Annotated in this window: 56 protein-coding genes, 1 rRNA gene, 1 pseudogene and 1 riboswitch (1 of these 59 cut by a window edge); of the genes and pseudogenes, 26 read left to right on the top strand and 32 right to left on the bottom strand. The window is 70.6% G+C overall.

The window, feature by feature from the left end:
* The 3 genes from ACZ4XD_RS29470 to ACZ4XD_RS29460 all read left to right on the top strand — a co-directional run.
* On the top strand, nt 1–1,109 hold the 3' portion of the coding sequence (locus ACZ4XD_RS29470; RefSeq protein WP_468046980.1) for a S9 family peptidase. Its footprint begins 1,042 nt before the window's first position; the window shows 1,109 of its 2,151 coding nt (coding positions 1,043–2,151); its start codon lies off the left edge, out of view; it ends in the stop codon at nt 1,107–1,109.
* Nucleotides 1,110–1,263: 154 nt separating this feature from the next.
* Nucleotides 1,264–1,851, top strand: coding sequence for a Rieske (2Fe-2S) protein (locus tag ACZ4XD_RS29465; RefSeq protein WP_468046978.1), 588 nt, complete (start codon nt 1,264–1,266; stop codon nt 1,849–1,851).
* Between the two features lie 59 nt (nt 1,852–1,910).
* Complete coding sequence (locus ACZ4XD_RS29460) at nt 1,911–2,453, top strand: GNAT family N-acetyltransferase (RefSeq protein WP_468046976.1); 543 nt, start codon at nt 1,911–1,913, stop codon at nt 2,451–2,453.
* Between the two features lie 45 nt (nt 2,454–2,498).
* Here the strand turns inward: ACZ4XD_RS29460 and ACZ4XD_RS29455 are convergent, their stop codons facing one another.
* Together ACZ4XD_RS29455 and ACZ4XD_RS29450 are read right to left on the bottom strand one after the other, a co-directional pair.
* Nucleotides 2,499–2,951, bottom strand: coding sequence for a VOC family protein (locus ACZ4XD_RS29455; protein ID WP_468046974.1), 453 nt, complete (start codon nt 2,949–2,951; stop codon nt 2,499–2,501).
* Nucleotides 2,952–3,128: 177 nt separating this feature from the next.
* Complete coding sequence (locus ACZ4XD_RS29450) at nt 3,129–3,344, bottom strand: hypothetical protein (RefSeq protein WP_468046972.1); 216 nt, start codon at nt 3,342–3,344, stop codon at nt 3,129–3,131.
* Nucleotides 3,345–3,462: 118 nt separating this feature from the next.
* Between ACZ4XD_RS29450 and ACZ4XD_RS29445 the strand changes: the two genes are divergently transcribed.
* Nucleotides 3,463–3,630: a hypothetical protein gene (locus ACZ4XD_RS29445; RefSeq protein WP_468046970.1), complete on the top strand. Its 168-nt coding sequence runs from the start codon at nt 3,463–3,465 to the stop codon at nt 3,628–3,630.
* 482 nt (nt 3,631–4,112) lie between these two features.
* Entirely contained in the window at nt 4,113–4,562 is a 450-nt protein-coding gene (locus ACZ4XD_RS29440; RefSeq protein WP_468046968.1) for an SRPBCC family protein, read from the top strand.
* 137 nt (nt 4,563–4,699) lie between these two features.
* Here ACZ4XD_RS29440 and ACZ4XD_RS29435 read toward each other — a convergent pair whose 3' ends face one another.
* The 3 genes from ACZ4XD_RS29435 to ACZ4XD_RS29425 form a co-directional block, all read right to left on the bottom strand.
* Entirely contained in the window at nt 4,700–5,116 is a 417-nt protein-coding gene (locus ACZ4XD_RS29435) for a VOC family protein (protein WP_468046966.1), read from the bottom strand.
* Nucleotides 5,117–5,244: 128 nt separating this feature from the next.
* The gene (locus ACZ4XD_RS29430; protein WP_468047001.1) at nt 5,245–5,895 is read right to left on the bottom strand and encodes a TMEM175 family protein; all 651 of its coding nucleotides are present in this window, start codon (nt 5,893–5,895) and stop codon (nt 5,245–5,247) included.
* An 85-nt stretch (nt 5,896–5,980) separates the two neighbouring features.
* A complete protein-coding gene (locus ACZ4XD_RS29425) occupies nt 5,981–6,343 on the bottom strand; it encodes a 5-carboxymethyl-2-hydroxymuconate Delta-isomerase (RefSeq protein WP_468046964.1) in 363 nt (120 codons plus the stop codon).
* A gap of 337 nt (nt 6,344–6,680) precedes the next feature.
* Between ACZ4XD_RS29425 and ACZ4XD_RS29420 the strand changes: the two genes are divergently transcribed.
* The 5 genes from ACZ4XD_RS29420 (at nt 6,681) to ACZ4XD_RS29400 (ending at nt 10,749) form a co-directional block, all read left to right on the top strand.
* Nucleotides 6,681–7,340, top strand: coding sequence for a LysE family translocator (locus ACZ4XD_RS29420; RefSeq protein WP_468046962.1), 660 nt, complete (start codon nt 6,681–6,683; stop codon nt 7,338–7,340).
* A 42-nt stretch (nt 7,341–7,382) separates the two neighbouring features.
* Nucleotides 7,383–8,042, top strand: coding sequence for an HAD family hydrolase (locus ACZ4XD_RS29415; RefSeq protein ID WP_468046960.1), 660 nt, complete (start codon nt 7,383–7,385; stop codon nt 8,040–8,042).
* Between the two features lie 152 nt (nt 8,043–8,194).
* Complete coding sequence (locus ACZ4XD_RS29410) at nt 8,195–9,673, top strand: aminotransferase class I/II-fold pyridoxal phosphate-dependent enzyme (RefSeq protein WP_468046958.1); 1,479 nt, start codon at nt 8,195–8,197, stop codon at nt 9,671–9,673.
* A gap of 53 nt (nt 9,674–9,726) precedes the next feature.
* Nucleotides 9,727–9,885: a hypothetical protein gene (locus ACZ4XD_RS29405; RefSeq protein ID WP_468046956.1), complete on the top strand. Its 159-nt coding sequence runs from the start codon at nt 9,727–9,729 to the stop codon at nt 9,883–9,885.
* A 60-nt stretch (nt 9,886–9,945) separates the two neighbouring features.
* Entirely contained in the window at nt 9,946–10,749 is an 804-nt protein-coding gene (locus ACZ4XD_RS29400) for a class I SAM-dependent methyltransferase (RefSeq protein ID WP_468046954.1), read from the top strand.
* A 220-nt stretch (nt 10,750–10,969) separates the two neighbouring features.
* Here ACZ4XD_RS29400 and ACZ4XD_RS29395 read toward each other — a convergent pair whose 3' ends face one another.
* Complete coding sequence (locus ACZ4XD_RS29395) at nt 10,970–11,473, bottom strand: MarR family winged helix-turn-helix transcriptional regulator (RefSeq protein ID WP_468046952.1); 504 nt, start codon at nt 11,471–11,473, stop codon at nt 10,970–10,972.
* A 95-nt stretch (nt 11,474–11,568) separates the two neighbouring features.
* Here ACZ4XD_RS29395 and ACZ4XD_RS29390 point away from each other — a divergent pair, with 95 nt between their 5' ends.
* Complete coding sequence (locus tag ACZ4XD_RS29390) at nt 11,569–12,024, top strand: SgcJ/EcaC family oxidoreductase (protein WP_468046950.1); 456 nt, start codon at nt 11,569–11,571, stop codon at nt 12,022–12,024.
* A gap of 132 nt (nt 12,025–12,156) precedes the next feature.
* On the opposite strand, the gene ACZ4XD_RS29385 is transcribed toward ACZ4XD_RS29390, so the two are convergent.
* Nucleotides 12,157–12,897: a helix-turn-helix transcriptional regulator gene (locus ACZ4XD_RS29385; protein ID WP_468046948.1), complete on the bottom strand. Its 741-nt coding sequence runs from the start codon at nt 12,895–12,897 to the stop codon at nt 12,157–12,159.
* Between the two features lie 85 nt (nt 12,898–12,982).
* Between ACZ4XD_RS29385 and ACZ4XD_RS29380 the strand changes: the two genes are divergently transcribed.
* Nucleotides 12,983–13,864 (top strand): NmrA family NAD(P)-binding protein, encoded by an 882-nt coding sequence (locus ACZ4XD_RS29380; RefSeq protein ID WP_468046946.1) that lies wholly within the window; start codon nt 12,983–12,985, stop codon nt 13,862–13,864.
* Nucleotides 13,865–14,019: 155 nt separating this feature from the next.
* On the opposite strand, the gene ACZ4XD_RS29375 is transcribed toward ACZ4XD_RS29380, so the two are convergent.
* On the bottom strand, nt 14,020–15,327 hold the full coding sequence (locus ACZ4XD_RS29375; protein WP_468046945.1) for an MFS transporter: 1,308 nt from the start codon (nt 15,325–15,327) through the stop codon (nt 14,020–14,022).
* A 72-nt stretch (nt 15,328–15,399) separates the two neighbouring features.
* Between ACZ4XD_RS29375 and ACZ4XD_RS29370 the strand changes: the two genes are divergently transcribed.
* Nucleotides 15,400–16,158: a DeoR/GlpR family DNA-binding transcription regulator gene (locus ACZ4XD_RS29370; RefSeq protein ID WP_468046943.1), complete on the top strand. Its 759-nt coding sequence runs from the start codon at nt 15,400–15,402 to the stop codon at nt 16,156–16,158.
* A gap of 185 nt (nt 16,159–16,343) precedes the next feature.
* On the opposite strand, the gene ACZ4XD_RS29365 is transcribed toward ACZ4XD_RS29370, so the two are convergent.
* Nucleotides 16,344–17,255 carry an SDR family oxidoreductase gene (locus tag ACZ4XD_RS29365; protein ID WP_468046941.1) on the bottom strand — a complete coding sequence of 304 codons (912 nt, stop codon included), beginning with the start codon at nt 17,253–17,255 and terminating at the stop codon, nt 16,344–16,346.
* 362 nt (nt 17,256–17,617) lie between these two features.
* Between ACZ4XD_RS29365 and ACZ4XD_RS29360 the strand changes: the two genes are divergently transcribed.
* Nucleotides 17,618–18,328 (top strand): DUF998 domain-containing protein, encoded by a 711-nt coding sequence (locus tag ACZ4XD_RS29360; protein ID WP_468046939.1) that lies wholly within the window; start codon nt 17,618–17,620, stop codon nt 18,326–18,328.
* Between the two features lie 96 nt (nt 18,329–18,424).
* Here ACZ4XD_RS29360 and ACZ4XD_RS29355 read toward each other — a convergent pair whose 3' ends face one another.
* Both ACZ4XD_RS29355 and ACZ4XD_RS29350 read right to left on the bottom strand, forming a co-directional pair.
* Nucleotides 18,425–19,099: a pyridoxamine 5'-phosphate oxidase family protein gene (locus tag ACZ4XD_RS29355; protein WP_468046937.1), complete on the bottom strand. Its 675-nt coding sequence runs from the start codon at nt 19,097–19,099 to the stop codon at nt 18,425–18,427.
* A gap of 196 nt (nt 19,100–19,295) precedes the next feature.
* Nucleotides 19,296–19,949 carry a cysteine hydrolase family protein gene (locus tag ACZ4XD_RS29350; protein WP_468046935.1) on the bottom strand — a complete coding sequence of 218 codons (654 nt, stop codon included), beginning with the start codon at nt 19,947–19,949 and terminating at the stop codon, nt 19,296–19,298.
* A gap of 313 nt (nt 19,950–20,262) precedes the next feature.
* Between ACZ4XD_RS29350 and ACZ4XD_RS29345 the strand changes: the two genes are divergently transcribed.
* Entirely contained in the window at nt 20,263–20,727 is a 465-nt protein-coding gene (locus ACZ4XD_RS29345; RefSeq protein ID WP_468046933.1) for a pyridoxamine 5'-phosphate oxidase family protein, read from the top strand.
* A 17-nt stretch (nt 20,728–20,744) separates the two neighbouring features.
* Here the strand turns inward: ACZ4XD_RS29345 and ACZ4XD_RS29340 are convergent.
* Nucleotides 20,745–20,958: pseudogene (locus ACZ4XD_RS29340) on the bottom strand (ATP-binding protein); the annotation flags it as partial.
* 308 nt (nt 20,959–21,266) lie between these two features.
* On the opposite strand from ACZ4XD_RS29340, the gene ACZ4XD_RS29335 reads away from it, so the two are divergent.
* Nucleotides 21,267–22,727, top strand: a complete 1,461-nt coding sequence (locus tag ACZ4XD_RS29335) for an acyl-CoA synthetase (RefSeq protein WP_468046931.1) — start codon at nt 21,267–21,269, stop codon at nt 22,725–22,727.
* A complete protein-coding gene (locus ACZ4XD_RS29330; protein WP_468046999.1) occupies nt 22,720–24,267 on the top strand; it encodes a carboxyl transferase domain-containing protein in 1,548 nt (515 codons plus the stop codon). The genes ACZ4XD_RS29335 and ACZ4XD_RS29330 overlap by 8 nt, the downstream gene beginning before the upstream one ends.
* 31 nt (nt 24,268–24,298) lie before the next feature.
* On the opposite strand, the gene ACZ4XD_RS29325 is transcribed toward ACZ4XD_RS29330, so the two are convergent.
* A complete protein-coding gene (locus ACZ4XD_RS29325; protein ID WP_468046930.1) occupies nt 24,299–25,207 on the bottom strand; it encodes a LysR family transcriptional regulator in 909 nt (302 codons plus the stop codon).
* Nucleotides 25,208–25,281: 74 nt separating this feature from the next.
* On the opposite strand from ACZ4XD_RS29325, the gene ACZ4XD_RS29320 reads away from it, so the two are divergent.
* Nucleotides 25,282–26,385 carry a DMT family transporter gene (locus tag ACZ4XD_RS29320; RefSeq protein ID WP_468046928.1) on the top strand — a complete coding sequence of 368 codons (1,104 nt, stop codon included), beginning with the start codon at nt 25,282–25,284 and terminating at the stop codon, nt 26,383–26,385.
* Nucleotides 26,386–26,662: 277 nt separating this feature from the next.
* On the opposite strand, the gene ACZ4XD_RS29315 is transcribed toward ACZ4XD_RS29320, so the two are convergent.
* Nucleotides 26,663–27,994: an aminotransferase class I/II-fold pyridoxal phosphate-dependent enzyme gene (locus ACZ4XD_RS29315; RefSeq protein ID WP_468046926.1), complete on the bottom strand. Its 1,332-nt coding sequence runs from the start codon at nt 27,992–27,994 to the stop codon at nt 26,663–26,665.
* A 35-nt stretch (nt 27,995–28,029) separates the two neighbouring features.
* Between ACZ4XD_RS29315 and ACZ4XD_RS29310 the strand changes: the two genes are divergently transcribed.
* Nucleotides 28,030–28,695, top strand: a complete 666-nt coding sequence (locus tag ACZ4XD_RS29310; RefSeq protein ID WP_468046924.1) for a pyridoxamine 5'-phosphate oxidase family protein — start codon at nt 28,030–28,032, stop codon at nt 28,693–28,695.
* Nucleotides 28,696–28,704: 9 nt separating this feature from the next.
* Nucleotides 28,705–29,361, top strand: a complete 657-nt coding sequence (locus tag ACZ4XD_RS29305; protein ID WP_468046922.1) for an FMN-binding negative transcriptional regulator — start codon at nt 28,705–28,707, stop codon at nt 29,359–29,361.
* A gap of 81 nt (nt 29,362–29,442) precedes the next feature.
* On the opposite strand, the gene ACZ4XD_RS29300 is transcribed toward ACZ4XD_RS29305, so the two are convergent.
* The 3 genes from ACZ4XD_RS29300 to ACZ4XD_RS29290 form a co-directional block, all read right to left on the bottom strand.
* Entirely contained in the window at nt 29,443–30,420 is a 978-nt protein-coding gene (locus ACZ4XD_RS29300; RefSeq protein ID WP_468046920.1) for a DMT family transporter, read from the bottom strand.
* 213 nt (nt 30,421–30,633) lie between these two features.
* The gene (locus tag ACZ4XD_RS29295; RefSeq protein WP_468046918.1) at nt 30,634–31,749 is read right to left on the bottom strand and encodes an EamA family transporter; all 1,116 of its coding nucleotides are present in this window, start codon (nt 31,747–31,749) and stop codon (nt 30,634–30,636) included.
* A 115-nt stretch (nt 31,750–31,864) separates the two neighbouring features.
* The gene (locus ACZ4XD_RS29290) at nt 31,865–32,395 is read right to left on the bottom strand and encodes a peptidase (protein WP_468046916.1); all 531 of its coding nucleotides are present in this window, start codon (nt 32,393–32,395) and stop codon (nt 31,865–31,867) included.
* A 292-nt stretch (nt 32,396–32,687) separates the two neighbouring features.
* Between ACZ4XD_RS29290 and ACZ4XD_RS29285 the strand changes: the two genes are divergently transcribed.
* Entirely contained in the window at nt 32,688–33,116 is a 429-nt protein-coding gene (locus tag ACZ4XD_RS29285) for a type II toxin-antitoxin system Rv0910 family toxin (protein WP_468046915.1), read from the top strand.
* Between the two features lie 60 nt (nt 33,117–33,176).
* On the opposite strand, the gene ACZ4XD_RS29280 is transcribed toward ACZ4XD_RS29285, so the two are convergent.
* Complete coding sequence (locus ACZ4XD_RS29280; protein WP_468046913.1) at nt 33,177–33,818, bottom strand: PadR family transcriptional regulator; 642 nt, start codon at nt 33,816–33,818, stop codon at nt 33,177–33,179.
* Between the two features lie 187 nt (nt 33,819–34,005).
* On the opposite strand from ACZ4XD_RS29280, the gene ACZ4XD_RS29275 reads away from it, so the two are divergent.
* Nucleotides 34,006–34,827: a PhzF family phenazine biosynthesis protein gene (locus ACZ4XD_RS29275; RefSeq protein ID WP_468046911.1), complete on the top strand. Its 822-nt coding sequence runs from the start codon at nt 34,006–34,008 to the stop codon at nt 34,825–34,827.
* A gap of 66 nt (nt 34,828–34,893) precedes the next feature.
* Here the strand turns inward: ACZ4XD_RS29275 and ACZ4XD_RS29270 are convergent, their stop codons facing one another.
* On the bottom strand, nt 34,894–35,703 hold the full coding sequence (locus ACZ4XD_RS29270) for a CPBP family intramembrane glutamic endopeptidase (protein ID WP_468046909.1): 810 nt from the start codon (nt 35,701–35,703) through the stop codon (nt 34,894–34,896).
* A gap of 193 nt (nt 35,704–35,896) precedes the next feature.
* Here ACZ4XD_RS29270 and ACZ4XD_RS29265 point away from each other — a divergent pair, with 193 nt between their 5' ends.
* Complete coding sequence (locus ACZ4XD_RS29265) at nt 35,897–37,684, top strand: substrate-binding domain-containing protein (protein ID WP_468046907.1); 1,788 nt, start codon at nt 35,897–35,899, stop codon at nt 37,682–37,684.
* Nucleotides 37,685–37,721: 37 nt separating this feature from the next.
* Here ACZ4XD_RS29265 and ACZ4XD_RS29260 read toward each other — a convergent pair whose 3' ends face one another.
* Nucleotides 37,722–39,275, bottom strand: coding sequence for a glutamate-cysteine ligase family protein (locus tag ACZ4XD_RS29260; RefSeq protein WP_468046905.1), 1,554 nt, complete (start codon nt 39,273–39,275; stop codon nt 37,722–37,724).
* Between the two features lie 589 nt (nt 39,276–39,864).
* Here ACZ4XD_RS29260 and ACZ4XD_RS29255 point away from each other — a divergent pair.
* Together ACZ4XD_RS29255 and ACZ4XD_RS29250 are read left to right on the top strand one after the other, a co-directional pair.
* Nucleotides 39,865–40,452 carry a hypothetical protein gene (locus tag ACZ4XD_RS29255; RefSeq protein ID WP_468046903.1) on the top strand — a complete coding sequence of 196 codons (588 nt, stop codon included), beginning with the start codon at nt 39,865–39,867 and terminating at the stop codon, nt 40,450–40,452.
* Nucleotides 40,453–40,795: 343 nt separating this feature from the next.
* Entirely contained in the window at nt 40,796–40,990 is a 195-nt protein-coding gene (locus tag ACZ4XD_RS29250; RefSeq protein WP_042152060.1) for a DUF5999 family protein, read from the top strand.
* Between the two features lie 69 nt (nt 40,991–41,059).
* On the opposite strand, the gene gcvP is transcribed toward ACZ4XD_RS29250, so the two are convergent.
* Nucleotides 41,060–43,945, bottom strand: coding sequence for an aminomethyl-transferring glycine dehydrogenase (gene gcvP / locus ACZ4XD_RS29245; RefSeq protein ID WP_468046900.1), 2,886 nt, complete (start codon nt 43,943–43,945; stop codon nt 41,060–41,062).
* 187 nt (nt 43,946–44,132) lie between these two features.
* Nucleotides 44,133–44,229: riboswitch (glycine riboswitch) on the bottom strand.
* 114 nt (nt 44,230–44,343) lie between these two features.
* Between gcvP and ACZ4XD_RS29240 the strand changes: the two genes are divergently transcribed.
* On the top strand, nt 44,344–44,727 hold the full coding sequence (locus ACZ4XD_RS29240; protein WP_026170300.1) for a PRC-barrel domain-containing protein: 384 nt from the start codon (nt 44,344–44,346) through the stop codon (nt 44,725–44,727).
* On the opposite strand, the gene ACZ4XD_RS29235 is transcribed toward ACZ4XD_RS29240, so the two are convergent.
* From ACZ4XD_RS29235 to rrf, 11 genes are all read right to left on the bottom strand, one after another.
* Nucleotides 44,637–46,091: a DNA polymerase IV gene (locus tag ACZ4XD_RS29235; RefSeq protein WP_468046898.1), complete on the bottom strand. Its 1,455-nt coding sequence runs from the start codon at nt 46,089–46,091 to the stop codon at nt 44,637–44,639. The two genes, ACZ4XD_RS29240 and ACZ4XD_RS29235, sit on opposite strands and share 91 nt — an antisense overlap.
* Nucleotides 46,092–46,157: 66 nt before the next feature.
* Nucleotides 46,158–46,763, bottom strand: a complete 606-nt coding sequence (locus ACZ4XD_RS29230) for a MerR family transcriptional regulator (protein WP_018093277.1) — start codon at nt 46,761–46,763, stop codon at nt 46,158–46,160.
* Between the two features lie 187 nt (nt 46,764–46,950).
* Complete coding sequence (locus ACZ4XD_RS29225) at nt 46,951–47,424, bottom strand: bifunctional nuclease family protein (RefSeq protein WP_006606439.1); 474 nt, start codon at nt 47,422–47,424, stop codon at nt 46,951–46,953.
* Between the two features lie 56 nt (nt 47,425–47,480).
* Nucleotides 47,481–48,227 (bottom strand): transcriptional regulator FtsR, encoded by a 747-nt coding sequence (gene ftsR / locus ACZ4XD_RS29220; RefSeq protein ID WP_468046895.1) that lies wholly within the window; start codon nt 48,225–48,227, stop codon nt 47,481–47,483.
* Nucleotides 48,228–48,244: 17 nt separating this feature from the next.
* Nucleotides 48,245–49,093, bottom strand: a complete 849-nt coding sequence (locus tag ACZ4XD_RS29215) for an FHA domain-containing protein (protein ID WP_468046893.1) — start codon at nt 49,091–49,093, stop codon at nt 48,245–48,247.
* Nucleotides 49,094–49,211: 118 nt separating this feature from the next.
* Nucleotides 49,212–50,228: a DUF881 domain-containing protein gene (locus ACZ4XD_RS29210; RefSeq protein WP_468046891.1), complete on the bottom strand. Its 1,017-nt coding sequence runs from the start codon at nt 50,226–50,228 to the stop codon at nt 49,212–49,214.
* A gap of 5 nt (nt 50,229–50,233) precedes the next feature.
* Nucleotides 50,234–50,566 (bottom strand): small basic family protein, encoded by a 333-nt coding sequence (locus ACZ4XD_RS29205; RefSeq protein WP_042152041.1) that lies wholly within the window; start codon nt 50,564–50,566, stop codon nt 50,234–50,236.
* The gene (locus ACZ4XD_RS29200) at nt 50,563–51,486 is read right to left on the bottom strand and encodes a DUF881 domain-containing protein (RefSeq protein WP_468046889.1); all 924 of its coding nucleotides are present in this window, start codon (nt 51,484–51,486) and stop codon (nt 50,563–50,565) included. The genes ACZ4XD_RS29205 and ACZ4XD_RS29200 overlap by 4 nt, the downstream gene beginning before the upstream one ends.
* An 84-nt stretch (nt 51,487–51,570) precedes the next feature.
* Nucleotides 51,571–54,066: a sugar phosphate nucleotidyltransferase gene (locus ACZ4XD_RS29195; protein WP_468046887.1), complete on the bottom strand. Its 2,496-nt coding sequence runs from the start codon at nt 54,064–54,066 to the stop codon at nt 51,571–51,573.
* Nucleotides 54,067–54,187: 121 nt separating this feature from the next.
* Nucleotides 54,188–54,796: a CDP-alcohol phosphatidyltransferase family protein gene (locus tag ACZ4XD_RS29190; RefSeq protein ID WP_468046885.1), complete on the bottom strand. Its 609-nt coding sequence runs from the start codon at nt 54,794–54,796 to the stop codon at nt 54,188–54,190.
* A 146-nt stretch (nt 54,797–54,942) separates the two neighbouring features.
* Nucleotides 54,943–55,030 (bottom strand): 5S ribosomal RNA (gene rrf, locus ACZ4XD_RS29185); the annotation flags it as partial.

Genomic DNA, 55,030 nt, shown 5'->3' with positions numbered 1-55,030 from the left:
TCGGCGGCCTCCGGGTCACCCCGGAAGGGCTACAGCTGGGCGCGGTCCTCGGGGTCGAGGGCGAGCGGGTGCTGTTCACCGCGAGCGACGACCCGCTGGAGACCCATGTGTGGTGCCATGAGCCCGGCCGCGGCCTCCGCCGGCTGAGCCGGGAGCCCGGCAGATACACGGGGGCGGCGCGGGGCGGCACGGTCGTCCTGGCGGGCCTGACCCCACGGGGCAACGAGGCGGGCGTACTGCGGGGGGACGGGGCTGCCGGGGCTGCCGGGGCTGCCGGGGACCCGCCGTACCAGGCCCTCACCTCGCTCGCCGAGGAACCGTCGATCACCCCACGACCGGTCCATCTGACGCTCGGCGAACGGAAGTTGCGCGGCGCCCTCTACCTGCCGTCGTGGCACGAGGAGGGCACCGGAAAGCTTCCGGTCCTCCTCGACCCGTACGGGGGGCCGGCCATGCAACTCGTGGGACGGGCCCGGGGATGGTTCACCTGTGTGTCGCAGTGGTTCGCCGAGCAGGGGTTCGCGGTGCTGGTGGTCGACGGACGCGGGACCCCGAACCGTGGCCCGGCCTGGGAGAAGACCATTCACGGCGACCAGCTCGGCCCGGCGCTGGAAGACCAGGTGGACGCGCTGCGGGCGGCCGCGGCGCACTGCGGCGACCTGGATCTGACGCGGGTGGCGATCCGCGGCTGGTCCTTCGGCGGGTTCCTGGCCGCGGCCGCGGTGCTGTACCACCCCGAGATCTTCCACGCGGCGGTCGCCGGTGCCCCGCCCACCGACATGCGGATGTACGACACCCACTGGAAGGAGCGCTACCTGGGCCACCCGGAGGAGCAGCCGGAAAACTATGAGCGCACCTCCCTGATCGGCCACGGCCATCTGCTGAGCCGCCCGCTGCTGCTGGTGCACGGCCTCGCGGACGACAATGTGGCGGCCGCGCACACCCTCCGCTTCTCGGCGGAACTGCTCGCGGCGGGCAAACCCCACAGTGTCCTGCCGCTGCCCGGCGCCACCCATCTCCCGGCCGACGACGCGGTCAACGCACAACTGCTGTATTTCCAGCGGGACTTCCTGAGGGGCGCGTTGGAGAAGGGCACCGGCAAGGACTGACGGGGGTGGGGTCACGGGCCGCCGCCCGTGGCCCGCTCCCACGGATGACACACCCCGCATTGAACGCTCCGGGCGGTGGCTCCGTATGGACCTTGTGCAACGTCCATGGAGCACATCGCGCACCGAAGGCACCACCAAGAACCGGAGGCACACCATGGCTCGACAGGCAGCGTCGGAGCGGACGGAGACCGCAGCGGTGACCGCAGCGGAGGAGACCGGCCCGGCGCCGGCGGGACGCGGGACGGGGCGGCGGGCGGTCGTCGCGGCGGTCGGGGCGGCCGGCCTCACGGCAGCGCTGGCGGCCTGCGGCGGCAGCATGTCGGATGCGGGGAGCGGGGAGTCCAAGGCCGCGGGTGACGATCAGGCCGCCCCGGAGACGAGCGGCGGAGGCGGCGACAGCGGTTCGGGCGGCACCGGCGGGAGCGGGGCCGACGGTTCCGCCGGTGGGGACAGCGGCCCCACCCTCGCCAAGACCTCGGAGATCCCCAAGGGCGGCGGCAAGATCTTCAAGGGCGAGAAGGTCGTCGTCACCCAGCCCCAGGACGGCGACATCAAGGCGTTCTCCGCGATCTGCACCCACGCGGGCTGCGTCGTCGGCGAGGTCTCCGGCGGCACCATCAACTGCATGTGCCACGGCAGCAAGTTCGACATCACCGACGGCAGCGTCAAGACCGGCCCCGCCACAAAGGGCCTGGCCCCCGCCAAGGTGACGGTCAAGGGCGGCTCGGTCACCCTCGGCTGACGCAGCGCCGGCCTGCTATTCGCTTGCCGCAATTGAGCCCGGTCGGATAGGAAGCCTGCATGCTAAAGGGCAACAAGGTCGGGCTCAGAGCTCGGCACGAGGACGACATCCCGGTCCTGCAGTCCGAGCTCCATGACGACGTGGTCAACGCCGCGCGGGCCCAGGGCAGGCCATGGCGACCGCTCACACCCGGCTCGAAACACTCGCAGTTCGTGGTGGACGACACGGAGCAGGGGCACGTCCCGTTCTCCGTGGTGGAGCTGGACGGCGGCACGCTGGTCGGGACCGCGAACCTGTGGGGCATCGACGATCACCACCGGTCCGCGCACATCGGGTTGGGCCTGCTGCCGTCCTCGCGCGGCAAGGGCTACGGCACCGACGTGGTCGCGGTGCTCTGCCACTACGGCTTCGTCGTGCGCGGCCTACAACGGCTCCAGATCGAGACGCTGTCGGACAATGAGGCGATGCTGCGCTCCGCCGAGCGCAACGGCTTCGTGCGCGAGGGCCTGATGCGCTCCTCGGCCTGGGTGATGGGCGAGTTCCTGGATGAGGTGCTGCTCGGGCTCCTCGTCCAGGAATGGAAGCCGGACTCGAACGGCTAGCCCGCCTTTTCTGGATCTCCTTCGTCCCGTCTCGCCTCGCCGGTATCAGTCGTTGCCGGCGGGTGGGTCGGCAAAGACGCCCTTCCGCATGCCGGTGGCTTGCCCTACTTCGATGAGGTAGCCGTCGGGGTCTCGCAGATAGCAGCGCAGTTCCGCTTTGCGGTCGAGCGGAGGGGTGAGGAATTCGACTCCCTTGGCGCTCCACTGCCGGTGGCATTCCTCGATGTCGGCGACGCGGATATTGAGGAAGCTGCTGACCGTGTTCGGCTCGGTGGGCGGGCGCAGGGTGACGTCCGGCTTGTCGGGGGTCGGCCCGCCGCCGGGGTTCATGATGATCCATCCGTTGGCGAGTTTGACGATGCAGGGGTTCTCGGCGAGGACCACTTCACCGCCCAGAACGTCGGCGTAGAAGGCGCGGGATCGGGCGACGTCGGCCACCGTCAGGAAGTGGGTGAGGAGCAGCCCGGTCTCTGGATAGGGAAGATCATCACGGCTCATGCGCGACCTCCTGACAAAGAGGATGTTTCCGCACATAGTGACGCATGGCTGCCTGTGACGGCGGATGGACACGGGTGAGGGGGACGCGGTCGCGGCCGACGAGGAAGCTCTCGGGCCGGCCGCCAACACACCATCAGAACGCACCGACGGCAGTGCACCCGCACCGGCGTGAAAGGTCTACCGCCGCCGGGCGAACCAGGCGACCAGGGCCGCGGGCCCCATCGACAGCATGACGGCCGCCTTCACCGACAGGAGCCCGAGGCCGGGAGTCCACCACCCCACCTTCCACGCCGCGACCCATAACAGTCCCAGAATCAATAAAGTGCAGCCCACCGACAGTGCGACCCGCACGGTATGAGGGGCCTGGGGCTCTTCGCTCTTTCTCTTATCCATGGGCGCGACTATAGAGACAGGGCAAAGGCCCGCGCCGGGCTGGACAGGCAGGCACGACACCGGCCGGGACGCACCGCCGGGGGTGAAGGCGGGGACCACCGGAGAAGTCGATGTGACGATGTCCAAATACACCGGCTTCTGGTGGACCGGATTCTGGCGGACGGCCGCGGAAGGCGGGCCGAACTGGTCCACCATCAACACCAGGAAGGCACCCGCCAACCAGGACACCTGCTACGAGGTCGGCGGCACCACCTTCTACGCCTGGGAGACCACGACCGCCTGCTGATCCCACCGGTACGTCCCGTGCCATACCGGTGAGCCGGAGCCGCAACCCTGCCCAAGGGGTTGCGGCTCCCGCACGTCTGGGGCCGGCGGGCGTCGCAGCCTCCGGCGGGTCATGGCCGAGACCTGAGGGTCAGTAACGCAACGCAGCATCCTTGAACGCCCGTTGTGAAGCGAATCACCACGGCGGGACTGTCACAGATCGCTGATGCGCGGTGTCTCGATGGTCAGCCGAAGAAAGGGGCCCGCGTGTGATGCCGGGGTATCGACACATGCTCGTGGTGGGGTCAGGCCATGACTGAGGACGCCTGCACCGAGCGCCGCCCACCGAGCATCGTCCGCTGCTGTTCACCCTCGCGTACGAGATATCCGACCGAGCGAGCGGTGTTTCATCCTGCGGATCACCGGCCTCTACGGCATCCGCAACCCGGACAAGCTGCACCGCGCCGAGACGGTGCTCCCACTCGACCGAGGAGGTCACCCGCCGTGGAAACCATGACCGTGGAACGCGTCATCGCCGCCCCGATCAAGGACGTGTTCACCTGGCTCACCACGACCACCAACTACACGGCCTCGCCCCTGATTCTGCGCTGCCGCCTGACCCGGCACGGCGAGTCCGCGCCGTATGGCGTCGGCGCGGTGCGCAGCCACCTCTGGCTGATCGGCTGGTTCCGGGAACGCATCACCCACTACGACCCGCCGTACGCCACCGACTACGTCGTCGAACGCAGTCTGCCACCGTCCCGACACGAACTCGGCCGCATGACCTTCACCGAGGTCGACGGCGGAACCCACGTACGCTGGACCACCCGCGCCGAGATCCCGGTCCCCTTGCTCGGCGCCTTCCTCACCCGCCACCTCGCGAGGCCGGTGATCACCGGCACCTTCCGCAACATCCTCGACGCCGCCGACACCGCGCTGACGCAACGTCGGTAGTCCCGCATCAAGCGCTCCCCAGCTCCCCAGCTCCCCAGCGAGGGACGGCTGGGCGCCATGGGAGACCCGCCCGAGCCGGCCTCGGACATGGACACGCGTCGGTGCGCCTGTTGGGCACCGACGCGCCGACGTCCGGATCAGCTCTGCTGCTCGCTGATATTGACCATCCACGTGATACCGAACTTGTCCGTGCACATGCCGAACACGTCCCCCCACATCTGCTTTTCCAGGGGTACGGCCACGTTGCCGCCCGTGGACAGCTTCTGCCAGTAGCCGCGCAGTTCGTCCGCGTCGTCGCCGGCCAGGCTCACCGCGAAGTTGTTCCCGGGTTTGTGTTCGGTCCCGGGCGGATTGTCGGCAGCCATCAGGGTGAACCCGCCGGCGGTCTCCAGCTGGCTGTGCATGATCTTGTCGGCGTATCCGGGCGGCGCCTCGGAGCCGAAAGAACCGTAGGTGTGGACGGACAGGTCGCCGCCGAGGACCTCCTTGTAGAACTCCATGGCTTGCTTCGCTTCACCGGAGAAGCTGATGTACGGATTGAGGCGAGAGGTCATGAGATGCCCCTTTCATGCGGAATGGTCAGCGCGGGCAGCCTACGTCCGTCAGGGGCAAAGTCGGATGACCCGGGGCTCACGGTGAGGCGGGCGCATACGGCGTATGCGGCGTAGGCATCACCGTCCCGCTACGGGCTGCCACGTTGAGCGTCCGCGCGCAGGCGCTTGCCCCGTCGGCCCGTCGCCACCCTGATCGGGATCAGCACCGCCCACAGCAGCTTCGCGCCCGTCGGCGAGACGAAGGCGAGCGGGATGGCAACAGCGAAGACCAGCACCGTCGCCGCGAGGTCGACCACGTCGTTACGCGCGACAGGGTCGGACAGCACCGCTCTCCCCAGCCATGGGCGCTTCCACAACACGATCGTCAGCGCGAGCTGCGTGGCCCCCATGGCCGCGACGGCGCCGGAGTAGACGGCCACCGACTGCGGCTCGTCGCCGTACTCGGCCAGCAGAGTGGTGGGGAACGGCATCAGGGCGATCAGCCCCAGGCCCAGCAGCACCAGCTTGACGATCGTGCCGTCCACGTCCCGCACGTACCGGAAGGTCTCGTAGTGACCCCGCCAGAACGCCGCGATGACCACCACACTGAGGACGTACGCCCAGACCTTGGGCATCACATCCCTCAGCGCCTGCGCGAAACCGGCGGAGTCCAGCCCGTCGGGCACCGCGATGTCCAGCGCCAGCAGCGTCATCGCGATGGCGAACACCCCGTCGGCCAACGCGAGGAGCCGGGCCGCGCTCCCCTCGTCATCCCGTACTGGCCGGCCACCGTTCACCAGGCCACTCTAGGATCATGCACCCCGGAAAATTCCGATTTGCCCCGTGTACGTGTTGAGCGCCGGCCGTGTTCCTGCGGCGGTGCCTCTAGCGCGGCCAGTGGTTCAAGCGGTACGAGCCGGCCAGGTCCCGCACCTCCGCGGACGCCACCACCTCGCGCCCGTCATCCGCCGGCAAGTGCTTGCCGAGCAGAGCCAGCACGTCCTCCGACAGCCGCGCCTTGGCCTCATCCGGACGCCCCGGCAGCAGCCCGATGTCCACATGCAGAAACGCCACCCGCCCGGCCGCTCCCTGACCGACGTATGTCTCCGTCGCCCGCCGGAAGAAGGTCTTGCACACACCCGTCGAGCCGGACCCCTCAAGCACCATCGGATGCAGCTCCCCCACGAACGCCTGACGGTCGAAGACGCCGTCCAACTGCGCGGAGTAATCGACGGTTATGTGGGGCATGGGGGGACCTCTCGGGTGCGCTTCCGGTACACCTATCTTCATCCATGCGCCTGGCCACGCTGCACCGAGCCCCGCTGACACACGTACTGCGCGGGGGAGTTGGCCGGACGCCGGCCGTACGTGATGTGGGCGCCACGGGCGACCGCCGGACCAGCCGCCCTCACCCTCGCCGGGACGAGCGAGCCGGCCTCACCGGACACCCAAGACCGCCGAGGGGACGCCAACAGGCGGCGGCCGGGCCGTTTTCCACGCGCCAGGCAGGCAAAAGACGCAATCCCTGCCCGATACCGGGCAGAAAAGTAGCTGTCCCACCACCCCCGCCGTATCGTGAGGGCCCATGATCGCCATCGACGCCTTGTGGACTTTCTCTTTGATGGTGGGACTGCTCACCCTCACTCCCGGACTGGACACCGCCCTCGTCCTGCGCACCGCCGCGCTCGGGCACCGCCGGCGTGCCTGGGGCGTGGTTCTCGGCATCCAGAGCGGCACCCTGATCTGGGGCACGCTCACCTCGCTCGGTGTGACCGCGCTGCTCACCGCGTCCCACCTCGCGTACGAGATCCTCCGCTGGGCCGGGGCCGCGTACCTGGTGTGGATGGGCGGCAGGCTGCTGTGGGCCACCTGGCGCCGCTCGGCGGACGAGGCCCCGGGGGCGCCCGGGAACGGGGCCGAAGTCACCTCGGGAGCAGGCTCCGGGGACTCGCTGCTCGGCGGCTGGCGGCAAGGGCTCACGACCAACCTTCTCAACCCGAAGATGGGCGCCTTCTACGTCGCGGTGCTCCCGCAGTTCCTCCCTGCCGACACCTCACACCTCGCCGCGGGCGTACTCCTGACCGGCATCCACATCCTGCTGGCCGTCCTATGGGCCGGCGTACTGATCTTCCTCGGGCACGTGCTCAGGGACCGCCTGCAACAGCCCGCGGCGCGCCGCTGTCTCGACCGTGTCACCGGTACGGTCATCGCCGCCTTCGGGGTCCGGCTCGCGTTCGGGGAGTGAGCAACCAACTCCCCCCACTCCCCCAAGTGAAAGGACACCTGCATGCGCTCGCTCCCCACCGGCGTGGAGGCCGTGGTCTTCGACTGCGACGGCCTGTTGGTCAACACCGAGGCCTGCTGGACCGTTGCGGAAACGGCCATCTTCGCCGCGCACGGCCACTCCTTCGGCCCCGAACAGAAAGCGCTGGTCATCGGCCGTACCGTGGAGGCCGCGGCAGCGGCCATGGCGGACTACTTCGGGCGGCCCGGAGCCGGTGCCGACCTCGCCGCCGAGCTCCTCGAAAGGGTCCGCAAGGAGCTGGCCGGGGGCGCGGCCGCCCTCCCCGGAGCAGCGGAGCTGGTGCGCGCCTGCCGGGCGGCCGTGCCCATAGCCGTCGCCAGCAACAGCCCCCGGGAACTGCTGGACACGGCACTGGAATCGGCCGGCCTCGCCGCTCACTTCACCCACTCGTTCGCCGCCGACGAGGTGGCTTCCCCCAAACCCGCACCGGACCTCTACCTCATGGCCTGCGAGGCGCTCGGTGCGGCGCCACAGCGCTCCGTCGCCTTCGAAGACTCGGCCACCGGGATCTCCGCGGCCCGTGCCGCCGGGCTCTACGTCGCGGTCGTACCGTCCCTGCCGGGAGCCGACCTCGACCACGACTGGCTGGGCACCGGCTTGGATGACCGCCAACTCATCGAGTGGGCCCGGCAATTGGGGTAGGAGGCGGGGCGCCCGACTCCACGGCGGCCGCTCAGGGTCGGCCCCAGCCCCTCCCCCTACGAACCCCGGAGCTGTGCCCAGCCGGGCGAAGGCGACGCACGGGCGGTGCGGGCCGCATGATTAGCCGTTGGAGAGTCGGGAAATCGTCCGCTATGCCCATGGACCACCGTCACGCGCCCGTTCTGGAAGCTCTCGCCCGGTATCACTCCTCGAAGCAGCTGTCGTTCAGCCCTCCTGGTCACAAGCAGGCACGGGGTGCCGATCCGCGGGTCCGTGACGTGCTGGGTGACGCTGTGTTCTACGGGGATGTCCTGGCCTCCGGCGGCCTGGACGACCGGCGTACCGGCGGGAGGATTCTCGAACGCGCCGAGAAGCTGATGGCCGATGCCGTGCACGCCTCCCACACCTTCTTCTCGACCTGTGGGAGCTCCCTGTCGGTGAAGGCCGCCATGCTCTCCGTCGCACGTCCCCACGAAAAGCTGCTGATCGGCCGGGACGCGCACAAGTCCGTGGTCGCCGGCCTGATCCTCTCCGGTATCCACCCCGTGTGGGTGGACCCCAGGTGGGACGCCGACCGGCACTTGGCGCACCCACCGTCCGCCGAGGACTTCGAGGCGGCTTTCGCCGCCCACCCGGACGCGAAGGGAGCGCTGGTCACCAGTCCCACCCCGTACGGGACCTGTGCGGACCTCCGTGCCCTCGCGGACATCTGCCACCGCCGGCAGAGCCCGCTCATCGTCGATGAAGCCTGGGGGGCGCACCTGCCCTTCCACCCCGAGCTGCCGACGTGGGCCATGGACGCGGGTGCGGATGTCTGCGTCACCAGCATCCACAAAATGGGGAGCGGCCTGGAGCAGGGCTCCGTCTTCCATCTGCAGGGCGACCTGATCGACCCGGCCCTGCTCAAGACCCGGGCCGATCTGCTCGGTACCACCAGCCCGTCCGTGCTGATCTACGCCGGCCTCGACGGCTGGCGCCGGCAGATGGCCCAGCACGGCCACGACCTGCTGGAGGGCGCCCTCCAGCTGGCGACTCAGGTGCGCGGGGCCATCGAGGAGATCGACGGCTTCCACGTACACGCCCGGGCGGACTTCTGCGGCCCTGGGCTGGCGGACGACTTCGATCCGCTTCCGGTCGTCGTGGACGTCACCGGGCTCCACACCACGGGGTACCGGGTGGCCGACTGGCTTCGTGAGCACCGGCATGTCGATGTGCATCTGGCCGACCACCGCCGCATCAACACCCAGCTCACCCACGCTGACGATCAAGAGACGACAGCCGTGCTCCTGGAGGCGCTGAGGGCGGTGTCCGCCGCCGGGCCGGACCTGCCTACCGGTCCCCCGGTCGACGTCCCTCCCCCCGCGACCCTGCGGCTCCAGCAGACCTGCCTGCCGCGCGATGCCTTCTTCGGGCCCGTGGCAGACGTTCCCGTGCAGGAGGCCGTGGGTCGCGTGGCCGCCGAGATGATCACGCCCTACCCGCCCGGCATCCCGGCCGTACTGCCGGGCGAACTCCTCAACGAACCCGTGCTGCACTACCTGCGCTCAGGGATCGAGGCGGGCATGAACCTTCCCGACGCCGTCGACACCCGGCTCCGTACGGTGCGGGTCATGGCGGAGGGCAAGGACTGACTCCGCGACGGCGCAAGACGCTCACGGCCCTTTGAGGAGCGCCTGCCGGAACCGTGCGTTGCTCTCATGACCTGCGTGTCCCTGAGCAGGCGGGCGTCCCGACCGACGCCCCCGGCGTGGTCCTCGGCAATGACGGCCCCGGCAGCCTGGACCAGATCACTCAGCTGCTCGGCCAATACCGCGTGTGGGAGCGGTTCTCGACCCGCGCCTGAGCGCTCTCCCCCGACCGCGGGCCACCTCCTGGGTCGCGGTCCCTCTGCCAGAATCGCGTCGTGACTGAACAAACGAGCGACCGCGGATATCTTCTGGACAACCAACAGTCGGAGGCGGGCATCCGCTTCGGCGCTCTCTCCGAGTTATTCGACCCCGTGACGTTCCGGCACATCGACCGGCTCGGAATCGGGGCCGGCATGCGGTGTTGGGAAGTCGGCGCCGGCGGCCCCTCGGTACCCCGCGGGCTCGCCGAGCGGGTCGGTCCGACCGGCACGGTGCTCGCCACCGATATCGATGTGTCCTGGACCTGCGATATCGCCGACGGTGTGATCGAGGTGCGCTCCCACGACGTGGCGGCCGACCCGCCGCCGCCCGGCGGTTTCGACCTCGTGCACGCCCGGCTGGTCCTGGTGCATGTCGCCGACCGCGCCGAGGCCCTGCGGCGGATGGTCCAAGCACTGCGGCCCGGTGGCTGGCTCCTCCTGGAGGACGCCGACCCCGCTTTGCTGCCCCAGTTGTGCCCCGAAGAGTCGGGTCCGGAACAACAGCTCGCCAACCGGCTGCGGTCCGGCTTCCGCACCCTGGTGGCGTCGCGCGGCGCGGACCTGGCGTACGGGCGGACCCTGCCCAGGGTGCTGCGCGAAGCCGGGCTGGCCGAGGTGCAGGCCGACGCGTACTTCCCCATCACCTCGCCGGCCTGTGCCGTACTGGAAGGCGCGACAGTCCGGCATGTCCGCCACCAACTGACCGCGCACGGACTGGCCACCGACGAGGAAATCGACCGTCACCTGGCCAACGTCGCCACCGGTCAACTCGACCTGGCCCTCGCCCCGATGATCTCCGCATGGGGACGCCGACCGTAGGCTGCGCGCCCGGCCGCCGCCTGACCGACCGCCTGACCGACTGCCCCGGCTGGTCCACACCCGCCAGGCAGTCAAGGGCTGTCATCGCGAAGCCGCACCACGGCATCAGCGGCAGGCACCCCATTGCGGCTTTGTCTTCCCTCGCACCGGATCGCACGCAGCCCCAACGGCCGGTCGCTGGACGGCAGGAGCAGCGCCGGCCCCGGCGGTGTGAGAGCACTCATTTCTGCGAGGATCGCGCGTTCCGTCCCCGGCCTCGCCGGGAGGTGGTGTCCGCCCGGATCTCCTCGGTGGCCGCGCGGAAGGCGGGTGCGGCGCGGGCGAAGTAGTCGAAGAGCAGGGCCCGTTGCTCGGGGGTGTAGTGCGCAAGCACCTCCGCGAGGTGGCGGCGGGCGGGGCCGACCACTTCCTCGATGTGCCCCAGGGCGTCCGGCACCGGTTCGACGATCACGCGCCTGCGGTCGTGGGCGTCGGCGGCCCGGCGCGCGAAGCCGGCCTTTTCGAGGCGGTCGATGAGGCGGGTGGTGGCACCGGTGGTGAGTCCGGTCCTGGCGGCGAGTTCGCCTGAGGCGAGACCGCCGTGGAAGGCGATGAGGCTCAAGGCGTACCACTCCGAGGTATGCAGCCCTGCGGCTTCCGCGCTGGCCAGGCCCTGTAGGCCCACCGCGTCCAGGTACTGACGGAAGATCACGTGCTCGTCCTCGCCACTTGCCGGGCTTGCCATCGCCGGAATCACCTCGCTAAATTTATCTGCATGCATGCAGATACTGCCTTCATTCAGTATCTGCCTGATTCTAATGAGCGAGGGAGGGATGCGCCATGCAGGGTCAGCAGGAGCAGGACATCGCGGCGGTCAAGGCAGTAGTGGACGACCTGATCGCCGCCTGGGGCCGCCACGACGCCGAGGCGTACGGCGCGCTGTTCACTCAGGACGCCACCTACACCACCTATGTCGGCACCTTCTACCAAGGCCGCCGGGACATCGTGGAGAGCCATCGCACGCTCTTCGCGAAGTTCCTCAAGGACACCCAACTCGCCGACGAGATCCTCGACATCCGCTTCTACGGACCGGATGTGGCCGTCGTCAACGGCCGGGGCGACACCTACAAGGGCCGGCACCCCCGCAAGCTCAGCAAGGTCCAGACGTACACCCTGATCCGCGAGAACGACGGCCGGTGGCGCATCGCGGCCTTCCACAACACCCAGCGCAAGCCGCTGCTGGAGGCGATGTCCTACAAGGTCGCCCCCGGTCTCATACCGGCGGCGGAGCGGTAGCCGGGGCCGGGTGGCTACGCGAACGCGCCCGCTCAGCGCGTGGATCCGGACCTCGCCTGCTCGTGCTCGTGCTCGCGCACTCTGGCCTCGGCAGACGTTCACAGCTGGGTGGCTGGCCCGCGAACGTCGAGGTCACCGGGCGGGCCCGGCGGCGGAGCGGGATGAACGTGCAGGCGCGCGGCCGAAGTCGGTGGTCAGCCAGTGCTCGATGGACGCATCGGGGAATTCGTGGGGCTGGTAGGTACCCGGCACCGGAGTGATCTCGGTGATCCGGTCGAGACGGAAGGTGCGCCAGTCGTCCCGGTCGGCGTCGAAGGCCACGAGGTACCACTGGCCGGCACGCAGGAAGTGGCGGTACGGCTCGACCAGGCGGGTGGACGGCCGACCGTGCTGGTCGACGTAGCGGAACCCAAGCCTGCCGCCCTCCGCCACCGCGTCGGCGATCACGCCGACAGTTGCTGCCGCGACCACGGCGCCGGGCTGCTGGAGCACCTCGGTCGCGAGGTCGGTGGCGGCGGCCCGGCGGCGCAGCGGACGGGGCAGGACCTGGTCGAGCTTGAGCAGGGCGCTGGATGCGACCGGGTCTTCAGGGAGCCAGGCGCGGATCAGATGCAGCCCGGCTACCAGGGCGGTGACCTCGTCAGCGGTGAACAGCAGCGGCGGGACCTTGACTCCGGGGCTCAGCCGGTAGGCGCTGCCCGGCCCGGGGCGGGCCTCGACGGTGTACCCGAGTTGGCGCAGCCGCTGGGCGTCGCGCCGTACGGTACGGGCGCTCGTGCCGAGCCGTTCGGCCAGGTCGGCTGCCGTCCACTCACCCCCCGACCTCAGCAGAGTCAGCAGGGTCAGGGTCCTGGTCGTCGGGTCGAGGTCCATGGCCTCAGCCTTCCAGGAGAGGCGGACAGGTTCAGGCCGCCTCTCCTCCTAGCCTGCATGCGGAGTCGCCGAATGAGAGGAAGCCATGCGCATCGCTGTCACCACCCCGACCGGCAACGTCGGCCGCCATGTCGTTGCCACGCTGGTCCGCGCCGGGGTCCGCCCGCGCGTCTTGCTGCGCGAGCCGGCCCGGCTGGCTCCCGAGGTGCGGGGCGAGGTGGATGCGGTGCGGGTCGACCAGTACGACGCCGACGCGGTGGTGGCCGCCACCGAAGACATCGACGCACTGTTCTGGGTGGACCCGCCCGCCCCCGGCGGGGATCCCCTCGCCGCCTACGCCCGCGCCACCAGCAGCGTCGTCCGCGCCGTCACCGACAACGGGATCGGCCGGGTCGTCTTCCAGAGCAGCGTCGGCGCCGAGAAACGGCATGGTGCCGGCGACATCGACGGCCTGGCACACACCGAAACCGCTCTGGATGCCCTGGGCGTCGACGTCACCCACCTCCGCTGCGGCTACTTCTTCACCAACCTCGAACTTCAACGTGACGCCCTGCGCGCCGGCACCCTCCAGGTGATCCTCCCGCTCGACCAGCCCATGGCCTGGGTGGCACCTCGCGACATCGCCGAGGTCGCGGCCACCCACCTGCTTTCTCCCGCCTGGTCCGGCCGCTGCGTACAAGCAGTGCACGGACCCGCCGACCTGACCTGGCGACAGGTCGCCACGATCCTTACCGCGGCCACCGGCCGGCGGATCAGCGTCGAACGGATCACTGACGACGCCATGCGCACCCAGCTCCGCCAGGCCGGGATGACCGACGAAGCGGTTGAGGCCATGCTCGGCATGTCGACCGGACTGCGCGAAGACTTCGTGCCCGAACAGCCCCGCACCGTCCGGACGACCACCCCGACCACCCTCGCTGCCTGGGCCTACGACCATCTCCGTCACCGGATCGCGGATGCGCCGTAAGTCACTGCCGCAGGCAGCAGCGGCTCCAAGCCGACCTGCCGGCCCCCTGCCCTTACCCAGGCTTCCCGCCTGACCGTGTGGAGCCGGTCCGGCAGCGGCTCCACCGGCCGTAGGGGTCCACGCTCTCCCGGCTCGCCTCTCGGATGATCTCTGCCTTAATGCTCATGACTTGGCTCCACGGAGTGGGTGCCGGGGGTGGTCTCACGAGGGGCTGCGTGGGCCGGGCGTGCGGCGGAGCCGGTCGTACCGTCCCGGGTCTCCAGGCGTGCGGGGACAGCGTGACGCGGTCGCAGGGTGCCGGCCGTGGCCGCGGCGACCGCGCAGAATGCCACGGGCAGGAAGAACGTGAGGTGGAGCGGCATGACCTGGGTCAGGGGGCCGATGACCGCGGGGCCGGCGAGCATGCCGACGTAGCCGAGGCCCGCGACGCGGGAGACGTTGGTACCGGCGGCGTCCGGGTCGGCATGGCCCGCGGCGCTGAAGAGCTGGGGGACGCAACCGGACAGTCCGGCTCCGAACAGCGTCCAGCCGATCAGGGCCAGGGGGATCGAGGAGGAGAGCGACGCCGCGGTCAGACCGAGTGCGGCAGCGGACGCCCCGTAGCGGAGAACGGCCACCGAGCCGAAACGCGCGGCCACCCGGTCGGTAAGCAGACGGCCGATGGTCATGGCGGTGGAGAAGGCCCCGTAGGCGAGGGCGGCGGTGGCGGCCGGCGCGCCCAGGACGTTGCGCAGGTGGAGCGTGCTCCAGTCATTGGCCACGCCCTCGCACAGCATGATCATCAGAGCGAGAGTGGCGAGGCCCCAGATGCGCCTGGGGGTTGTGGTCCCGCGCCGGCCCTTCGCGGCAGCAGCAGGGCCCTCGGGGGGCTCGGGGCCATCGGCGGTCTCGGGGGCATCGGCGCCGCGGGTCCCCAGGAGCGCGGGGGCCGCCACCGCAGCGATCGCCAGCCCCAGGAGCGCCACCGTGCCGAGGTTCGCCACCGGGCTCCAGCCCCAGCTGAGCATCCGCGCGCCGGCCAGCGCGGCAAGGACGCCACCGATGGAGAAGGCGGCGTGGAAGGCGGACATGACGGGCCGTCGGTAGCCGCGCTCGACCTGGATGGCGTGGGCGTTCATGCTGACATCCAGGCAGCCGTTGCCGAGACCGAGCACCAGCAGTGCCGCCCCCAGCGTCCAGGCGTTCGCGGCCCATCCCGGCAGGACCACACCGGCGCTGCACAGGGCCGCGCTGAGCGGTACGACGGTACGGGCACCGAAGCGGTCGGTGAGGGGGCCGACGAGCTGCATACCGGCGAAGGCTCCCGCGCCGAGCAGCAGCAGGAGCCAGCCGAGCACGGCATGACTGATCCCTGCGCGGTGCTCGATATCGGGGATGTGGACGATCCACATCCCCATCAGGAAGCCGTTCAGGACGAAGTAGGCGAAGGTGGCCAGGCGGCCGAGCCGCAGTGATCTCTCCACGCTTCGAACATAGCGAACAAGTTCAGCTTTCGAAAGGTTGCTATTGGAACGCAATCGATGTTCAATCTGGCTATGGCTGGCACAGATCGACTGAGGCAGATCACTGAGGCGGTGCGGACGGCGGGCAGCATCGGCGTCGCGGAGCTGGCCGGGCTCACCGGCACTTCCGAGATGACCATCCGCCGTGACCTGGAAGTTCTGGCTTCCCAGGGGGTACTTGAGCGGTACCGCGGAGGTGCGAGGAGCCTGCTGCTGCGCGGCGAGGAGCCGCCGTTCGCGCTGCGGGCCCAGGAAGGGACGGAGGTCAAACGGCGCATGGCCGTCGAGGCCGCCCGGCTGGTGGCCGACGGAGAGTCCGTGGTCCTCGACAGCGGCACCACCTGCCTGGAAGTGGCCCGTGTGCTGGCGGACCGCCGGCTGACCGTCATGCCGCTCTCCCTGCACGCGGTGAACGCCCTGGCAGAGGCGCCGCAGCTGACGCTACTGGTACCCGGCGGCCGGCCCCGGCCGGGCGAACTGGCACTGACCGGCCCCCTGACCCAGGCGTCCCTGGCCGCCCTGCGCTTCGACACCGCGATCATCGGCTGCTGCGGGCTGAACGCCGAAAACGGCCTGACCGCCTACGACTTGGACGATGCCGCCGTCAAACTGGCAGCGATCACCGCTGCCCGCCGCGTGATCGCCGTCGCGGAAGCCGCCAAGCTCTCCCGCACCGCCCTCGCCTTCGTCGCCCCCGCCCCCGCCCTGCACGCCGTTGTCACCGACGACTCCGCACCGGACGACCAGACCGAGTCCCTGACCGCGGCGGGCGTGACCGTACGGAGGGTGTAGCCCCAGGGCTCGCGGCACAGGGCCGTCGCCTCGCCCTGTCCTCCAACATTCTCGGGGAGCTGCTCTCCAACATGCCCGGGGAACTGGCGAGTTACTGCCTGTCTCCGAGTTACTGCCTGTCTCGGCCCCCGCGGGTGGCTCGCCGCACCGCCCCCTAATGGGGCGGCGATGCTGGGCGTATTCGCTCACTGCGGGCCTTCTTCGGCCTCGGCCCGGTGCCAGGCAGCGGCATCAGCTCGTCCTCCAGCCCCCAGCAGACCCGTCACTTCGAAGGAGGAACGGGCCGCCAGCCGCGGGAGTTCCCGGCGTGAGAGATGTGTGACGACGATGGGCAGTGCGGCGCGAATGACCTGCACGGTACGGAGCCAGGCGGGTGTGTACACGGCGGTCGAGCGTCGCTCCACCGCCGTTGCCAACCGGGCGGCCACCCAGTCCGCGCGGTAGACCTTCCGTGCCGGCGGCGGCATATGGGCACGGAGTTCGCGCAGCACGGGGTACTGGTCCGCACCCCGGACCATGTCGGTATCGGTCCAATTCAGATAGGCGATTCCCACCCGGACGTGCTGCGCCGCGAGTTCCGCACGCAACGACTGCGTGAAGGATTCCACGCCGGCCTTGGAAGCACAGTACGAACTCATCAGCGGAGCCGCACCGATGGACGCCAGTGAGGCCACCTGAAGAAAGTAACCGCGGGTGGCCAGCAGGTCCGGCAAAAAGGAGCGGGCGGTAATCGCGCTGCCGATCAAATTGACCTCGATCACCCGGCGCCACGTCATCGGATCGGACTCCGCGAACGGCCCGCCTTCCGCGACTCCCGCGTTCGCCACGACGACACTCGCCTGCCCCAATCGGTCGCGAACCTCCTCCGCCACCCGGGCCATGGCCGCGTCCTGAGTCACGTCGACGCTCCAGCAATGCGCCTCGGTCGGCAGAGAGGACGCCACCCGGCGAAGAGCCTCTCCCTCATGATCGAGCAGGGCAAGACGGGCTCCCCGACGAGCCAGCTCCCAAGCCAGGGCATTCCCCACCCCACGAGCGGCCCCGGTCACCACAGCAGTACGCCCATACAGAGAATGCGCTCTCCGGCAGCGGGCCATCACGCTCTCCTCACGACGGCTGAATCCTCGGAGGCCGGCACAGACCTCTCCCCCGCACGAGCGACAGACCCTTTCTCACCGTAGAAGCGAGAGAGCCCGGCCGCGCGCCGGACCGAGCGGAGTCCTTATATCCGCCGCCTCTCACGCCTTTCCCCTTCACACCCGAAAACGGGCTGGCGCCGCAAGGGAACGGCCGTCGGCTGTTCGGGTGAAGGGTGGCCAGGTCAGAGATGCGTACGCAGAGGTTCGGGCAGCAACCCTATGGGCCTTGGTTTTGCGCGCTGTGGTGGCCGGCCGTCGGACAGCGTTTCGGCGATACGTGAGGAGGGTGCGGTGTCCGCTTCCACTTCCGTTCGGTACCGGTGAGGCTGCGGCCGACTCGGGGCACGGCTTCGGCAGGGCTGCTGCTGGCGGCGTCGGTGGTTTACAACGATTGGGTGCTCCAGTTCTTCCTGCCCACGGGGCTGCACCAGCGCGACTCCTACGTCAGCGAGCTGTTCGCGGCCGACCAGCCCTACCGGGTCGTCTTCAGCCTGGTGGAGATCGCCTGCGCGGCGCTGGTGGTGACCGGCGGAGCACTCGCCTGGACCGTTCTGCCCGGCTCCTGGGCCTCGGCCGGGGGCGTGGCCACCGCAGCTTTCGGGGTGTTCTCCATCGCCGACGTACTGATGCCACTGCACTGCGCGCCGTCGGTGGACCGCGACTGTCCGGAGGGCAGTCTCTGGCACACCACCACAAGCGGCATGGTGCACTTCGCCCTGTTCGCCTCGATAGCTCTCTTCATCACCGCCTCCCGGTACGGCCACCCGCCCATGGAACTCGTGCGCCGCTGGGGGCCCTGGCTCTTGGCAGTCTCCATGACTGCCGCAATCCTTACGGTCGGCCCCTTTTTCGGACACCCGGGTGGCCATGGCCTGGCCCAGCGCATCCATCTGGCCTCCGTCGGAACGTGGTTTGCGCTGTTGGCCGTGGCGATTTATCGCTATGGGGCGGGTGAGGGCCCTTCTTCTCGCCAGCGGGGTGTCGTCGGGGAACCGCCCCGTGCCACCCGATACCGCTTGCCCCGGCACTGACGATGGTGGGCGGTCGGTCCGGGTAGCCCAGTTGCGTGCGGTCTGCCTCTTCGGCAAGCCCACTGGCCGGCACGGAGCGGCCGGCCGGGGCCGGGGTTACCGAGTCCCTGCCCGTTGGGCGATGTGGGGTGGGGCGACGATGCCCGGGGTGAGCAGGGGGTCCGGTTCGGGGGTACCCCAGGAAGCGTGCAGGGGAAGGGTGCCGGCCCACACGGGAAGTTCCGCGTCAGGGCTTTCGCCATCGTCGGGGGGCCCGGTGCGCACTTTTACCGATGCTTCCTCCAAGGAGAGCGCGAGCAGGGTGGTAGCGGCCAGTTCCTTGCGGCTGGGGCGACGGGCGTAGTCCCACTGGCCGGGTGTGGCCTGCTCGGTGAGGCAGCGCAGTCCTTCGAGTTTCTCGTCCGGGTCGGTGACCGGGCGGGGGACGCCGAAGACCATGGCGCTGCGGTAATTGACGCCGTGCTCGAAGACCGAGCGGGCGAGCACCAGTCCGTCGACGTGGGTGACGGTGACACACACGGCGGCCCCCGGGGACGCGACCAGGCTGCGGCTGGCGACGGAGCCATGGAAGTAGAGCGTGCTGCCGTCCGAGCCGTAGACCGTGGGCACGACCATCAGGGTGCCGTCCACGCTCACTCCGAGGTGGCAGACGAAGCCCGCCGCCAGGATCGCGTCGAGCTCGGCACGGTCGAGGCTGCCCTGTTCGCGGAGACGGCGGTGACGTGTGCGGTCGGTCTCCGGCAGCGACCGGCCGTGCGGGGGTGGGGGCATGGCTGTCCTTGGGTGCGGCGACTGCGTGCAGGTGCCGGGGGGTGAGCCGTAACTGGTACGGGAACGGGCGTGATTTTGTTGCTGAGTGGGCGGCCCGAAGGCTTCGGCGGAGCCTACTGATCACATCCGTAAAAGGCTAGACGCTTATCTGATTTCGTTGTGTTGGGAGTCGGTGGCAACGAATTCCGCAGATCGGTCAGTCGCCCTGGTGCGGTCGGCTCCAGGCGGTCAGGACCTGGTCGGTGGTCGTGACGGTGGCGACCAGGGCGAGGGTGTGGCGGATCATCGCGGGGGTGTAGTCGGCAGGGACGCCCGCGATGCCGTCGGCGGGTACTACGGCCGTGTAGCCGAGGTTGACGGCGTCGAAGACGGCGTTGGGGATGGCCACGTTCGCCGATACTCCGGTGACGACCAGCGTCCGGCACCCGAAGTTGCGCAGCAAGGCGTCCACGTCGGTGCCGGCGATGGGCGAGAGGCCGTGCAGTCTGCGCACCACCAGGTCGTCCCCGGAGACGGGTATCGGGTCGGCGATATGGACCGCGGCGGATCCGGTGAGCTGTTGGACGGGCAGTCGCTCGGCCGCCTTGAACAGGCGGGCGTTGTGGCTGGCACCGCGGCCGTCGGGACGGCGTTCGGCGACCGCGTGCAGCACCTGAACGCCGGCCTCATGGGCCGCTGCCACCAGCCGGGCGACGTTCGCCAGCGCCCCCGACTCGCGTGCCGCATCCGCCAGTTCGGGCAGTGCGCTGTCCGGGCCGACCACCCCGCGCTGGCACTCCACGGTGAGCAGCACCGTCCCGGCCGGGTCCAGTTGCCTGGCGAGCCGTGCAGTAGCAGTATCCGAAGGCATCGCGTACCTCTCTGGTGGATCCGGTCCCCGTGGGCCGGGTCTCGGCTCCCGCGGGTCCGGGGCGGGCAGGGCCGGACCGTGATGGGCCCGGGCTCCCACGGGGCCTGGGCTCTGGCGGCGCGCCTCCCGACGCCCCTCCGTCCTGTTGGCGGCACTCCCCCAATGAGCCCCTTGAAGGCCGCCCGAGGGTAGCGGCCATTGCGCACAGCAGGAAGAGCCCGCATGCTTTCTGACGCCCAGTCAGGAATCTGGGACAGCGTCAGGTGACCGGGTCAGTGCCGCACGAGCGGCGCACGGCGGAGGGTGATGACGGATGGCCGACACACAGCGGCGTGGGCGCCGGATCATGATGACGCAGGGCGAGCTCGACGACTTCCTCATGGCGCAGCGCACCTGCCGGGTCGCCACGGTGGGTGGCGACGGTGCGCCGCACGTCGGGGCGCTGTGGTTCGTCTGGGACGGTACGGCGCTGTGGCTCTATTCGATCACCCGCAGCAAGCGGTGGGCCCAGCTGCGCAAGGACCCGCGGATCGCGGTGGTCGTCGATGACGGGTACGCGTACGGCGAGCTGCGCGGGGCCGAGTTGGCAGGCCGTGCGGAGTTCGTCGGCGAGGCGCCGCGCACGGGCGAGCCGTGCTCCGAACTGGACGCCCCGGAGCGGCTCTTCGCGAAGAAGTACTTCGGGATGTCCGCGATGCCGCACGACGGCCGGCATGCGTGGCTGCGGCTGACGCCGGAGTCCGTCACGTCGTGGGACTTCCGCAAGATCCCGGGGTGAGGCGCGCGCACCCGGGGGGGCTCAAGGTGTGTGAGACGGAACGGCGAGTTGGGGCCAAGAACGGTGTCGCCCGCGATACGCCCGCGGAGGGTGTCCTGGTCGGCGTGGAGGACGAAGTGCCTCACCGACCTTCTCGGCGTCGAACACCCGGGCATCCGGGAGGAGCGGCTGCACGAGTGCGCTGGTCGTCGTCTTGCCTGCACCATGGGCGCCGTTAAGCCATACGATCACGGGCTCAACGCTGGCGCTGCGCGGGCCGCGGGAACGGGCACGGGCACGGGCACGGCGGAAATCCGGTACGGCTTCGGCGTTTCTCCGGGTGGTGTCCACCACCAAGATCAGGTGTCGCCCGTCTCGAAGGGCCGCAACACCGACTCCCGCGCCCACACCAAGACCAACACCAAAACCAACATCAACGCCGTCATGTCAGTGGTCTCTGCGAGAGTGGTGTGGGTCAGGCCGTTCGGTACCGGCAGGTGCGCGAGCGGGGCGGCCCGGCCGTGAGGTGGCCGGGTGCCGACGAGGACGAAGGAGATCCGGTGAACGTGCTCTTCCCCGCGCTGCGCGACGCTTCGCCCGCACCCGCGCTGTGCTTCGGCGACCGCAGCCTCAGCCATCGCGAGTTGGCTTCGGTGGCAGGCGTGCTCGCCGAGCGGATCGCCGGTGAGACCCGTATCGCCCTCTGGGCGACGCCGACGCTGGAGACCTCGGTCGCTGCGGTGGCGGCACTGCTCGCCGGGGTGGCCGTGGTGCCGGTCAATCCGAAGATCGGTGAGAGCGAGCTGGCGCACATCGTGGCGGACAGCGCGCCCTCGCTCGTCCTGGCCGAGCCGGGCGCCGAGCTGCCGGGCCCGCTCGCCGCGCTGTCCCGTATCGACATCGAGGCCACGGCCCCGTCCGAGGAGACCGGGCCGGCCCCGCTGCCGAACGAACCGGGCGATGAGGCCCCGGCCCTGATCGTCTACACCTCCGGCACGACCGGACCGCCCAAGGGCGTGGTCCTCCCCCGGCGCGCCCTGACGCACACCCTCGACGCGTTGGCGGACGCCTGGCAGTGGACCGCCGACGACGTGCTGGTGCACGCCCTGCCGCTCTTTCATGTCCATGGGCTGATCCTTGGCATCCTCGGGCCGTTGCGCCGCGGCGGCAGCGTTCACCACCTGGGCCGCTTCAGCACCGAGGCGGTGGCCCGGGAGCTCGCCGCGGAGGGCACGATGCTGTTCGGCGTACCGACGATGTACCACCGCCTGGCTGCCGAGGCGGGGCAGAATCCCTCGCTCGCCAAGGCGCTCTCCCGGGCCCGGCTGCTGGTCTCCGGCTCAGCCGCGCTGCCACTGACCGATCACGAGCGGATCACCGCGGCCACTGGCCGACGGGTGATCGAGCGCTACGGGATGACGGAGACGCTCATGAACACCAGCGTCCGGGCGGACGGGCCCGATGCGGCGGGCACGGTCGGCGTACCGCTCCCCGGGGTGTATGTCCGGCTCGTCGACGAAACGGGCCAGGCCATCGAGGCGCATGACGCCGAGACGGTCGGCGAGATTCAGGTCCGCGGCCCGAACCTCTTCGTCGAGTACCTCAACCGCCCCGATGCCACCGCCGCGGCCTTCGACGGCGGCTGGTTCCGCACCGGGGACATGGCGGTCCGCGACGCCGCCGGTAACTACCGCATCGTGGGCCGTAAGGCCACCGATCTGATCAAGAGCGGTGGCTACAAGATCGGCGCGGGCGAGATCGAGAATGCGCTCCTGGCCCACCCGGGTGTCGCCGAGGCCGCCGTCACCGGCGCGCCGGACGAGGACCTCGGCGAGCGGATCGTCGCCTGGATCGTGGCGGAAACCGGTCCGGGCGCCGGCCCGGCACCCTCCGCGGAGGAACTCGTCGACCACGTCGCCCGCCAGCTCGCACCTCACAAACGCCCCCGCACCGTGCACTTCCTGGACGCCCTGCCGCGCAACGACATGGGCAAGATCCTCAAGCGTGAGCTCCATGCCTAGCGGCGGAAGCGACGGGGCCGGGGACCGGGAGGCGGTCGCCGGAGAGGCCGACGGCCGCCGTGATGGCGAAGGCGCCGCGGCTCGCGAACGGGATCCGGGCACCGGAGCCGGTGCCAGTGCCGGTGCGGATGCCGGTGCCGGTGCCGGTGCCGGTGCCGGTGCCGCGACGTTGCCATGCGCCCGGCTGACCGCCCGTCAGGCCATCGCGGCGGTGGCGGACAACTACAGCGAGGCGGCCGTGCCCGATGGTCGTGGCACCGTGCCCGGTGCGTCGTCCGCGCCGGACGGCCCCCTCGGCTGGCACGGTTACGACGACGCGCGGGCCCGCGCCCGGGAGCGGACCGGCGAGGACGAGTCGGTGGTCACCGCCCTGGCCACGATAGGCGGCCGGGAAACGGTCGTGCTCTCCTTCGAGTTCCGCTATCTGGGCGGCTCCCTCGGCGAGCGCACCGGCGACCGGCTGGAGGCCGCCTACACCCATGCGCGTGAGCACGGCCTGCCGGTCGTCTCGCTGATCGCCACGGGCGGCAGCCGGATGCAGGAAGGGATGCGCGCACTGACCCAACTCCAGCGAGTGGCACGGCAGTCGGCGCTGAACCGCGCCGCTGGGCTCCCGCAGCTCGCCGTACTGCGCGATCCGACGACCGGCGGCGGCTGGGCCACCCTGGGCGCGGGCGCCGATGTGATCCTCGCGCTCCCCGGGGCGCAGGTCGGCTTCGCGGGCTCGCGGGTGCGTCCCCCGGACGCCGACCCCGCCGCCTACACCGCCGAGGGGCAGCTGACCGCCGGCCAGATTGACGCCGTCGTCCCACCCGACCGGCTGCGGGCCACGCTCCAGCGGTGGCTGCAACTACTGGGAACACCACGGGACTTCGCGGCGACGGTGGAGCCGGCGGCTCCGCCGGAGGCGCTCGGCCCACCCGAGCTGCCGGAGACCGGCTGGGGTGCGGTGCTCCGTGCCCGCGCATCCGGGCGGCCGCGCGCCGAGGCGTATCTGTGTGCCTATTTCGACGACCGGGAGGAGATCAGCGGCGACCGCTGCGGCGGCGTCGACCCCGGGATCCGGTGCGGGTTCGGCCGTCGCCAGGGGCGCACCATCGCCTTCGCCGCCCAGTGCGGTACGGCCATCCGCCCGGCCGGGTTCCGTACCGCCGCGCGGCTCGTCCGGCTCGCCGACCGGCTCGGCATCCCGGTCCTCACCCTCGTGGACACGCCGGGGGCCGCCAACGACGCAGCGGCCGAGCGGGCCGGCGCCGGGGCCGCCATCGCCGACACCTTCGCGGCGCTCGCCACCGCCCGGGTCCCCGTCACCTCCCTGCTCATCGGCGAGGGCGGTTCGGGCGGCGCACTGGCCCTGGCCGCACCGGACCGGCTCTGGGCCACACCGGACAGCTACTTCTCCGTGATCGCCCCGGAACTGGCCGCGGCCATCCTCAAACGCGACGAGACCCGGATCCACCAGACCGCGAACCAACTCCGCATCCGCCCACAGGACTTGCTGGACCTGGGCGTCATCCGAGGCATCGTCCCACCGGCCTGAGAAGAGCCGGGGGCTGCCGACGGTGGCTGCCTCAGGAGCCCTCCAGGTTCTTCCCGGCGGCGCGAAGCGCGCCCACCGCGGCCCGGATCGAGGGCCTGCGGTCGGCATCCGCGCGCCAGATGGCATAGACATGGCGGCGCATCGTATGGCGTACGGGCACCACGCTCACGCCCTCCGGCACCGGCCCACGGCCGAGGCGCGGCGCCACCGCGACGCCCAGTCCGGCCGCGATCAGGGCGAGCTGGGTGCCGTGCTCCTCCGCCATGTGCGCGACCCGCGGCTCGATGCCCTTGCTGCGCAGCGTGAACATCAGCCATTCATTGCAGAACTCCCCCTGGGGCCAGGAGATCCACTCGTCGTCGGCGAACTCCTCCAGCTCCACGGACCGCTGCCGGGCCAGCGGATGGGCCGACGGCATCGCCACATCGGCCGGATCGTCCAGCAGCGGGGCCTTCGCCAGCCCGTCGGGCAGGGACAGCGGACGGTTGTACCAGTCCAGGACGACCGCCAGATCGATGTCGCCGCGCACCACTCCACGGACCGACTCGTCCGGCTCCATCTCCGTCAGCCGCGCGCGCAGCTGGGGGTGCTCGGCGCGGAGGGTGACGAGCGCGGCCGGGAAGAGCCCGCGGGCGGCGGTGGGAAAGGCGCCCAGTCGAAGCTCGCCCACCGCCTGGCCGCGATGCGCTTCCAACTCGGCCTGGGCCAGCTCGACCTGCGAAAGGATGCGCGTCGCGTGATCGGCGAGCAGCCGGCCGGCGTCGGTCAGCCGCACCCCGCGCCCGTTCTTCGCCAAGAGCTGCTGCCCGGTCTCCCGCTCCAGCTTGGCGATCTGCTGCGAGACAGCCGAGGTCGTGACATGCAGCCCGTCGGCGGCCGCGCTCACCGAGCCATGGCGGGCGACCGCGCTCAGCGTCCGTAGGCGATCAAGGTTCAACATATAAGCAATGCTAAGCGATACCAGCCACGAATTCTCGCTTGTGCTACGAAGTTGTACGCCGCATCGTTGACCGCATGAGCACCGCCACCGGCGCACCCACCGCCTCTGCCGACACCACCAACCCTCCGGCCACGACCGCGTGCGCCGCGGCCGACAAGGACGCCGCGACCACCACGGGCACCTCGCTCCGCGCCGCCACCGCGGGCACCGCAGCCGCCTCGCTCCGCGCCGCCACCGCGACCGCGGCCCCGAAGGCCGGCGGCGGTGCGCGCGGTTGGCAGCTCCGGTTCGCCGTCCTGTCCCTCGTCTGGGGCTTCAGCTTCCTCTTCATCAAGGTGGGCACCCAGGGATTCGCCCCGCTACAGGTGACCCTGGGCCGGGTCGGGTTCGGTGCGCTGGTGCTGCTGGCCGTCCTCGCCGTCAAGCGCGAGCGGCTCCCCCGGTCCGCCCGGACCTGGGCCCATCTGGCCGTGGCCGCGTTCTTCCTCAACGCGCTGCCGTTCTCCCTCTTCGCGTACGCCGAACTGACCATCCCCTCCACACTGGCCGGTATCTGCAACGCCACCTCGCCGCTGTGGGGCATGGCGCTGTCGGTCGTCGCGCTCTCCGAGGACCGCCCCACCCGGCGCCGGGTGGCGGGCCTCGGCCTCGGGTTCCTGGGTGTGCTCACCGTGCTCGGCGCCTGGCAGGGCTTCGCCGGCACGGATCTGGCCGGCACCGTGATGGCGCTGGGCGCCTCGCTCAGCTACGCCATCGGCTGGATCTACGTCCGCCGCACCCTGGCGGGCGTCCAGCACTCCCACCTGTCCATGTCCAGCGCCCAACTGCTGCTGGCCACCGGCCAACTGGCCGTGGTGACACCCCTGTTCACCACCGCACCGGCCGACTACCCGATCGTCCCGCTGCTCGCGATCTTCGCCCTGGGCGCCCTGGGGACGGGCCTCGCCTTCCTCATCCAGTACGGTCTAGTCGCCGAGATCGGCCCCACCACGGCGCAGATGGTCACCTATTTCATCCCCGTGATCGCCACCGCGGCCGGTGTGGCTCTCCTGCACGAACAGCTGAGCTGGAACACCCCGGTCGGCGCCCTCATCGTCCTGGCCGGCGCCGCCCTCACCCAGAGCAAGCCCCGCCCGAGCCGCCCGACGCCCCCACGGAGCGACGCGACCTCCGCCTGACGGCATCCGTCCGCACCCAGCCACAGCCCCCGAGTCCCACCTCGGGGGCTCCCGCACGTTCTCCCCCGCCCTCCGAAGGACCCGCTCACCGCGGCAGTTTCACCCCCGAGCCAAGCCGGAACCCGGGCGACGAGCACGAAAGCGGCGGCGCGAACGAGGCGGACGAGGTCGACGAGGCGGACGAGGCGAAGAGCCTTCCGGCCCCCTGAGTGAGCTCAAGAACTGGCGGCCCGGAGTCAGCTATGCGGCGCCCGGCCCCGACGGTCTCCCCCACCCCTCACTCATACCGCCGCGCCTCCCCCACCCCCGTCGCCGAGGCGATGGCGTCCGCCACCGGGACGATGTCGTCATCGGAGAGGCCCGAGACGGTGAGGCGGATGCCGGGTGGTGAGTGCAGGCGGAAGCGTGCGCCGGGGGCCACCGCCCAGCCGGCGTGCAGGAGGCGGGCCACCGCGCCGGTCTCGTCGGGGACCGGTACCCAGACGTTCATCCCGCTGCGGCCGCGGGCCCGGACTCCGCGCTCCGCCAGCGCCCGTATCAGCCCGTCCCGCCGGCGGTCGTACGCTCCGGCCACCGCCTTCGGGTCGATCGCGGAGGTCCGCCACAGGTGGACGACCGCGTCCTGGAGCAGATGGCTGATCCAGCCCGGTCCGAGACGCTGACGGCCGCTCACCCGGTCAATGGTCAGCGCATCACCGGTGAGCACGGCAAGCCGCAGATCCGGGCCGTATGCCTTGGCCGTCGAACGGACCAGGACCCAGTGGTCGGTCACCCCGGAGAGCGGATGGAGCGGGAGATCGACGATGCCGTGCCCATGGTCGTCCTCGATGAGGAGGAGGTGGGGGTATTCGGCCAGGAGGGTGCGGAGTTCGGTGGCGCGGGCGCGGTCGATGGCGGCGCCGGTGGGGTTCTGCGCCCGGTCGGTGACGACGACGGCACGGGCGCCGTCCTGGATCGCGCGCGCCAACTGCTCGGGCAGCGGGCCCTCGTCGTCCACTCCGACCGGGACGGGGCGCAGTCCGAGTGCCGGGATGAGGTCCAGCAGGCTGCCCCAACCCGGGTCTTCCACCGCCACGGCGTCGCCGGGCCGCAGATGGGCGGCCAGCACTCGCTCTATGGCGTCGAGCGAGCCGCTGGTGACGGCAACGGGGGCCTCCGGCACCCCGTCGGCGGCGAACGCCGCGCGGGCGAGAGCAGCCAGATCGTCGTCCACGGCCGGCGCACCGTAGAGCACGGGGCGCCGCGCGCTGCGCGCGGCGGCCTCGGCCAGTGCCCGTTCGAGCGGGGGCAGCAGGGACGGGTCGGGGTTTCCGTCCGAGGCATCCCGGACTCCTGGCGGCACCTCCACCCGCAGCGCCTCACGTGCGGTGCTCGCCGGGCGCGGGCGCACCCGGCTGCCGCGCCGGCCCGCGGTCTCGATCACCCCTCGGTCACGGAGGGAACGGTATGCCGCCGCGACCGTATTCGGATTGACCTCCAGATAGACGGCCAACTCCCGCAACGGGGGCAGCACTTCGCCGGGCTGGAGCCGGCCCGCACCGACGGCCCGCTCGACGCTGGCGGCAATCTCCGATGCGCGCCGCCCTTCGATCAGATACTCTCCTAGCACAAACCTGATTATGCACTAGTGCAATGGAGATCGCAATGGCTCGAGCCGAGGCGTACGAACCGACCGAGCGCACGACCCCCACCCGGGCCCGCGACCGCGCCGCCTACGACCACGAGACGGTGCACGCCATCCTCGACGCGGGCTATGTCTGTCATCTGGGCTTCGTCCGCGACGGTTCCCCGGTCGTCCTGCCGACGCTCTACGGCCGGGTCGACGACCGCCTCTATCTCCACGGCTCCACGGGATCCCGCCCGCTGCGGATGGCCGGCGCGGCACCGGACCCCGGCCTCGACGTGTGTGTGACGGTCACCCATGTTGACGGGCTGGTACTGGCCAGGTCGGCGTTCCACCACTCCATCAACTACCGCTGTGCCGTGGTGCACGGCACGGCACACCAGGTGACCGACGAGGAGGAGAAGACCATCGCGCTCGACGCGCTCGTCGATCATGTGCTGCCCGGGCGCGCCGCGGACTCCCGGCCGGGCAACGCCAAGGAACTGGCCGCCACCTCCGTGATCCGTCTCGACCTGCGCGAGGTCTCCGCCAAGATCCGCACCGGCGGCCCCAACGACGAGCCGGAGGATCTCGCGCTGCCGTATTGGAGCGGCGTCCTGCCCGTGGCACCCGCGTACGGCGCCCCCATACCGTCCGACGACCTCACGCCCGGCACGCCCGAGCCGGCATATCTCTCCGCCCGCTGAGGAGCCACCGTGCTGATCCACCCCTGGGACGCCCCCACCGAAGACGCCGAGTGGCAACAGTGGCTCGCGGCACACGACTTCGGTCAGCTGGCCGCCAATGGACGGCTCGGCGAACCGCCGATGCTCCAGCCGCTGCACTTCGCCTACGACCCGGCCCGCCACGAGGCCGTCACTCATCTGGCCCGGCCCAACCCCCTCTGGAACGCGCTGGAGGACCGGCCGACGGTGCTGCTGAGCGTGGTGGACGACTACACCTTCATCCCCGGGCCCTGGCAGGCGGCCGAGGACCAGCCGCCCGAGCACGGCGTCCCCACCAGCTTCTACGCCGCCGTCCAGCTGACCTGCACCGCCCATGTCGTGGACGACCCGGAGGAGAAGGCGGCACTGCTGCGACGCCAGATGGGGCACTTCCAGCCGGACGGCGGCTCGGCGCCGGTCGCGGCGGGGGCGGCTCCGTACGGGCGGCTGCTGTCCGGCATCCGTGGACTGCGCCTCGAAGTGCGGGAAGTCCGCGCCAAGTTCAAGTACGGGGGCAAGCGGAGCGAGGCCGTCCAGCACCGCGTCTCGGAGCGCCTCGCCGAGCGGGGCGGCCCCGGGGACGCGGCCGCGCGCACCCACCAGCAGCGCAGACTGGCCGCGGCCGCCTTGGGGAAGCCCGCTTCCTGATTGGCTCCCCTGCCCCGCCGCCCCAACGGGCCCGGACGTATGGGTGCCCGGCCGGCCACCACCGACCGGGCACCCGCTTCCTCAGCCCGCCACCGGCGCCGCCGACCGCGCGGCCGACACCGCCCCGCGCGCCTCGGTCACCGCCAGCGCGGCAACGGCCGTCAGCAGCACGCCCGTTCCGATCGCCGTCGCCATGGTGAGCCGCTCCCCGAGGAACAGCACCGCGATGGCCGCGGCCGACACCGGTTCGATCAGCGAGATCACGGACGCGGTCGCGGCGCGTACGGCGGCCAGTCCGGCGAAGTACAGCCCATAGGCCAGTGCGGTCGGCACCGCCGCGATATAGCCCAGCAGGCACAGGCTGCGGACCGGATCGTGCGCCTGAGGCCACAGTCCCTCGACCGCCGCGAGCGGCAGCAGACACAGCGCGCCGACCGCGAAGGCGCTGACCGTCGAGGCGTACGGATCGCTGCCGCCGCCCTTGCCCAGGCGCCGGGTGATCAGTGTCATCGCGGCACAGCCGGCCGCCGACAGCAGGGCATAGCCCACTCCGGCCGGACGGACGGTGGCTCCGCCGTCGCCGCCGAGGACCAGGACCGCCAGCCCGGCCAGCGCCCCGGCGACGGCCAGGACTCCGCCCGCGCCGAGCCGTTCGCCCATCGTGACCCGCGCCCCGATGGCGATGAGGACGGGCCCTGCCCCCATGGTGACGACGGTGCCCACGGCCAGCCCGGTGGCTTCGACGGCGGCGAAGTAGGCGGCCTGGAAGACGGCGAGTGCGAGGCCGGTCAGCACGATCCGGGCCAGGCGCCGGCCGAGCGGCTCGTACGGGGCGGGAACGGCGGCGGTGCGCGACCGGCGGCGCAGCAGCGCCCGTACGGCCAGCAGCAGGACCAGCCCGCCGAAGGTGCGCCAGAACGTGAGGGCGAGCGGGCCCAGACCGCTGCCGCGGTAGAGGAGGGCGGCGGCCGCGCCCGCGGTGCCCCAGGCGGTCGCGGCGAACGTGACGTACAGCAGCCCCCGGCCCACGGGAAGGGCGGAGGAAACAGTGGCATGCATGGGAGAGGTGCTCCGGGAAATCCAGCACGGCGGCTACGCCGTGGAGTGGTCGCGTGGTCCCGTGTGCAGGCAGCGACAAGGGTCTGTCCGGCGCGTCACGCTCGGACAGGCCCTGGCGGCTCGAGAATCAGCCCGAGCCGGGGGTTCCTCGGAGGCCGCCGCCCGCGTTACGCGGCGGGCGGGGGCAGCACAGTCGAACGCATGATCGACACCCTAAGTCGCGGGGAAGCCGGCCGACAAGTCGTCCCCGGTCCGGGCCGAGGACGCCGGGGTGACCGGGGACCCGCTGTCCCCTGGGAACTCCGGGGATCCACTGCCCCCAGGGACGCCTGCCCCGACGCCCGTCCCCGCTCCGGCCGCCACCCGTACCGTCTCGGTCGTCTTCGGCTTGGCCGACTGCGCGATGAAGGCGCCGGTCAGCACCACCACCCCACCCACGATCTGCGGTGCGGAGAGATGCTCACCGAGCAGGACCCAGGCCAGCACCGTCGCGATGACGGCCTCCAGACAGGCGACCACCCCGGCTACTTGGGGCGAGAGCCGCCGGATCGACACCACACCGGTGAGGTAGGCCGCCACCGTCGCGATCAGCACGATCCAGGCGAGCAGCAGAACGGCGGGCACCTGGGTTCCGTTCATGTCCGCGCCGCCGCCGAGCACGGCCCAGTCCATGCCCCAGGGGCGGGCGATCGCGGTGAGGAGGACGGCGCCGATCAGCAGGCCGTAGGCGATCACACCGAGCGGATCCACCGCATCGTCGCCGTCGGAGCCGTGATCGGACAGCACGAAGTAGCCGACCTGGCAGCAGGCCGCGCCGAGCGCGAGCGCGAGGCCGAGGGCATCGAAGCTCAGCCCGGACCAGACCTCGACGACACAGGCCAGCCCGCCGACGGCCAGCACCACGCCGACCGCCGCGGCTCGGGTGACCGGCCGTTTCTGAACGAAGCGGACCCAGCCCAGTACCAGGGCGGGCGCCAGATATTCGATGAGGAGCGCGACCCCGACGGGGATACGGGAGAGCGCGGCGAAGTAGCACGCCTGGACGCCGGCGACGGCGAGCAGCCCGTAGCCCGCGAGCAGCGCGGGCCGGCGGAGCAGCAGATTCCGGTGGCGCCAGGCGATCGGCAGCATGACCAGCGCCGCCCCGGCCACCCGCAGCCAGGTGACCTGGAGCGGTTCGAGGCCGGCGGATATCAGGGGCTTGGCGGCGACCCCCGAACCGCCGAAGGCGAGCGCGGACACCAGGGCGATACCGAGGCCGGCGCCGCGTCCGCCGGGCGCCCGACGAAGGCGCGCCCCGAGGGCGGGCGATGACTGCTGGGCCCCCATGGGCCCGGAGACTCCCTGGCCCGAGCCGGACGGTGCTCCTGCCGGGCTCCCCGAAGACGCGTGCATCCGGCCATCATGGCAGCCGTCGTCAGCAGCGCCACCCCCGAGACCCCTGTCAGTCCTGGCCGGGGCGCTCCCCGTCGAGACGGTGGGCGAGCCGGGCGGTGTCGACGGAGGCCCGGCGCAGCACCTCGACGGCCCGGGATTCCGGGTCGTCCACCAGGGCGGCGAGCAGGTCGAGGCAGCCCGCGCGGGTGGCGTAGCGGGCATGGGCGCGGTCCAGGGCGCCGTCCATGGCGGCGGCCGCAGCCGGGGACCATCCGGGGACGGCACCCTCGGCGACCACGGGGACCGCGCCGGAGTCCTCGACGGTGCCGTGCCACTGGAGTCCGTAGCCGATGCTGCGCTGGACGAGGTAGCCGAGCAGCCGTGCGACCTGCGGTCCGCCGTCGAAGGCGGCGCGAACGGCGGGGTCCGATTCCAGGAGGCCGTGCAGCAGATGCGCGGTGTCGACCTGCCGGTCGCCATCACGGGTGGCCCGCCTGCGGGCCGCGGATATGACCGACGCGAGCTCTACGGTGAGCCGGGTCTCAGGGTCCTCCGGGGCGGGGCTGTCGCCACCACTGTACGCAGTACGGTTTTGCACAGCACCCACCCCACCAGCCCCTGAGGACCGGAACATCACCGGCGGGAAGCATTTGCGTCTCCCACGCTGGTTGCGCACGCCTGCACCCGATCTCATCCTCACGGAGGAGATGTGCGGGTGCCGTGGAGGTCGGACATACGGCGGCGGGGCGACCGCTCGCCACCACCGTCGGGCCGCCCACCCGAAAACTGACGAGCCATCAGCAAAGCGCGGTCCGCGCTATTGAACCTTCACCCCGGCAGGGCTACGTTCCGCGGCACCAGCCAGGGATCGTCACCGAAGGGGTGGTCGCATGGCCGAAGTCACCGCGCAGGCCCGTATCGAGGCGCCGGCCGCGAAGATCTGGGAGCGCCTCACCGACTTCGACTCCTACGGAGAGTGGAACGCCACCCACACCGCCTTCCCCAAGGGCGGCCCGGAATCGCTCGAAGTAGGCGCGGGCTACGAGGAGAACATGAAGCTGATGGGCTTCCCGGCGGAGGTTGCCTGGACCGTGCGGGAACTGGAACCCGGCCGGCTGCTCGACATCGAGGGCAAGGGCCCGATGGGCGTCAGCCTGGGGATGCGCTACGCCCTCACGCCGGACGGCGGGGCGACGGCCGTACGGATCGACGGGACGTTCACCGGCGCCGCGGTCTCCCTGATGGCGGGCAAGCTCAAGGACTCGGCGAGCGCCGCGCTGAACGAGTCGCTGCGCAGGCTCGCCGGCCTGGTCACCTGACGCTTCGGGGGCCGGCCCTCACCCCGGCCCCCGAAGCCCTTACCTCCGCGCACTCCGCGCTCAGTCCTCCTCGGCAAGGATCAGATACAGCTCCTTGCGCGCCTTGTTGACCACCGCCATGGCCTTCTCCCGCTGCTCGGGAGTGCCGGTGGCCCACACCTGCCGGAACGCCTCGACCAGGCCGCCGCCCGCCTTGCGGATCTCGTTCATCGCCTCCCAGTCGACGCCGCGGCCGGCGTCCTCCCAGGGGGCGTCCGAACCGCTGTCGGCCTCGGTGCGCCCGGCGTCGGTCAGCGAGAACAGCTTCTTGCCGCCCTCACTGGCGCTGGCGATCAGCCCCTCGTCCTCCAGGAGCTGAAGCGTCGGATAGACCGAGCCGGGGCTGGGCTTCCACGCCCCGCCGCTGCGCTCGGCGATCTCCTGGATCATCTCGTAGCCGTGCATCGGACGGTCCTTGAGCAGCGCCAGGATCGAGGCGCGCACATCGCCGCGGCGGGCCCGGCCGCGCGGTCCGCCGCGCCCCCGGCCGCCACCGAAGGGCGGACCACCGAACGGCGGGCCGAACGGGCCGAAGGCCGAGCGCCGCCGCTCCCAGCCGCCCCCGAAGTCGCCGCGGCCGCCGTGGCGCCCGGGTCCGCAGTGCTCATGCCGGTGCTCATGTCCGTGGTCTTGCCCTTGGGAACGCATGATGGCGTCCTCCATTTCTCTATCGTTGATCAGTCGCGATGCTTCAACGATATATCGGGACTGTTCGTCGAGCAAGGCCCTGCACTCATCTCGTCAGCACCGCATGAGCACCCGGCACCGGCCATCACGGCTCGATTTCCCGGGCCAATTTCCCCGGATTGGCCTTGGCCTGCGGCTTTGTGGCACGCCTACGCTCGCGGCCATGAGGATTCGCATCGTCGACGCCTTCAGTGAGCGTCCCTTCGCCGGCAACCCCGCGGGAGTAGTACTCCTCGACTCCGGCGGCTTTCCCGATACGGCCTGGCTCCAGCGGGTCGCCACCGAGGTCAATCTCTCCGAGACCGCCTTCGCGCATCCGCTGCCCGCGGGCGGTGACGCCGACTGGGCGCTGCGCTGGCTCACCCCGGCCGCCGAGGTGAACATGTGCGGGCATGCCACTTTGGCCACCGCACACGTCCTGCACACCACGGGGACGGCCACCGGTACGGTCCGCTTCCGCACCCGCAGCGGGGTGCTGACCACGACGGCCGATGACCGCGGCGCGATCACCATGGACTTCCCGACCGCCCCGCTCACCCCCGTCGACATCCCGCCGGTGGTCACGGGCGCGCTGGGCACCGAGATCCGCTCCGCGCACGACACCGGCCCCGATGTCGGCGATCTCCTGGTCGAGCTGGCCGATGAGAAGTCCGTACGGGCGCTGGCCCCGGATCTCAAGGCGCTCGCCGGGCACGGCGGCCGCGGGGTGATCACCACCGCGCGCGCCGAAAACCCCGACGACGGCTACGACTTCATCTCACGCTGCTTCTTCCCCGGGATCGGCATCGACGAGGACCCGGTAACGGGCAGCGCGCACACCGCGCTCGCACCGTTCTGGTCGGCGCGCCTGGGCCGTGCCGGCCTGGTCGGTCTACAGGGCGCCGCCCGCACCGGCTTCGTACGGACCGAGCTGCGCGGTGACCGTACGCTGCTGACCGGGTCGGCGGTCACGGTGATCGACGGGGAACTGCTGGCCACCGACTGAAGCGGCCCGTCCGGCGGCCCCTGGGGAGGCGCGGGCAGGCACCGGCGGTGCCGCGCCTCCGCCTCCTCACGGCGTCGGCAGCCACCCCACCCGCCCGGCGAGCAGCGCATAGCCGACGAACGCCACGATGTCGATCAGGGCATGGGCGGCGACCAGCGGGCCGACCCGCCCCCACCGCCGGTAGAGCAGGACGAAGAGCGCGCCCATCACCATGTTGCCGACGAAACCGCCGATGCCCTGGTAGAGGTGGTAGGAACCGCGCAGCACCGAGCTGGCCGCGAGTGCCGCGAGCGGCGACCAGCCCAATTGCCCGAGCCTGCGCAGCAGATACCCGACGACGATGACCTCTTCCAGGACGGCGTTCTGCACCGCGGAGGCGATCAGCACCGGGATCTTCCACCACACATCGGGCAGCGCCTCGGGGACCACCGTCAGATTGAATCCGGCCGCCCGCGCACCCAGGTACAGCAACAGACCGCTGCCGCCGATGACAGCCGCCAGCGCGCCCCCGCGGCTCAGGTCGAAGCCGGGCCGCCGCCGGTCGAAACCGATCGCCCGCAGACCGCCGGCCCGTTCCCGTAGCAACAGATGTGCCACCAGCACCACCGGCACCAGCGCGCTCGCGATACCGAACAGCTGCCAGGCGAGATCCAGCCAGGGCCGGCCGGGCGCATGGGAGCCGTTGAGCGTCGCCGCCTGGTCCTTGAGACCGCCGGGCTTGGTCACCGAACCGATGAAGCTGATCAGCGCCGATACCCCGCTGGCCCCCACGGAAAGGGCCAGCACGATCCATGTCTCGCTCCGCAGAATGCTCCGGGACGGCTCCTCGACGAGCCCGTCGCCAGGCCCTTGACCTGGAACGTCCGCATCAGCCACGGGACTTGTATCCGACTGCACACTTCCTCCGCTTCCGCATTTACCACCTCGTCGCCACCACCGCCCCGCTAGGGTCTCGGCAGCAGCTACGAAGATCGCGCACGACAGGCCGGGGACGGGCACCATCCCGATGGCGCGCTTTCCCCTACCGGCGCATCCCGGTCGAGCTCCGAGAAGGAGAGGCGCTACCGCAATGGGACGACACAGCTTGCCCGACGGCTCCGCACCGGCGCGCACGGGGCCCCGCCGAGGCGCCCGTCCCCGCGCACTCGTCCTCGCCACCGGCCTCGTGCTGACCGTCGCCGCCGGCACCGTCGTGGCGCTGGACAGCGGTCTGCTCCCGTTCGGCGGCCCGTGCGGCGGCGACGTGACCCGGCTCGATGTGGCCGCCTCGCCCGATATCGCCCCGGCGGTCAAAACGGTGGCCAGGTCGGCGCGGGAGGAGGCGGCGCGTACCGACGGCAGATGTCTGGACGTCAGGGTCACCTCGCGGGCCGCCCACGAGGTCGCCGACGCCTTCGGCCAGCGGCCGGTCGATCCCGAATTCCAGGTCTGGATACCGGATTCGAGCCTGTGGGTGGACCGGGTCGGCGCGGAACGCGGCACCCCGCTGGCCACCGCCGGCATCATCGCCTCGTCCCCGATCGCGCTGGGCGCCGTCCCCCGGGCCGCCACGTCGCTGGGCTGGCCGGAGAAGACCTACACCTGGACGGAACTGACCCGGGCCACGGCATCCGGCGACGCGCTGCACCTGGGCGTCGCCAACCCGTCCCGCAGCGCCACCGGCCTGCTCTCCCTGGCCCGTATCAGCGCCACCAACACCAAGAAGGCACCGGATCGCGTCACGGCCGACACCCGCACCGCCGCCACCGCGAGGCTGCTCAACCAGCGCGCCGCGGACGGCGACGGGCCGGCCATGGCCACCCTGCCCCGCGACGGCTCCGGCACCGAGCAGAGCAATCCGCGCCGCAACCAGGCGCTGCTGCTGTCCGAGCAGGCCGCCTACGCCCACAACACACGCGCGGACGGCGGGCCGGAGCTGAACCTGCTCTACCCCGAGGACGGTACGGCCCGGCTCGACTACCCCTACACGCTGGTCGACAACAGCGAGACGGACCCGGAACGCTCCCGCGCCGCCAACCGCTTCCTGACCCTGCTGAGCGAGCCCGCCGGACAGCGTGCGCTGCGCCGGCTCGGCTTCCGGGCCCCCACCGGGGAGGCGGCACCGAAGGTGGTCAAAGCGGCCGGCGGGCGCGATCCCCAGCCGTACTCCGCCGCCCCCGCCGAGCCGCCGACCGCGAAGGAACTCCAGGCCCTGCTGGGCATGTGGACGATCACGGTGCAGAGCGCCCGGCTCTCCACCGTCGTGGACGCCTCGGCATCCATGGGCGCCCCGGTCCCGGGGCACGGCGGCCGGTCCCGTATGGACCTCGCCAAGAACTCCCTCCTCCAGGCCCTGACCACATTCACCTCCGAGGACGAGATCGGGCTCTGGAAGTTCGCCACCACACTGGACGGCGACAAGGACTATGTGGAGCTGTCCCCCACCGAACGGCTCGGCGGCCGGGACAAGGACGGCAGCACCCACCGCGCAGCGCTCGCCGACGCCTTCGGCGCGCTGGCCCCGCGGCCCCAGGGCGCCACCGGCCTGTACGACACCACGCTCGCCGCGTACGAGAAGGCCCGCTCGGCCTATGCGAGCGGGAAGTTCAACGCACTGGTCATCCTCACCGACGGCGCCAACGACGACGCCCACGGCATCGGCCTCGACGCCCTGGTGGGCGAGTTGAAGAAGCTCTCCGACCCGAAGCGGCCGGTACCGCTGATCGCCCTCGCGATCGGCCCGGAGGCCGACACCTCCGCCCTCAACCGCATCGTGGCACCGACCGGCGGCTCGACGCACCGGGTCAGCGACCCGTCGCAGATCCACCAGGTGATGCTCCAGGCCATCATGGCGGCGGGCAGCAACGTGCCCCGCTGAGCGGCTCGCGGCCCCGGCCAGGGCCCGAAGACAGGCCCTACGCCCCTTCCGTCGCCGCCTGCCGTGCCCCCGGCAGGGCCGAACGCCCGGCGACCGGCCAGGCGACCGGCCAGGTGTGCACCGGCGTCCCGGTGTGCATCAGCTCGCTGTAGCGCCGGGTCATCGCGGCGAGCGCGGTGTCCCGGTCCAGGCCCTGGCGACGGGCGTGGTGGAAGGCCGCGGCCTGCCAGGACGCCCCGTTCGCCCGGCGCCGGCAGCGCTCGTCGATGATGCCGAGGTAGTGGTCCCGGTCGGCCGGCTCCACCCCCCAGGCGTCCAGCCCGCGGGCCGCCAGCGGCAGCAGTTCCTTGCGTACGAGCCGTACGGCCGGGATTTCGGCGGTACCGCCCGCCCGCCCGGGACGCGGCCACTCCAGGGCGGCCTCGATGCCGTACCGGCAGGCGGTGTCGAAGTTGCGGGCCGCGGCGGCGAACGGGAGCCGCGACCACACGGGGCGCGGCTCCTCGGCCAGCGCCCGCACCAAGCCGTAGTAGAAGGCGGTGTTGGCGATGACGTCCGTGATGGTGGGGCCGGCCGGCAGCACCCGGTTCTCGACCCTGAGGTGGGCGACGCCGTCGGCGACCGCGTAGACGGGGCGGTTCCAGCGGTAGACCGTGCCGTTGTGCAGGACCAGTTCGGCCAGGTCGGGCACCCCGCCCTCATCGAGGATCCGCAGCGGCTCCTGCGCCCCGCACACCGGCAGCAGCGGCGGGAAGTACCGCACATTCTCCTCGAACAGGTCGTAGGCGGAGTCGATCCAGCGCTCACCGAACCAGGTGCGGGGGCGTACTCCCTGGGCCTGCAGCTCGGGCGAGCGGGTATCGGTGGCCTGCTGGAAGACCGGCGGCCGGGACTCCCGCCACAGCTCACGGCCGAACAGGAACGGCGAGTTGGCACCGACCGCGACCTGCACCGCGGCGATGGCCTGTGCCGCGTTCCAGACAGCGGCGAAGCGGCCCGGTGTCACCTGGAGATGCAGCTGGACCGACGTACAGGCGGCTTCCGGGGCGATCGAGGGCGAGCGGGAGACCAGGTGCTCGACGCCGCGGATGTCCAGGGCGAAGTCCTCACCGCGGGCGGCCCGCATCTGGTCGTTGAGCAGGACATAGCGGTCGTTCTCGGAGAGACTGGCGGCCGTGAGGTCGGTGGCGTGCAGCGTCGGCAGAATCCCGATCATCACGATCCTGGCGGCGACCTCCCGGGCCTTCCTCTCGGCATAGCCCAGTCCCGTACGGAGCTCCTCGGCGAGCTGGTCCAGCACCCGGCCGCTCAGGCGGTGCGGCAGGATGTTGACCTCGAGGTTGCACTGGGCGAGTTCGGTCTGGAAATCACCGCTGGCGATGCGCTCCAGCACTTGAGAGTTCATCATGCGGGGCAGCCCGTCGGCGCCGGCAAGATTGAGTTCGATCTCCAGGCCCATGAGATTCCTGGGCCGGTCGAACCTCTTCTCCGCCAGGAGCCTGTGCAATCCCTCAAGACAGTCGTGCAGCTTTCTTCGATAACGCTCCCGGTCCGCCAGGTCGATCCCGTCCGCGGCGACCTTCTCCCCCATCGAAGGGTCCCTCCTCGAGTGAACAGCCCGCGGCCACGGGCCGCTTGGGGCCTTCCCCGACACCGCCGGGGCTCGCGCTACGGTCGATGATGCCCCGGCAATCTGATCAATAACGCGGCGGGGGCCTGCCGGTGCCGATAGGCTCGAAGTGATGCAGCGCCCGGCACTTCCCATAGGCATATCCGCGAGGCACTCGCCCGTGGCAATTCACTCGTGAGAAACAACGATGAGTTCCGGCCCACCACGCCGGCAAGGCAATACAAGGCGGCATCCATAAAACGCCGCACAAAGCGGTGAAAAGCACCTTCCACAGCGGACCGGATTTCACCTTGCCAGAAATCCACAAGGCCGGTAGCAGAAACACTTTCAGAACATACGTCGTATAAACTCCGGTGACGAGGAAGAGACTTGGCGCCCAGCGTCTCGGTGATCTCACCGACACCGGGCTCAGCGGCTGCCCCCGCCCGGCCGCCGCCCCGGCCGGCCACGCTCTGACCCCGCCCGCAGACAACGCCGTTTGCACCCGCCACGCTCCACCGTGTCTCCGAGCCACGCTGCACCGTGTCTCCGAAGTGAGAGGCGACCCATCATGCCGCTGCACCTCCCCCCTGCCCCCGCACCCGCCCTGCGCAGCGTTCTCACCGCTCTCGGCTCCCCCACAGCGGTCGGCGAGGCCCCGGTCCCCGCGCTGCGCGCCCATCAGGGTCCGCTCAGCCCCGACCACCCGCTGCCCGTCCATGTCTGGGACGACGTCAGCCGGGCCGGTGGCACCCCGCACACCCGACTGGCCGGATGGCGCTTCCTGGTCCGCGGCGGGGAGCGGGCCGTGGCGACCGCCGAGGCGGTGCTCACCGCGGACGGCTGGACGTTCGGGCGCTTCTGTGGCGGCCCCTACGTCGCCGCGACCGAGCAGGCACTGGCCCAGGCCGAGTCACTCGCCACGCCCTACCAGCCGCGACTGCTGTCCGTCCCCGAGCTGTACATGCTCACGCTGTGGCTGCATCACGACCTCACCTCCGACGGCGCCCAGGGGCTGCCCGCGCCCGGCGACCTGCTCGTACCGCTGGCGCCCGCCCCGCCGGGTATCGCCGCGCACCGTCCGCAGCGCATCGCCGATCTGCTCCCCCGGCTCACCCTGCGGCTCACGCCCGCCCCGCTCCTGGCCGAACCGGCCTGATCCACCGGCGCCGGCCCGGATCCCCGCACCGCTTCGGGCGCCCGCCGCCCCGCCCGAGCATGCCCCGCGACCCCGTCCGGTCACGGGGCGCTCTGCCGTGCTCACCCAGGCGGCCTAGTCCGCGGATACCACTCCCAACCCTCTTGGGGAGGAGTGCAATTGGGAGCAACCGCCCGCATGGGTGACGCGTCCCTACCGAGTGAGTACCGCTGCTGCGAAATCCCTGCGGAATCCCGTCCGTGGGGCAACACTGGGACCGACCGACAGAAACGGGGGAGCGGCCATGAACACCTCATCGAGCCGCACGACGACGTTCACTTCACCGCAGCGAAAGACAACTTCCATGTGTCAGCACCAACCGCCATGCCCGTCCGCAGACTCCACCGACCGGGAGGCCGCACACCTTGTGGCGCACCATCCGGAGCAGGGCTGGAGCCTGCTCTGCAACGGCGTCCTGCTCTTCGAGGACACCGGTGAGCTGCTCCCCGACGGGCAGGTCATCGCCCCGCACCGCGCCCGGGTCATCGCCGCGGCCTGACCCGCCGCGCCTGCCACGAACCACAGGGCCCCCGGCAGATCTGCCGAGGGCCCTTGATGCTGCCGTGACTCAGTTGTCGTACTCCTCCAGCGGCGGGCAGGAGCAGACCAGGTTACGGTCGCCGAAGGCACCGTCGATGCGGCGCACCGGCGGCCAGTACTTCTCCGCGGCGTCGACACCGGCCGGGAAGACGGCCTCCTCGCGGGAGTACGGGTGCGCCCAGTCGCCGCCGAGCGCGCCCGCGGTGTGCGGGGCGTTGCGCAGCGGGTTGTCGTCCTTGTCCCACTCCCCCGAGCCGACCTTCTCGATCTCCGCGCGGATGGCGATCATCGTGTCGCAGAACCGGTCCAGCTCGGCGAGGTCCTCGCTCTCGGTCGGCTCGATCATCAGCGTGCCGGCCACGGGGAACGACATCGTCGGCGCGTGGAAGCCGTAGTCGATCAGCCGCTTGGCCACATCGTCGATGCTCACCCCGGTCGCCTTGGTCAGCGGCCGGACGTCGATGATGCACTCGTGCGCCACCAGGCCGCCGGGGCCGGTGTAGAGCACCGGGTAGTGCGGCTCCAGCCGCTTGGCGATGTAGTTGGCGCTGAGGACCGCCACCTGAGTGGCGCGCTTGAGCCCGTCGCCGCCCATCAGCCGGACGTACGCCCAGGAGATCGGCAGGATGCCCGCCGAGCCCCAGGGAGCCGCGGAGATCGGTCCCACGCCCGTCTCGGGGCCCGCGGTGGGCTGAAGCGGGTGGTTGGGCAGGTACGGCGCCAGGTGGGCGCGTACGCCGACCGGGCCGACACCGGGGCCACCGCCGCCGTGCGGGATGCAGAAGGTCTTGTGCAGGTTCAGATGCGAGACATCGCCGCCGAACTTGCCCGGCTCCGCGAGCCCGACCAGCGCGTTGAGGTTGGCGCCGTCCACGTAGACCTGACCGCCGGCCTCGTGCACCGCCGCGCAGATCTGGGTGATGTGCTCCTCGAAGACACCGTGCGTGGAGGGGTAGGTCACCATCAGGACCGCGAGCTCGTCCCGGTGCTTCTCGATCTTGGCGTGCAGATCGTCGGTGTCGACCTCGCCGTCCTCACCGGTCTTGACGACGACGACCTTCATCCCGGCCATCACGGCGCTGGCGGCGTTGGTGCCGTGCGCCGAGGACGGGATCAGGCAGACCGTACGCTGCTCGTCGCCGTTGGCGCGGTGGTAGGCACGGACGGCCAGCAGACCGGCCAGCTCGCCCTGCGAGCCGGCGTTCGGCTGGATGGAGACCTTGTCGTAGCCGGTGACCGTGGCCAGCCGCTCCTCCAGCTCCTGGATCAGCGTGAGGTAGCCCTCAGCCTGGTCGGCCGGCGCGAACGGGTGCAGCTGACCGAACGCGGGCCAGGTGACCGGCTCCATCTCGGTGGTGGCGTTCAGCTTCATCGTGCAGGAGCCGAGCGGGATCATGCCGCGGTCCAGCGCGTAGTCCTTGTCGGCGAGGGTGCGCAGGTAGCGCAGCATCGCGGTCTCGGAGCGGTACTCGTGGAAGACCGGGTGGGCGAGGTAGTCGTCGTTGCGCAGCAGCCCCTGCGGCAGCGCGTCGGCGGCGGCCGCGTCCAGCTGCTCGACGTCGCCGGACACCCCGAAGGCGCTCCAGACGCCGGCCAGCTGCGCCCGCCCGGTGGTCTCGTCACAGGCGATGCCGACCAGGTCTGCGTCGATCTGCCGGAGGTTGACACCGGCCTCGCGGGCGGCGGCGACGACCTCGGCGGCCCGGCCGGGCACCCGCGCGGTCAGCGTGTCGAAGTACGTGCCGTGCGCGATCTCCACCCCGCCGGCCCGCAGGCCCTCGGCGAGGATCGCGGCGTAGCGGTGGGTGCGGCGGGCGATGGTCCGCAGGCCCTCGGGGCCGTGGTAGACCGCGTACATGCCGGCCATGACGGCGAGCAGCACCTGCGCGGTGCAGATGTTGCTGGTGGCCTTCTCCCGGCGGATGTGCTGCTCACGGGTCTGCAGCGCCAGGCGGTAGGCCTTGTTGCCGTCGGCGTCGACGGAGACGCCCACCAGACGGCCGGGAAGGCTGCGGGCGAACTGATCACGGACGGCCATGAAGCCGGCGTGCGGTCCGCCGAAGCCCATCGGAACGCCGAAGCGCTGGGTGGTGCCGACGGCGATGTCCGCGCCGAGCTCACCGGGCGAGGTGAGCAGCGTCAGGGCGAGCAGATCGGCGGCGACGGTGACGATGGCGCCCAGCTCGTGCGCCTGCTCGATGACGGCGCGGGGGTCCCGCACCGCGCCGGAGGCACCCGGGTACTGAAGCAGCACGCCGAACACTCCGCGCTCGGCGATCTCGGCCGGAATGCCGTCGGACAGATCCGCGACCACGACCTCGACGCCGGTGGGCTCCGCACGGGTCTCGATCACGGCGATGGTCTGCGGCAGACAGTCGGCGTCGACCAGGAAGACGCCCTTCTTGACCTTGCCGACCCGGCGGGAGAGCGCCATCGCCTCGGCGGCGGCGGTGCCCTCGTCCAGGAGCGACGCACCGGAGGTGGGCAGTCCGGTCAGGTCGGCGACCATCGTCTGGAAGTTCAGCAGCGCCTCCAGGCGGCCCTGCGAGATCTCCGGCTGGTAGGGCGTGTACGCCGTGTACCAGGCCGGGTTCTCCATGACATTGCGCAGGATCACCGGCGGGGTGAACGTGCCGTAGTAGCCGAGACCGATCATGGGCGCCAGGACCTCATTGCGGTCCGCCAGGCTCTTCAGCTCCTGGAGCACCTCGGCCTCGGTACGGGCCTGCGGCAGGCCGAGCGTCTCGGCGCTCTTGATCACATCGGGTACGGCGGTGGCGGTGAGCTCGTCCAGCGACCCGAAACCGATGTGCGCGAGCATCTTCGCCTGCGCCGCGTGGTCGGGACCGATGTGCCGGCGCTCAAAGGGGGTGCCGCGTTCCAGCTCGGTCAAGGAGATGCGATTGGTGGTCATCTGCGGGGGCCTCCTGGTCGGTACGACCTACGAGGGGCACCACGGCACGGGTGCCCGGACGGCCTCCCCCTCTGTCATTCAACCTGAGAGCTTCACCGGCCCGCGGGTGGCGGCCCGGCTTTCACCGTCGGTGAGGAGGGGTCCCGGCGCTGTGCCTTCCGTGGCCCGCCCTGCTTTCCAGAGTGACCTCGTCCATGCGGTACGTGTGCCTGAGAGATTCCGGGGAGGATTTGCTCCTTCGGCGCCCTCGTCGCGAACGACAAGGACTCTCCCGCACGGGGTCTGCGGCCATTCGCCAGCCTACCAGCGTGGCTCTCGAAGGCTCCTTCGAGTGGCCGGGGCATGAAATGTGCCGTTTGGTAGTTGTCAGAGGGCAGTTGCGACCAATTGGAGGGGCCGTGCAAACCGATATCGATCCCCGAAGCCTGATCGGCCGCAAAGCGTTCGACCGTAATGGCGCGAAAATAGGGACCATCGACGAGGTCTACCTCGACGATGCGACGGGGGAACCGGAGTGGGCGGCCGTACGCACCGGACTCTTCAGCCGGGACGCGTTCGTCCCGCTGGAGCCCAGCAAAATGGTCGGTGAAGGCCTGCACATCCCTTACGACCGCAAGCTGATCAAGGACGCGCCGGACTTCGGCGTGGGCCGCCATCTCTCCCCTGAGCAGGAACTTCAGCTCTATCACCACTACCGTCTGGATATTTCCTCCCCGACCGATCCGGTGTCTCCCGGCTCCGGCGACAAGAACTTCGGCAAGATCGCCGGCTCGGACGACTGACCGTCGGCCGGCGCCCCGCCCACCAGCGGCAGGGGCTCCCCCGGCCGCAGCGCCGGGTCCTCGACAGCAAAGGTCCGCACCCTCCCCGGTGCGGACCATGGCGTTTCGAAGCGGACGGTCACTCTCCCCACCCCGCTCCCCTGCACCCAGCCCGCCCCGTACTGGTCGTGGACCACGTCCAGCCCCGGATACCAGCGCCGCGGCCGCTCCTCCTCGGCCTCGTCCGACTCCCGCTCGCCTGCGGCCTGCTCCAGCGCCGCCGCGGTCGCGGCTTCCGCCGCCTCCCGCTCCGTCGCCGCCTGGGCGAACAGATCCCCTTGTGTGAAGTCCGCCAGCCCGCTGACCCCCACACCCAGCAGCCGCACCCCGCCCGTGGTGTCCACCGTCTCCAGCAGGCGCACAGCGGCCTCCCGTATCACCGCCGGATCGTCGGTCGGCCCCCGGAGCGTCTCGGAACGGGTCAGCGTCGAGAAGTCGTAGTTGCGCACCTTGATGACCACCGTGCGCCCGGAGCGCCCGGCCGCCCGCAGCCGTTGTACGCACCGGTCCGCCAGCCGCAGCACCTCGTTCCGCACCCGCATCCGGTCGGTGAGGTCGACCTCGAAGGTGTCCTCGACGGAGATGGACTTCGCGTCCCGCTCCGCCACCACGGGCCGGTCGTCCTGCCCCAGCGCCATCGCGTACAGCCCCGCGCCGTGTGCCCTGCCCAGCAGTCGCACCAGCTCGGCCTCACCGGCCTCCGCGGTCTCCGCGACGGTGTGGATCCCGGCCCGGCGCAGCGTCTCGGCCGTCGCGGGGCCCACCCCGGGCAGCGTCCGCACCGTCATCGGGCCCAGCAGCTCCCGTTCGGTGCCCGGCTCGATCACCACCAGCCCGTTCGGCTTGGCCGCCTCGGACGCGATCTTCGCCAGCATCTTGGCCCCGGCCAGCCCCACCGAGCCGGTCAGCCCCGTCGCCGACCGGATGTCCCGCCGCAGCCGCTCCCCTACGGCCCGCACGGCCGCCGTCTCGGCCGGGACGCCACCCGCCTCCAGGTCGACGAACGCCTCATCCAGGCTCAGCGGCTCCACCAGCGGCGACAGGGCATGCAGCAGCTCCATCACCACATCACTCACTTGGCGGTAGAGCGTGAAGCGCGGACTGAGATAGGCGGCGTTGGGACACAGTCGACGCGCCTGGGCCGTCGGCATCGCGGAACGGACCCCGAAGACCCGGGCTTCGTACGAGGCCGTGGAGACCACGCCACGCACGCCGACCCCGCCGACCACCACGGGCTTACCGCGCAGGCTCGGCTTGGCCGCCTGCTCGGCGGCCGCGAAGAACGCATCCATGTCCAGATGCAGGATGGTCGGGGCAGGTCTCACATCTCCGATGCTGCCCCATGCCACTGACAATCGGCCCGATGCCGGGCCGCGCGCTCCGCCGGGGTCTCAGCCCGCCCGGTTGCGCCGCCGCGCCAGCTCGTCGTGCGGGTTCTTCCCGACCAGCGTCTCGCCGGTGTCCACCCGCTCCCCGTGGAGCTGCGACAGCGCGCCCTCCACGTCCCGCCACACCACGCCCACGGCGATCCCGAAAACGCCCTGACCGCCCTGGAGCAGGTCCACGACCTGGTCGGGCGAGGTGCACTCGTAGACCGTCGCGCCATCGCTCATCAGCGTCATCCGCGTCAGATCCGCCAGCCCGCGCGAGCGCAGATGCTGGACCGCGGTGCGGATGTTCTGGAGCGACACCCCGGTGTCCAGCAGCCGCTTGACGATCTTCAGGACCACGACGTCCCGGAAGCTGTAGAGCCGCTGGGTGCCGGAGCCATAGGCCGGCCGGATGCTCGGCTCCACCAGGCCCGTACGCGCCCAGTAGTCGAGCTGCCGGTAAGTGATGCCCGCTGCCGCACAGGCGGTCGGGCCGCGATAGCCGATGTTCTGAGCCTCGCAGTCCCCCGACACCGCCGCGGCCGGTGCCGGGGCAGGGTTCGCTGCTGCGCCCGAGTGGAGCGGCAACGCCCCTTCCGCCGCCATACCGTCGCCGGTGATTGCCACGCCGCCCTCCGTCCTCCACGTCCCGGACGGGACCTGCCACATCGACGGTATGCAGTCACTCGGGGTGCGTCAACGATCGCCGCGCTCGCCACGCCGAGTGATAATCACCCTACGAGTGGTTTCTCGTGACCTCGCGCGGGGAAGGGCTGACTGTTTGGCCGGAAACAGGCGGTTCGCCTGGCCGATATTACTGGCTGTTGGTCCCGAAGTCCTCGGGCGAGATCTGGTCGAGGAATTCGCGGAACTTCTCCACCTCGTCCTCCTGCTCGTCCGGGATGGCGATCCCCGCGTCGTCCAGCACACCGTCGGTACCGAAGATCGGCGTTCCGGTGCGCAAGGCCAGCGCTATGGCGTCCGACGGACGCGCACTGACCTCGACCCCGCTCGCGAAGACAAGTTCGGCATAGAAAACCCCCTCGCGCAGATCCGTGATGCGGACCTGCGTCAGCTCCTGGCCCACCGCTTCGAGCACGTCCTTGAAGAGGTCATGCGTCAGCGGCCTGGCAGGGACCATGCCCTGCTGGGCGAAGGCGATGGCGGTGGCCTCCCCTGGCCCGATCCAAATGGGCAAGTATCGGTCGCCTCCCACCTCCCGCAGGAGCACGATCGGTTGGCTGGAAGGCATTTCCACCCGGACACCCACGACGTCGAGCTCGTTCACACAGCAACCCTAGGACGTGCCCGGCAGGTTTGGGTAGTCGGGCACTCGTTTGCTCGCTACAGCCGGACCCGCAGAGCGCTCTGCACCAAGGCCGCATGCAGCCGTACGGACAGCGTTGCCAGCTCCCTGGCGGTCGCTTCGGCGTGCGCCCTGGTCTGCGGGTTACGGTGCCGCCGAAGGGGTGCAACGACCTGCTCGACCAGGCCCGCCTCGCGCTCGGCCGCCGCCTTCACCGCGCGCAGATGCCGCGGCTCCAGACCGAAACGGCCCAGGTCCGCGACAAGTTTGGCCACCGTGACGGCCTCGATGTCGTATCCGCCGTCCGCATGGGGGACGATGAGTCCGTACGACTCCCAGTCGGCGAGCGCCGCCTCGTCCACCTCCGCGGCGGCCAGCAGCTCGGCCCGGCCGATCCGGGCAGCCGTGGGAGGCTCCGTACCCGGGTCGTGCACGCCCTCGACCAGATCCCGGGAGGGTGCGGCCGGAGCCGGCAGCGGTACCTGCTCACCGCGCTCCAGGGCGTCCAGATGCTCCCGGATGACCTTCAACGGCAGATAGTGGTCCCGCTGCATCCGCAGGACGGCGGCCAGTCGCTCGACGTCCGCCTGCGTGAATTTGCGGTATCCGGAAGGCGTGCGCTTCGGTTCGACCAGCCCCTCGGCCTCCAGGAAGCGAATCTTGGAGATGGTGACCTCGGGAAACTCCTCGTGCAGCAGGGTGAGCACCGTACCGATACTCACCGGCCTGCCGTCCGAGGAGGCGGCACCGGCAGAGCCGGCGCCGCCTTTCGGTGTATCGCGCATATGCCTTCCCCGGCCGGTCAGATACCGGCGCCTCGCTGGCTCGCGTAGAAGACCAGGCGGAACTTGCCGATCTGGACCTCGTCGCCGGTGGCGAGGGCAACGGAGTCGATCCGCTCACGGTTGACGTAGGTGCCGTTCAGGCTGCCCACGTCGGCGACCGTGAAGAGACCGTCCGGGCCGCGACGGAATTCCACATGGCGGCGCGAGACCGTCACATCGTCGAGGAAGATGTCGCCCTGCGGATGCCGGCCTGCCGTGGTCAGCTCACTGTCCAGCAGGAAGCGGCTGCCCGCATTCGGTCCCCGGCGGACGACCAGCAGCGCCGACCCCAACGGGAGAGCGTCCACGGCCGCCTGGGCCTCGGGGGACAGCGACGGCGCCAGATTCTGGCCCGTGGTCTCCGAGTCGTAGGCCTCCAGCCCCGAAATGGAGATGGTCGACGTCGTCTCCGACGCCCGCTCGGGCTGGGCGCCCGCACGCAGCGGCGCACCACAGTTGGAGCAGAACCGGCTCGCCTCGGCGTTCTGGTTCCCACACCTCGTACAAACCGGCAAGGCCGACCCTCCACCCGTGTGTGCGGCTGATGGTTCCTGGGAACCTATGCGGCCGGCACCGGAGGGGTCAACAGAACCCGCGCCGTACCCCCCGGACGGACCGCTGACCTCATCACGGAAGAGCGGACGGCCCTCGGCCGCACCGCTCTCGTCGGGCTGGCGCGGAGCGGCATGCCGCGCAGAGCCGCTGCCGCCCTCCTGGCGTGCGCTCTTGCCGAACAGCTTTCCAAACAACTTCACGGGCGATTCCCCTTGAACGAAATAGACCCGCCCGTGGGGCAGGACGAACCCTCGATGCACACACCGACCCATCCGGACATCCTGTGAACGTCCGTGGCCTTCAGACAGTTTCCACCACACACCACACGCACGGTGCGTCGACCCCCCGCTACCTCATGCCCTTCCCGGGCACTCGACATACGTGCACGCCTCACTGAGATGACAACCGAGCGTAGTCAGGCCGCTTCGCCTCTCGCAAGGCGTCCACAATGATCTTCCTCTCACGGGTCACAGACACCTTGGCCTGCTCCTTTTCCAGCGTCTGGACCACTCCGCCGGGGATGTTCAGCGCCGGTTCCAAGTCCTCCGGCTTGCCGATGACCTTGAAGCGGAACGGCTGCATGACGCGCTTGCCATCGATCTCCACGCCGCCCCGGACGTCGGAGAGATAGCTGTCCGCGACGACCCGGACACCGTTGACCTGGATGGCCTCCGCGCCGGCCGCCCGCAGCTCCTGGATGGTGTCCAGCAGCTTGTCCGCCTCGACGGAGTGCGTCGGGTCGTCGATGGTCAGGTTGATGCCGGGCCCTTGCGCCGCGACGGTCCCGGCCAGCACACCCAGCTGCTGTTCCTTCTCCACGGTCTGCTTACGGGCCTCCTCGGCCTGGTCCGAGCTGTTCGCCAGCTCGGTCTTCTGCCCTTCCAGGCGCCGCTGTTCGTCGGTCAACCGCTGGGAGCGGTTGTCCAGCTCGTCCAGAATGCGCACCAAGTCCTCCTGGCGCGCACCTCGCAGCGCACTGCTGTCACTTGTGGAACGTACCTGAATCGCCAGGCCGAGGCCGAGGATGAACAGGAGCAGCGCAACGATCAGTTGAGCCCGGGTCAGCCGCGGCGGCCACAGGCTCGCCACCAGCCGTTCCCGACCGCTCTTCGGGCGTTCCGCGCTCCCGTCGCCCTCGTCAACGACGTCCGGAGTCGAGGAGTCTGCCCCTTTGTCCTGCTTCTGTCCAGCACTGTCCGATTCTTGAGCTTCGGCTTCGTCACCGGACTCCGCCGACTCGGGAGTCTTCCGGCTCTCGGGCGGCATCGGCCGACGGCCGGCCGGCCCGCGGTCCTGGTCCGGCTCCGGCCGCTCCGGCTTCTCCGCCGGCTGTGGCTTCTTCTCCAGTTCCGGCTTCTCTTCCGGCTCCGGGGTCTTCGCCGGCTCCGGCGTCGCGTCCTCGGTCATCCGCCTCACGCCCTGAAGACGTGGCGGCGGATCGCGGCCGCGTTGGAGAAGATCCGGATACCCAGCACCACGACGACGCCGGTGGAAAGTTGGGAACCGACGCCCAACTTGTCGCCGAGGAAGACGATCAGCGCGGCGACGACGACGTTCGACAAGAAGGAGACCACGAAGACCTTGTCGTCGAAGATGCCGTCCAGCATCGCGCGCAGACCGCCGAACACGGCATCCAGCGCCGCGACGACAGCGATCGGCAAGTAGGGCTCGACCACCGTCGGCACCACGGGTCGGACGACAAGCCCGACCACGACTCCCACGATGAGGCCCAATACGGCGATCACGATGTGCCCTTCCCTGTGTCGGCGCCGTCCGCCTTGGCGGCACCGGCCTGCGGCTTTGCGGTACGTACGATCAAGCTGGGCGCGGGCGGCAGCGTGACCTCGTTCTCGGCGGAAATCCTGGTGCGCACGCCGTAGTTCTCCTGAAGCACATGCAGGTACTGACCATCGGCGCTGTCCTGGAACGCGGTACTCAGCCGCTGCCCGTCCCCCACCGCCAGCACCGTATAAGGCGGCGCCAGTGGCTTGTTGTCGACCAGTATGGCGTCTCCTGCGGCTCTGATCGCCGAGAGTGACGTAAGCCGCTGTCCATTGACGGAGATGGCCTCCGCACCGGACGCCCACAGGCCGTTGACGACGCGTTGCATATCCCTGTCGCGTACCCGCCCGGTGTCCGAAAAACCACTGCTCTCGCGCGGACCGCCGCCGCTGGACGCCGCGCCCTTCGCATCGTCCACGACGAGCTTCACGCCGGGTCCGGTGACCTGTGTCGAGCCGGACAGCAGGGCCAGCAGCTCGGCCTTGTCGCCGCCGTGCTTCTTCAGCGCCTCGCGCTGCATTCTGCTGACGTCGTCCCGGAGCGCGTCGACCCGCTTCTGCTGCCGGTCGGCCTCGCCGGTGCCCTTCTGGATGCGGTTGATCAGTTCCTCGCGCTCCTTGGCGAGCGTCGGTGCTGATATCCGCGCCTGCGCCGCCCCCACGGTCACCACGAGCGCGGCCAGCACCAAACCGGCCGCGAGGCCCAGCTTCGCCCGCAAGGTCCGCGGCAGTCCCCGCACCCCGGTCTCGGACTGCCGCGCGGCGGCCTCGGCGTATCCGTCGTCGAGACTGTGATCCATCACGTTGGTCAGCAGCGACATGGACGCATCGGGGCGCGCGGCCGGCGTGTTCGGGTTGCTCCGATCGGGGCGCTGCTGCGACATGCCGCACATCGTCGCACGTCGGCCGCGCGGTCTCCCAATGGCCCCACCGGCGTGCCGATTCACGGCCCGCCGGTGGGACCCCGGTCAGCGTCCTGCGCTGTCCACCACGGCGGACCACTCGTCCAGCAGCTGCTGGGCGGAGGCGTCATCCGGCCCTTCCGCCCACAGATGCGTGACCGCCTCAGCGGGGTCCGGCAGCACCAGAACCCAGCGGCCGTCGGCCTCCACGATCCGTACGCCGTCGGTGGTGTCCACGTCCCGGTCGCCGGCGGCCTCGACGACATGCCGCATGACCAGGCCCTTGACCGCCCACGGGGTGGCCAGGTCGCGGCGCTGCACATGCGCCCGCGGGATCCGTGCGTCGATCTGGCTGAGCGTGAGCTGGGTACGGGCGACCAGGCCGATCAGCCGGACGAACGCGGCGGCGCCGTCGAAGACGCTGCTGAACTCCGGAATGATGAAGCCACCCATACCGTCCCCGCCGAAGACCGTGCCGTCGGCGCGGCCCACCCGGGTCATGTCGTCGGGCGAAGTCGTCGTCCACTCCACCTGCGTCCCGTGATACGCCGCCACCTGCTCGGCGATCCGGGTGGTGGTCACCGGCAGCGCCACCCGGCCGGTACGCCGCTCGGCCGCGACCAGATCCAGCATGACCAGCAGTGCGCGGTCGTCCTCGATGATCCGGCCGCGCTCGTCCACGAGGGAGAGCCGCTCGCCGACGGGGTCGAAGCGCACACCGAAGGCGGCCCGCGCCGAAGCCACGATCTCGCCGAGCCGGACGAGCCCGGCACGCCGGGCGTCGGCGGTCTCGGTCGGCCGGGATTCGTGGAGCCCGGGGTTGATGGTCAGGGAGTCGACGCCGAGCCGTCCCAGAAGGCTGGGCAGGACCAGGCCCGCGCTGCCGTTGGAGGCGTCCACGACGACCTTCAGTCCGGACTCGCTGATGCCCGTGGTGTCCACGGTCCGCAGCAGCGACCCCGTATAGGAGTCGAAGACGCTGGCCGGGAAGATCAGATCACCGATCTCACCGGGGAAGGCGCGACGGTACTCCTGGCGGGCGAAGACCCGGTCGAGCTTGCGCTGCTTGGCCTGCGAGAGGTCGGCGCCCCGCTCGTCGAAGAACATGATGTCCACGGAGTCCGGCACCCCGGGCGTCGTACGGATCATGATTCCGCCGGCGCTGCCCCGCGCGGTCTGCTGGCGGGCGACGGGCAGCGGGACGTTCTCCAGGTCCCGTACGTCGATGGCGCTGGCCTGCAGCGCGGAGATCACGGCCCGCTTGAGCGCCCGGGCACCACGGGAGTGGTCGCGCGCCGTGGTCACCGTGGAGCCCTTCTTGAGGGTGGTGGCGTACGCGCCCGCGAGCCGCACCGCGAGTTCCGGTGTGATCTCGACATTGAGGATTCCGGACACCCCGCGGGCACCGAACAGATGCGCCTGGCCGCGGGACTCCCAGATCACCGACGTATTGACGAACGCGCCGGCCTCGATGGTCTTGAACGGATAGACCCGCACATTCCCCTGGACGATCGACTCTTCACCGATCAGGCATTCGTCACCGATGACGGCGCCGTCCTCGATCCGGGAGGCCCGCATGATGTCGGTGTTCTTGCCGATCACGCAGCCGCGCAGATTGCTCTGCTGGCCGATGTAGACGTTGTCGTGCACCACGGCCCGGTGCAGGAACGCACCGCTCTTCACGACGACATTGGAGCCGACGACGGTGTGCTCACGCAGCTCCACACCGGCTTCGATCTTGGCGTAGTCGCCGATGTACAGCGGGCCGCGCAGCACCGCGTCGGAGTGGACGTCGGCCCCCTCCGCGACCCATACGCCCGGCGAGATCTCGAAGCCGTCGATTTCCACATCGACCTTGCCTTCGAGCACATCTGCCTGGGCCTTCACATAGCTCTCGTGCGTACCGACGTCTTCCCAGTAGCCCTCGGCGATATAGCCGTAGATCGGCTTGCCTTCCTTCATGAGCTGCGGAAAGACATCCCCGGACCAGTCGACCGGCACATCGGGCTCGAAATAGTCGAAGACCTCCGGCTCCATCACGTAGATGCCGGTGTTGACGGTGTCCGAGAAGACCTGACCCCAGGTGGGCTTTTCCAGGAAGCGCTCGACCTTGCCGGCCTCGTCGACGATGGTGATGCCGAACTCGAGCGGGTTGGGGACCCGCGTCAGACAGACGGTGACGAGGGCGCCCTTTTCCTTGTGGAACCGGATCAGATCCGTGAGGTCGAAGTCGGTGAGGGCGTCACCGGAGATGACGAGGAAGGCATCGTCCTTGAGGGCTTCCTCGGCGTTCTTCACACTGCCCGCGGTGCCCAGCGGCTTTTCCTCATTGGCGTAGGTGAGCTCCATTCCGAGCTCTTCTCCGTCGCCGAAATAGTTCTTGACGAGGGAGGCAAGGAATTGCACGGTCACGACGGTCTCGTTGAGACCATGCCGCTTCAGCAGCCTGAGCACATGCTCCATGATCGGCCTATTGACGACCGGAAGCAGGGGCTTGGGCATGCTGGACGTCATGGGGCGAAGGCGTGTTCCTTCGCCGCCGGCCATCACAACGGCCTTCATGTCGGAAGCGTCCTCCTCTAAGAGACGACGGTCTTGCCGACTTCACCTGTCCAGCGCGCCCACTGTTCCTGTTATCGCGTACGGGCGCCGGGCCTTGGCACCAGCTGCCGGTCCGGAAAGCTCAGTCGGCCGTGGTGTCCGCCTTGATGAGTCGGCGGACCTGAACCACGTAGGTGACTCCTGCCCACCAGTAGAGCGCCGTACCCCATCCTGCGAACGCCCATCCGAAAACAGAAGCGAGTGTGTGAAGCCAGCTGCTTCCGCTGCTCAGGAGGAGCAACGGGAAGGCGTACATCAAGTTGAACGTAGCCGCTTTCCCCAGGAAGTTCACCTGGGGCGGCCCGTAACCGTGGCGTCCGAGGAATCCGACCGCGATCAGCAGCATCACTTCCCGTGCCAGCAGCGCCGCGGTCAGCCAGACCGGCAGGATCTCGCGCCAGGTCAGACCGACGAGGGTGGAGAGGATGTAGAGGCGGTCGGCGGCCGGGTCGAGGATCCGGCCCAGGCTGCTGATCTGGTTCCAGCGCCGGGCAAGCTTGCCGTCCAGATAGTCGCTCACACCGCTCAGCGCGAGGACCAGCAGCGCCCAGCCATCGGCCTCCGGGCCGCCGAATACCGGCCACAGGATCAGCCACAGGAACAACGGCACGCCGAGGAGGCGAGCCATGCTCAGGATATTCGGGATGGTGAGGACGCGATCCGTCTGAACCCGCGTCTCCTGGACCTCCACGCGGAAGCCTCCTGGGGGAAATGTACCAACGATGCCCCCTGACCTTACCTGTCCCGCCGGCGACGCCGTGCCGCGGGTCCCAAGATCACCGAAACGCGAAAAAGCCCCCCGGGAACTTTCGTTCCCGAGGGGCTCTCTCAAAAATTGTTCGGCGGCGTCCTACTCTCCCACAGGGTCCCCCCTGCAGTACCATCGGCGCGGAAAGGCTTAGCTTCCGGGTTCGGAATGTAACCG

It is taken from the genome of Streptomyces sp. NPDC029466 (genome assembly GCF_055574515.1).
This window is presented reverse-complemented; position numbering and strand designations above follow the sequence as displayed.

Excerpts from the sequence above, each read along its gene's own strand:
- ACZ4XD_RS29465 (WP_468046978.1), top strand. The coding sequence starts at position 1,264 with ATGGCTCGACAGGCAGCGTCGGAGCGGACGGAGACCGCAGCGGTGACC.
- ACZ4XD_RS29460 (WP_468046976.1), top strand. The coding sequence starts at position 1,911 with ATGCTAAAGGGCAACAAGGTCGGGCTCAGAGCTCGGCACGAGGACGAC.
- ACZ4XD_RS29455 (WP_468046974.1), bottom strand. The coding sequence starts at position 2,951 with ATGAGCCGTGATGATCTTCCCTATCCAGAGACCGGGCTGCTCCTCACC.
- ACZ4XD_RS29450 (WP_468046972.1), bottom strand. The coding sequence starts at position 3,344 with ATGGATAAGAGAAAGAGCGAAGAGCCCCAGGCCCCTCATACCGTGCGG.
- ACZ4XD_RS29445 (WP_468046970.1), top strand. The coding sequence starts at position 3,463 with ATGTCCAAATACACCGGCTTCTGGTGGACCGGATTCTGGCGGACGGCC.
- ACZ4XD_RS29435 (WP_468046966.1), bottom strand. The coding sequence starts at position 5,116 with ATGACCTCTCGCCTCAATCCGTACATCAGCTTCTCCGGTGAAGCGAAG.
- ACZ4XD_RS29425 (WP_468046964.1), bottom strand. The coding sequence starts at position 6,343 with ATGCCCCACATAACCGTCGATTACTCCGCGCAGTTGGACGGCGTCTTC.
- ACZ4XD_RS29420 (WP_468046962.1), top strand. The coding sequence starts at position 6,681 with ATGATCGCCATCGACGCCTTGTGGACTTTCTCTTTGATGGTGGGACTG.
- ACZ4XD_RS29415 (WP_468046960.1), top strand. The coding sequence starts at position 7,383 with ATGCGCTCGCTCCCCACCGGCGTGGAGGCCGTGGTCTTCGACTGCGAC.
- ACZ4XD_RS29410 (WP_468046958.1), top strand. The coding sequence starts at position 8,195 with ATGCCCATGGACCACCGTCACGCGCCCGTTCTGGAAGCTCTCGCCCGG.
- ACZ4XD_RS29395 (WP_468046952.1), bottom strand. The coding sequence starts at position 11,473 with ATGGCAAGCCCGGCAAGTGGCGAGGACGAGCACGTGATCTTCCGTCAG.
- ACZ4XD_RS29390 (WP_468046950.1), top strand. The coding sequence starts at position 11,569 with ATGCAGGGTCAGCAGGAGCAGGACATCGCGGCGGTCAAGGCAGTAGTG.
- ACZ4XD_RS29385 (WP_468046948.1), bottom strand. The coding sequence starts at position 12,897 with ATGGACCTCGACCCGACGACCAGGACCCTGACCCTGCTGACTCTGCTG.
- ACZ4XD_RS29380 (WP_468046946.1), top strand. The coding sequence starts at position 12,983 with ATGCGCATCGCTGTCACCACCCCGACCGGCAACGTCGGCCGCCATGTC.
- ACZ4XD_RS29370 (WP_468046943.1), top strand. The coding sequence starts at position 15,400 with ATGGCTGGCACAGATCGACTGAGGCAGATCACTGAGGCGGTGCGGACG.
- ACZ4XD_RS29365 (WP_468046941.1), bottom strand. The coding sequence starts at position 17,255 with ATGGCCCGCTGCCGGAGAGCGCATTCTCTGTATGGGCGTACTGCTGTG.
- ACZ4XD_RS29355 (WP_468046937.1), bottom strand. The coding sequence starts at position 19,099 with ATGCCCCCACCCCCGCACGGCCGGTCGCTGCCGGAGACCGACCGCACA.
- ACZ4XD_RS29350 (WP_468046935.1), bottom strand. The coding sequence starts at position 19,949 with ATGCCTTCGGATACTGCTACTGCACGGCTCGCCAGGCAACTGGACCCG.
- ACZ4XD_RS29345 (WP_468046933.1), top strand. The coding sequence starts at position 20,263 with ATGGCCGACACACAGCGGCGTGGGCGCCGGATCATGATGACGCAGGGC.
- ACZ4XD_RS29330 (WP_468046999.1), top strand. The coding sequence starts at position 22,720 with ATGCCTAGCGGCGGAAGCGACGGGGCCGGGGACCGGGAGGCGGTCGCC.
- ACZ4XD_RS29325 (WP_468046930.1), bottom strand. The coding sequence starts at position 25,207 with ATGTTGAACCTTGATCGCCTACGGACGCTGAGCGCGGTCGCCCGCCAT.
- ACZ4XD_RS29320 (WP_468046928.1), top strand. The coding sequence starts at position 25,282 with ATGAGCACCGCCACCGGCGCACCCACCGCCTCTGCCGACACCACCAAC.
- ACZ4XD_RS29310 (WP_468046924.1), top strand. The coding sequence starts at position 28,030 with ATGGCTCGAGCCGAGGCGTACGAACCGACCGAGCGCACGACCCCCACC.
- ACZ4XD_RS29300 (WP_468046920.1), bottom strand. The coding sequence starts at position 30,420 with ATGCATGCCACTGTTTCCTCCGCCCTTCCCGTGGGCCGGGGGCTGCTG.
- ACZ4XD_RS29295 (WP_468046918.1), bottom strand. The coding sequence starts at position 31,749 with ATGGGGGCCCAGCAGTCATCGCCCGCCCTCGGGGCGCGCCTTCGTCGG.
- ACZ4XD_RS29285 (WP_468046915.1), top strand. The coding sequence starts at position 32,688 with ATGGCCGAAGTCACCGCGCAGGCCCGTATCGAGGCGCCGGCCGCGAAG.
- ACZ4XD_RS29280 (WP_468046913.1), bottom strand. The coding sequence starts at position 33,818 with ATGGAGGACGCCATCATGCGTTCCCAAGGGCAAGACCACGGACATGAG.
- ACZ4XD_RS29275 (WP_468046911.1), top strand. The coding sequence starts at position 34,006 with ATGAGGATTCGCATCGTCGACGCCTTCAGTGAGCGTCCCTTCGCCGGC.
- ACZ4XD_RS29265 (WP_468046907.1), top strand. The coding sequence starts at position 35,897 with ATGGGACGACACAGCTTGCCCGACGGCTCCGCACCGGCGCGCACGGGG.
- ACZ4XD_RS29260 (WP_468046905.1), bottom strand. The coding sequence starts at position 39,275 with ATGGGGGAGAAGGTCGCCGCGGACGGGATCGACCTGGCGGACCGGGAG.
- ACZ4XD_RS29255 (WP_468046903.1), top strand. The coding sequence starts at position 39,865 with ATGCCGCTGCACCTCCCCCCTGCCCCCGCACCCGCCCTGCGCAGCGTT.
- ACZ4XD_RS29250 (WP_042152060.1), top strand. The coding sequence starts at position 40,796 with ATGTGTCAGCACCAACCGCCATGCCCGTCCGCAGACTCCACCGACCGG.
- gcvP (WP_468046900.1), bottom strand. The coding sequence starts at position 43,945 with ATGACCACCAATCGCATCTCCTTGACCGAGCTGGAACGCGGCACCCCC.
- ftsR (WP_468046895.1), bottom strand. The coding sequence starts at position 48,227 with ATGCGCGATACACCGAAAGGCGGCGCCGGCTCTGCCGGTGCCGCCTCC.
- ACZ4XD_RS29215 (WP_468046893.1), bottom strand. The coding sequence starts at position 49,093 with ATGGGTCGGTGTGTGCATCGAGGGTTCGTCCTGCCCCACGGGCGGGTC.
- ACZ4XD_RS29210 (WP_468046891.1), bottom strand. The coding sequence starts at position 50,228 with ATGACCGAGGACGCGACGCCGGAGCCGGCGAAGACCCCGGAGCCGGAA.
- ACZ4XD_RS29200 (WP_468046889.1), bottom strand. The coding sequence starts at position 51,486 with ATGTCGCAGCAGCGCCCCGATCGGAGCAACCCGAACACGCCGGCCGCG.
- ACZ4XD_RS29195 (WP_468046887.1), bottom strand. The coding sequence starts at position 54,066 with ATGAAGGCCGTTGTGATGGCCGGCGGCGAAGGAACACGCCTTCGCCCC.